This window comes from Paenibacillus crassostreae, assembly GCF_001857945.1.
Taxonomy (GTDB): Bacteria; Bacillota; Bacilli; order Paenibacillales; family Paenibacillaceae; genus Paenibacillus_AQ; species Paenibacillus_AQ crassostreae.
Map to the genome: position 1 here is coordinate 4,383,038 of NZ_CP017770.1, position 57,671 is coordinate 4,440,708.

Sequence of the window (57,671 nt, forward strand, 5' to 3'; positions counted from 1 at the left end):
ATCTGAGAGTGTTACAAGGTCATTCTCGAAGGCAGCCGTGGAGATGGCTTCCATAATCAAATCGTCACTTGCGTCCTTCAGTCCATATTGAATGTTCTGACGTACCGATTTGGAGAATAGTATCTGTTCTTGTGGTACATAACCGATCCAGCTGTGAAGCTCATCTTTGGCAATCTGTTCAATCGAAATTCCAGAGATAAGAATTTCTCCACTTCCTGCAGGATATTCGTGAAGGAGTTGTTTAAGTAAAGTGGATTTACCACTACCTGTACGTCCGACAATTCCAAGGGTTTGCCCTTTTTGCAGAGTGAGCTGGATATTCTTAAGATTATCAACAGTAGATGTTGGATAACGGAATGTAACATCCTTTATTTCAATTCGCTGAGGAACACCTACAGACGTAGGATCAGCAACATCTTCGACATCAGGCACAACGGTCAGAATCTCATCTACACGATCCAGAGAGGCACTACCGCGTTGCATAATATTAATTAATTCCCCTATGGCGAACATAGGCCAGATCATCATCCCAAGGTACATATTAAAGGACACGAGATCTCCAAGGGTGATCTGATTCTTGAACACAAGGTAAATACCATAGGCAAGACCAATCACATAACTTAATCCAACACATAAACGAATGGTAGGTTCAAAGAAAGCATCAACTTTAGCAACGCTCATATTTTTGCGGTATACATCATCGGTAATGTCTTGAAAACGTTGTTGATCTGATCTTTCTTGAACATAAGCACGTATGACACGTACACCAGCCACGGATTCAAGCACTTGGTCATTCATATCACCAAAGGCATCCTGTGCTAAGGAATAACGTTCGTGAACGATTTTCCCATAAATCTTCATCGCCAGTGCGATAAAGGGCAGGGGGATAATCGCTGCTAAGGTTAACTGCCAGCTGATGAGAAATCCCATGGCAAATAGGATAGTAAGTAAGAATATTGTTGAATCTGTCATGACTAATATTCCAAAACCAGCTGTTGCAGCAACAGAGCGAAGATCGTTTGTCGCTCTGGCCATCAAATCGCCTGTACGATTTCTTTCAAAGAACGGAGGTGTCATTCCTAATAAATGATTCATATACCGTGAACGGAGAATTCGTTCAACAAGGTTCGCACCCCCGAATAGTCTGTGCATCCATATGTAGGTGATCAAATAAATAACAATCAGAATGCCAATGATAGATACGATATAGCCAATAAGCGAAGGAGCCGTGATCGAGCCAGTAACGATATCATCAATTGCATTTCCAAGTAAACGTGGAGGTAGCAATTCGCCGATCCCACATACAATCAACATGATTAAACCAATTACATAGCGCTTTTTCTCTTGACTGAAAAACCAACCTAATTTTTTTAAAACAGAAAACAAAACAAACACATCCTCTCAAGATAAACCTACTGATGAATTCAAAACCTAAGATAAGAGCACAAAAAAAGGCAGAGCATCCGTGAACGGACGATATGCCTTTGATATCTTAACTTATCATGCGTACGGTTGATTTGAGCAACCGCCGCTAACATAGGATATTCAATTCAGAAATTCTAAGAAGTTCTTACAGCTTCGTTAGAATGAATCCATCAGTAGGGTTGCTCCAATATTCAATTGTAGTTTATTATGCACACTTTGATTCAAAGGTCTAAACATATAGTTGATCATTGTACTCACCCTTTCTTCGTAAATTTTTGTGGATCTCTTACTGCCAAAATCTTACCATCATGTCTTCAAAATTGTCAATTTTTATTTTAATAAGACTGTATGTTCGTGTTTTGAATGAAGTAAACATGGTGGTCTATGTATTTTTGATGCGGCTTCAGGTATGATATATAGACATAGATGGAGACTAATTGCTGAAGGAGTTGTGGTTCATGAATATTGTAATGAGTACCGACGCAGCTCGTTGGTATAAGAGAGAACTAAATTTAGATCAGGGCGATTGCGTACGTTTTTTTCCACGTTATAGTTCCGGAGGAGGGTTACATCCTGGATTCTCTTTAGGGATATCGGATGAGAAGCCTACCCATAGTACCTTATTTCAAGACGTAGAAGGAATTCACTTTTATTTAGAAGAACAGGACGTATGGTATCTTGAAGGGTATGATCTAGTCGTGAAATATAACGAGTCAGAAGACGATATTGATTATGTTTATGAAGAAGTCAAATAATTGGTTTTCGTAAATGGGTAATAGCGATTATGTTGTTATAAACAAAGCTCCTTTTCGATAAGGAAAGGAGTTTTTAGTTGTGCATAAATGGGACGTGTTAAGATCCGTTATCATTTTGAAGGGGGAGCTGTAAAAGTTGAAGCCATGGAAAGCTTATTTCGTATTTATTAAACCATATATGAAATTAATTATTATTACGCTGATTATTGGGATGATAAAGTTCAGTATTCCATTAACTTTACCAATGATCATGAAATATGTAGTCGACGATTTATTAGTAGGGGATTCACCTCTTTCGATTCAAGAAAAAGTATCGCAATTGATGAAAATTCTTGGTGGAGCGTTAGTACTATTCGTCATCATTAGGGGACCAATTGAGTATTATCGACAATATTTCGCTCAACTCATTACCAATAAAATTTTATTTGATATTAGGAATCGTCTGTATGCTCATTTGCAAAAGTTATCGCTGAGATATTACCAGAATACAAAGGTTGGTGAAATTATCTCTCGATTCATCAACGATGTGGAGCAGACCAAGAATATTGTAGAAGTAGGCATGATGAATATCTGGTTGGACATGTTTACACTTGTGTTCGTATTAATCGTTATCTTCTATTTGAATCCTATGTTGGCTTTGGTGGCTATTGCTATGCTCCCTCTGTATGCGATTGCAGTGAAAATATTGTATAAACGATTGAAAAAGCTTACGAAAGATCGTTCACAAGCTTTAGCGGGTATTCAATCTTATCTGCATGAACGAATTCAAGGGATCTCAGTTATACGTAGCTTCACATTAGAGAAATATGATCAGAATAAATTCGAAAATACGAATGGGAATTTCCTTAATAAGGCGTTGGCTCAGACACGCTGGAATGCAATCACATTTGCAGTCATTAATACGATTACGGATATATCACCGATCCTGGTAATCGGATATGGTGGTTATCAAGTTATTCAAGGGAATCTGACACTAGGAACCTTTGTCGCCTTCTTTGGATACCTAGATCGATTGTATGCACCACTTAGACGTTTAATTAATTCATCTACTGTATTAACGCAGGCTTCGGCTTCTTTAGAGCGAGTGATGGAGTTGATGGATGTCCCTTATGATATTGTTGATGAACCGGATGCTACAATATTGGAAGGAAGAGCCACGAAGATTTCATTTGAGCATGTATGGTTCAAATATAATAACGATCATGATTGGATCTTGCAAGATATCAATCTAGATATCAGAGCAGGAGAGACGGTAGCTTTCGTAGGTATGAGTGGTGGAGGAAAGTCATCACTTATTAGCTTGATTCCTCGATTCTATGATATTCAACAAGGTGGAATCTTGGTCAATGGCCATAATATTCGAGATCTCACTTTAGAAAGCTTACGTAGTAGAATTGGGATGGTTCTCCAAGACAATTTCTTATTCAGTGGATCTGTTAAGGACAATATATTGCTCGGAAATCCGGATGCAGCGGAGGATGAGATCATAGCAGCATCAATTGCAGCTAATGCGCATGATTTCATTATGAATCTGCCTAAAGGATACGATACAGAAGTAGGAGAACGTGGTGTTAAATTATCTGGTGGTCAGAAGCAACGTTTAGCTATCGCACGCGTCTTTCTGAAGAATCCAGATATTCTAATATTGGATGAGGCAACATCAGCACTGGATTTAGAATCTGAACACCTGATTCAACAATCCTTGCAGACACTTTCTGCGAATCGTACAACGTTAATTATCGCACATCGGTTATCCACCATTACTCACGCAGATTCCATCGTTGTGCTGGAGAATGGTAGTATTACTGAACGTGGAACACATCATGAGTTGATGGGGTTGGATGGAAGTTATGCTCGATTGTACAATGTGCAGCATTTGGATAGTTAATAGGTGATGGAAATCTTAACAAAAGGCGTTCTAGCTCGTTATGCTAGGACGCCTTTTGTTTAACCCTTACCAATCAACAAAGAAAGAATACCAGCAGCGATAAGCGGACCAACAGGAACTCCACGAAATAGTGCTACACCCAACACAGTACCCACTAGTAAACCTGCTACTACGGTAGGGTTACTTCCCATGAGCGTAGCTCCACGGCCGCCGAGATAGGCAACTAGCATACCGATTGCTACGGCTAATAACGATTGCCAATGCAGGAAGGATGAAGTAATCGCAGATAGGCTCATCGTACCGCTTGCTAGTGGCGACATCACACCAATCGTAAGGATAATGATCCCAATAGTTAAACCGTATTTCTCTAACCACGGGAATACATGGGTGAAATGAGTAACGCGCAGTAGGAGCAAGACGATCATTGCAATAGTGATCGCAGAATTGTTACTTATAATTCCTAACCCAGCCATCCCCAATAAGATTAGTGACGTAATATCCATGTAACGAAACACTCCTTTAAGTTATAGCTGGCTAGGGCGAATGTGTTCAGCAATTAAACGTCCATGAACACGACCCGTCTCGATAAATACTTCATTGGCATTACTACCAGATGCGATAACACCAGCGACATAAAGCCCTGGAACAGTGCTTTCCATCGTTTCTGGATTATAGGCAGGCTTCTCCATATCTCCATTAAGTTGCACACCAGATGAAGCAAGTAACTGACGGTCTGGATGGAATCCTGTTAGTGCAAGTACAAAATCATTGTCTATGACTGTTTTTTGACCTTCATTTGTAGTTACAACCACAGTATCTTCATTAATCTCAGTTACTTTCGAATTCAGGTGAAGGCGAATACTACCTTTATTAACGAGACCCTCAAATAGTGGGCGAACCCATGGTTTAATATTGTTCGAAATTGTCTCCCCACGATATACCACAGTGACTTCTGCATCTACACGACTAAGTTCTAGAGCTGCATCCACAGCAGAGTTACTTCCCCCAATAATAGCTACTTTGGTGCCAGTATAAGGATGGGCTTCACGGAAATAATGCGTTACTTTGGGAAGTTCTTCTCCCGGAATGCCAATAAAGTTGGGATGATCGAAATAACCAGTTGCAATCACGACATGCTTACCTTCATGCTGTAGCTCGTGACCACGTTTATCTTTTGTATGAACAGTGAAAAAGCCATTCTCATGGCGTTCGATTGAAACAGCTTCCTCATAAGAAGTAATATTCAGGTTGAAGTGAGAGGCAACTTTACGATAGTACGCGAGTGCTTCATGACGAAAAGGTTTATCATTTGGTGTAGTAAAAGGAACATCCCCAATTTCTAGCATCTCAGCAGTACTGAAAAATTGCATATATGTAGGATATAGAAAGATAGAACGAACAATATGGTGCTTCTCAATAAGTTGTGTGGTTAGTCCCCGGCGGTTACATTCAATTGCTGCGGATAGCCCGCATGGACCGGCTCCTATAATGATGACGTCTTTCATAATGAACCTCCTTCGTGATGTAGCCATTAGTGTAGTTCAAACATTATAATCCTACCCTAAAAATGAATTGAATGCCAGAATGTGATATTCTTTTTGTAGCGAAGGGAGATTATGAACTTGATGATTAAGGCGATTATTTTTGATTTTGATAATACGTTAATGGACCGAGATATGACGTTTCGTAAATACGCAGAACAATTTGTGTGTGAACATTTAGATCATTTGGATCCACAAACACAAGATGTCATCGTTTCTGATCTGATCGTCAGAGATGCGGATGGATATCGGGACAAACAGGCGTTTTTTGAAGAGATGGTAGAGGTTCTTCCTTGGAAAAAACCACTTACAGCAGCTGAGATCAAAACATTTTACAATACACATTATATGACACATGCATGTCGAATGGATTATGTGGAAGAAGTGTTGGCATATTGTTCACATCGTGGTTATCTCATGGCAGTTATGACGAATGGTCAACATCAGATTCAGTATGGCAAAATGGATAATTTACAACTAAGGGATTCATTCCATACCGTGATTGTGTCAGAGGATGCCGGCATGAAGAAACCAGATCCACGAATATACCAAATGGCATTAGATCAGCTTGAGGTAGAAGCAGAACAATGCGTCTTTGTTGGAGATCATCCTGTGAATGATATCTGGGGTGCGAACCAGTTAGGGATTCGAGGGGTCTGGTTAAGACGGAATCATAAGTGGGACGATTCGCTTGGAATGAAACCTTGGAAGAGCATTGATCAATTGAATGAGTTATTGGAGATAATATAGCTACTTGACAAATGCGAAGAATGAAGCATATTATTGCAATATAAAACAGGTAAGGGAGATGATGACAATGGCCTATATGATAACTGAACAACCCAACAAATTTAATATGGCTAGTTGGACGGTCTCTTTTACAACGGGTAATATAAGAATTTGAAGTGAACTTGGTGTATAGCTATAGTTTATTCAATCTAACCGTAGGGACCGTTCTGGTTCCTGCGGTTTTGTGTCTAAGTTCATACTTAGCGAAGAAACACATCTGCATGATGTGTGATCTTCTATTTAGATTACTGCCGGAACAATATTTCGGCGGTTTTTTTGTGTTTATATTCAAAGTTCAATGCTTCCGATGTAGTTTATTCGAAGTATAGCGAGAAGTATTGCTCATAAACTTTTAGGAGGAATTTCAGATATGGATTTGAAAATGTTAGGTTGGAATGATCATTGGGAACAGCAGTGGTCAATATGTGATCGAAAAGATACCATTCCGGCACGTATCGTCGGAGACTTTGGACAAAAATACAGAGTAATAACCGAGCAAAATGGTGATACTTGGGCGGAAATGTCAGGAAAACTGCAACATGAACTAGATAGTCGTAGTTCTTTTCCTTCTATAGGGGATTGGGTGGCCGTGCAACCATTAGCAGGTGAAGATAGAGTTATTATTCAAGGGGTATTGGATAGAAAAACATGTATCTCGCGCCAAGCTGCTGGATTCGTGACGCATGAACAAATTATAGCAGCAAATGTGGATACATTGTTTCTAGTGTGCGCTCTAAATGATGATTTCAATGTTCGTAGAATAGAAAGATATCTTATTATGGCGTGGAATAGTGGTGTGAATCCAGTGATTTTACTTAGTAAGGCAGATCTATGTTCAAACATTGATGAGAAGTTAGGTTTGCTTCAAGAATCTGCAATGGGTGTGCCTGTACATGTGGTATGTGCTATAGAGAATCAAGGGTTTGAAGATGTGGATAAATATCTTACCACGGGTTCCACGGTAGCATTGACTGGCTCATCAGGTTGTGGCAAATCTACGATCATTAATTGGCTATTCGGTGCGGTTCTACAGCGTACGCAAGAAGTGCGAGAGGGTGACAGTCGTGGACGTCATACAACCACACATCGAGAATTGTTTCTACTTCCACAAGGTGCTGTAATGATTGATACGCCAGGTATGAGAGAACTTAAGCTATGGGAGGACGAAGGTGGATTATCCCTTACATTTGCTGATATAGAAGAGCTCAGAAGGAGTTGTAAATTTACGGATTGTCGTCATGAACAGGAATTAGGCTGTGCCGTTCTGCAAGCTGTATCCAATGGAGAGATCGAGGAGAAGCGTCTCTTAAATTACCATAAAACACTTCGTGAACTGAAATTTCAGGCTAAAAAAGAGGCGAAATCTAACAGTAAACAAACCAAGCGTGGTACTAAGACACATGGTACACGCCTGAAGGGCCAAGCGTTGGTAAAACAATTAAATGATTGAAATTAAAAAAACCTCCCCTATCAGCGAGATTTCCGTGAATAGGAGAGGTTCTTTATGAAGTATTATTGGTTTTGAAGAATTTTAGAATTCTGCAGCAACCTTAGTTGCTTTGTTCAATCCTGATTCAATAATTGTTGCTGCTTGATCAGGGGCTTGAGCATGTCCTTCAATGATTACAGTAGTGATATCTTGTACACCGAATAAGTTCATGTTGGATTTCATGAAGGCAACAGCCATTTCAGCAGCAGCCATAGGGCCTTCAGAATAAACACCACCACTAGCGTTTAGAAGAGCAACCTTTTTGCCAGAAAGAAGACCTACAGCGCCTTCTGCCGTATATTTAAAGGTTTTACCTGCTTGATTTAAGTAGTCAACATACGTATGAAGTACAGCTGGAACAGTCATGTTCCATAATGGGAAACCAAATACGACTTTGTCTGCTGCAATAAATTGATCTAAGTATTTCGTTACTGTGTTTGCTGCTTGTTGTTCTTCAGAAGTAGCTTCAATTCCTTGAGAAGCTTTATACAATCCTGTAATTACAGTGTTGTCATAGTATGGTAGATTCTCTGCGAATAGATCTAGTTCAACGATTTCATCATTTGGATGAGATTGTTTGTAGCTGTCCAAGAACGCTTGGTATAGTTTTACACTTACAGCCTGTTCGATGGGGCGGTTATTAGCTTTTACAAATAAGACTTTAGACATAATAATTAATCTCCTATCACTCTATATATAGTATTTACTTTCTTTAGTATAGTACCATACTAATTTGTTGCTTGTCAAAATTCATTTTAAAAAAGGATATCTCCCATATATATAGAGGAAGATATCCTTGATCATTGCTTTTTAGTTAATTCTTATATCCCCTGAAGAGGTACGAATTTTAATAAGATCATCGGTTAATCTTGGTGATTCAGGTGAATCGATATTTCCTGAGTTGGCATCCAAATCGTATGAGCCTTTAAAGTCAGGATCTACTGTTAGGTTGACCTTTCCAGAGTTGGCGGAGATATCTAATGATGAAGCACCTTTTTGTTGCAATTTAATATTTCCAGATCGAGAACTAAAAGCACCTATACCTGTGTATTCGGTTATATTCATATTGCCTGAATGAATAGAGACATCAGCATTTGCTTCAATATTAGAAGCTGTGATATTACCAGAATTCGATTTGATGACAAGCTGATCTGCGACTAGTGATCGGACTGTTAATTTACCAGATTTCACGGTGAGTTCAATATCTTTAGCGTTCAAATTGGTAACTGTTCCATTGCCTGAGTTGAAATGAAGGTCTACTTCTTGAAGTTGGTTCAAATCAGGTAAAGCTACTGTAAGCATTACTTTATGTGATTTGAATGAAATATTAATGAAGTGAATGACATCATCCACCAGATTGATTTCGAACTTTCCATTCATGGATTGGTATTGCTCCAAGTCTGTGATTACGCTATCCTCCAAAGGACCTGATATTTCAATGGTTTGACTGCCATCTGTGCTCTGAACAAATTCAATTTCAGTATTGTATTCACTATTTACTATTAATTGGCTCAGCGTATTGTCCTCGATGTTCCACTTCTTATGATATTCTGTAAGCTCATCACCAAAATTAAATTTATTTGATGCTATACCTATGAATCCTATGATGACTAAAATCAAACCGAGAATGGCAAGTCGTAACATATTTTTATTCAATTGGTTTTGCCCCCTTTAGAGATGTTAATGTTCCATTGAATGAAAGATTTACTAATGGTTATAAGCCATTTATAAGTGACATTGACGGCAATGAATAACCAAAGGCCAATCCCTATACCAGCAATGGTTGCAAATAGTTTCGCCATCGAGAATACATGATTAATAAGATATTCAGGTATGAGCATAAGTGGACTGAGTACAGCTGCGATTGCACCAGCACTTAAACCAACCCATCCAGACCATAAACCAAGGAGTACAGGAATGACTATAATATTAATGAAGAAAAGTCCCGTATAGACAAATATATTACGTGTGATGGTAACAGGCTTCTTGGAATACATCTTAATCTGTGGATCTTGGGTTGGAGATCGATCACCAAGAATTTCTTTAACTAATTGGAAAGGGTCACCAAGGCCCTGAGCAATTTGTTCTTCAGTCTTTCCGTTCTGTAATCCGTGTATAAAATGGGATTCATAATCAGTCAATAATTCTTTGCGTTCATCTTCTGAAAGCACGGCAAGGTGATTCTGCAAAATAAATAAAAACTGTTGTTTATTCATGATTAGTTCCTTCCTCAATCAAATTGGATACATTTTGTACGAAATCCTGCCATTCACTGATCATATCCGTTAAATAAGATTTACCAAGTGTCGTAATACGGTAGTATTTGCGTGGTGGACCCTCTGATGATTCTTGCAGATATGTGGTGCAATAACTATCGTTTACGAGTCTTCGTAGTAGCGGATACAGAGCACCTTCAGCAACGTCAATGTACTTCGACACAGATTGTGCCAATTCGTATCCATATTGATCTTTACGCTGAATGAGGACGAGAACGCAGAGTTCTAATACTCCTTTTTTAAACTGAATACTAACATTCATAAGTTGTTCCCTCAATTCTTGATGCGTAGTTTGAATTGTCTAGTACTGAATATTAATCATTAGTGTTAAGTAGAGTATAATATACACTACTGAATAATGCAACATACCTAAGTGTGGATAATTCAGTTTGCTAAGACAATTGAAAAGGCACCTCTCGATCAACGAGAAGTGCCTTATCTATCTAATTCGAGGTCAAAGCAATATGTTTAATAAAGCGATAATGCTAATGTGTCATCTTCGCTCTTGCTGTGAAGAATAGCTTCTGAACCCTCGATCTCGATACTAATGAGAGATTCTAAGCATTTTTTTAGGGCTCTTTTTCCACTTTGAATCTTTAGATCAAGAGTATTGCTTAGAAGTCTCAATGTTTTTTGTACCGACTGGCTACTGTCTGAGCTGAAATAAACGGGTACTAATCTGTTTTGAAAGCTAATCAACATCGTCATTGAGAACACTCCATTCGTCTTAATACATATTTATATCTTATTGAAAGTTTCTTAAGATTACCTTAAAAGGAGATTATAAATAGCTAAATAATCCATATTTAATATGAATTAGTCCAAGTTGTGAACGGTCCTAGTGCTATGATTGATAAATTATGCAATAGGGTAATAGACCCAGGACTATACTCTTTTGTGAATAACAGTAGTCCATAGTATAGTTATTATTTACATATGGGAATCAATTTCATAATTACGCAAACCTATTTAGTTGTAACTGTATATTGACAGAATGAGTCGTTCTGATCAATCTATAGACCTTATTTAAGCTGCATAAGCGATTATGAAATTGATTCATAGTTGTAGCAATTCTCGATAGAAGTTGTACATAGATAGTTATTTTTTTCATAAATGGTTGATTAATGACGGCGGATGGCCGATAAGGAGAGGATATAACGGTGATTAAGAATCCGGAATCAATTGAGGAGTTTCGTTACATAAGTTCTCAGGCTAAAGAACAAAAATTATCTGCTTATCAAGGCATACTGACATGTAGGTATGGTTATGGTAGAGCAATGGATAAGGCTAAACTCGGTGGGATTGGACGAGACTTCCTTGGAGTATATTTAGAAGATGATAACTGTCATTTTACTTTATGTAAGGGTATTGGGCAGAACATGGAAAGTGGGTATATCTCTCGATATTTAGGTGAAATGTTGATGGATTGGTTAGATACAACAGAAGATTGGTCATCACTAGGATTTCAATCGTATCTAAACAGTATTCCTCCAATGGGGGGGGATCAAGAAATATCTAACCAAGCAATGTACATTTGTGGACGGATTGAACTACCTACATTGGAACGACCTGTGGGCAGAATATGGATGGCTTGGCAAGGGGATTCGAGATTGAAATATTGGAGGGACGAACTAGAAGTGAGCCAATACTTCAAGGATACTATGATCGCTGAGGAGTGGTGGTCCGATTCTAATAAGTACTTGAGTGGGGTACCGCATGTATATCAAAGCCGATTAGAATATGGTATGCCTATGAGATTACAACTATATACAGATGGTCTTAGTGATTTGGATCCCATTAGCGATATACTTCCTAATGAACAAATTCAAATTCTTTTTGATGCTCCACATACAGGTGGATTAACTGACGATGCGGCTTTTTTGGAATTATCTTGGTGAATGTAAGGGATTTCAGATTGAAATGAATTATGGTATGGTGGAATAAAGTGATTATAATATTGAGTCAAATGAAGGAGGCGTATGCGTGGAAGCAAGTTTACTTTCGATTTTAAGTTTAGGATTTGTACTTGGTATCAAGCATGCCATCGAGCCGGATCATGTCATTGCTGTATCAACGATTGCGAGTCAAAGCAAAAAACTGTGGAGATCTTCATTAGCAGGAGTATTTTGGGGTATTGGACATACGGCAACATTATTTATTGTGGGAATCATTCTTTTACTAATGAAAGATGAAATTCCAGAAACATGGGCCTTATCCTTGGAATTTTTAGTAGGAATTATGCTGGTATACCTTGGGATTGCAACGATCCTTTCTTTTAAAAATATTCACGTGCATCAACATGATCATGACGGTGAGGAACATAAACATATCCATTCACATAAACATTATATTAAGCATGAGCATCAACAAGTACATAAAAAAGTTTCATATGTAAAATCGATGCTGATCGGTCTAGTTCATGGTCTTGCCGGAAGTGCTGCGATGGTTCTACTAACGATGAGTACAGTGGATAGTGTAGCAGAAGGTATTATTTATATACTTATATTTGGAGCGGGGACGATTGTGGGGATGTTATTCTTCACTACGATAATTGGGATTCCATTTGTGTATAGTGCCAAAAAAGTAAGTTTAAATAAAATTTTCACCCAAATTACAGGAGTCATTAGTACAGCATTTGGTATCTATTACATGTATAATTTGGGCGTAACCGAAGGGTTATTTAAACTTTGGATACAATAGTATTCATACATAATAATGGCTGTGTTGTCCTAATGAGGGATGACGCAGCCTTTTCTGCTTGAAATGTATTTTTATAGAAGTTTATTTGCTTGTTATGATTAAACATGCCTCCAATTTGGGTAGTCTTAAATATAGCTAGACTAAAAAGGAGATGTTCATATGGGACAGGATCAGATAAACTCATCACGTTTTGCCGGTCAAACAGCGATTGTAACTGGGGCTGGCTCTGGTATTGGAAAAGCAGTAGCGATAAAGTTAGTTCAGCAAGGCGCAAATGTAGCTTTGTTCGACTTGTTAGATGATCGCGCATTAGAAACAGAAACTGAAATTAATCGGATTCGTGAGGGAGCATCCCATGCATTTGACGTGGATATTGCGAATGCGAAACGAGTAGAAAAGGCAGTTCTTGAGACGGTAGAAATGTATGGTGGCGTTGATATTGTATTTGCCAATGCAGGCATCAATGGCGTGGTTGCTCCAATCGAAGATTTGAGTCTTGAGGATTGGCAGAAGACACTGAGTGTCAATCTTAACGGAACTTTTTTAACATTAAAGCATTCGATACCTCATCTCAAAAAGAATGGTGGAAGCGTCATTATTACAAGCTCGATCAATGGGAATCATACGTTCTCAAGTTTTGGGATGTCAGCATATAGTACTTCGAAGGCAGGACAGGTTGCTTTTGCCAAAATGGCCGCACTTGAGCTTGCGAAGTTTAAAATTCGTGTAAATGTTATCTGTCCAGGATCCATTTCAACCAATATTGATCAAAGTACGAAAAAAACAGATCACCTGAAGGACATTGTAATTCCTGTTCAATATCCTGAAGGGAGTCAACCTTTGGAGGATGGCCCAGGTGCTCCTGAGCAAGTAGCCAACTTAGTTAGCTTTCTAGCTTCGCATGAGGCATCTCATATTACAGGGGCACAAATCGTTATTGATGGCGCAGAATCGTTACTGTAACTTTGAACGCTTATCACTTCACTATATTCAATACTCAAAGAAACGGCTGAGCGTCCTTAATAAGAGGAACTAGCCGTTTCTTCTTGTTTATATCCCTATGATTAGAAGTACCTTCACTATATAATAAACAAGAACATTATCATCGAATTCGTTTGGAGAAGATAAAATGCATGATTTACCTATATATGATGTCTTACCGCAACTCAAAAAACAATTAAAACAATATTCTTCAGCTGTTCTTATAGCAGAACCTGGTGCAGGGAAAACTACTCGCGTCCCCCTGGCCTTACTTGATGAACCATGGCTTCAAGGGAAAAAGATAATCATGCTTGAACCACGAAGATTGGCCGCACGTTCAGCAGCACAATTCATGGCTACGCAACTCGGAGAGCGAGTAGGGGAAACAGTGGGTTATCGGGTTAGAATGGACAGCAGAATTGGGAAGACAACAAGAATTGAGGTCGTAACTGAAGGGGTTCTAACCCGGATGTTGCAACATGACCAAGAGTTAGCTAACGTAGGAATTCTGATTTTTGACGAGTTCCATGAACGTAATATTCATGGAGATCTTGGACTAGCTTTAGCCCTAGAATCACAATCTATGCTAAGGGAAGATTTAAGGATTCTGGTCATGTCGGCAACGCTTGAAGCCGAACCCGTAGCTTCCTTGCTACAAGATGCACCGATCATTCATTGTCATGGAAGACAATTCCCCGTAGATACGATCTATGTTCCTCAGCCCGTTAATAGTTCAACGGAGAAAGCCATGGCATCAACGATTAATCTAGCTTTATTGCAACATGAAGGGAATGTACTAGCTTTTCTTCCGGGTGTAGGAGAAATACGTAAAGTTAAGCGTGAGTTAGAAATGATGCCGATATCTAAAAATACGGTTATCAGAACTTTATATGGACAATTATCACTCACCGAGCAGGATGCTGCAATTCATCCTGAACCAGATGGACGACGTAAAATTGTACTAGCCACTTCTATTGCAGAGACTAGCTTAACGATTGAAGGAATACGCATTGTGGTGGATAGCGGTCTGTCGAGAACACAAGTCTTATCCAAGCGGAGTGGAATGTCTCATTTAATGACCGTGAAAGGCTCGAAGGCATCTGCGGATCAGCGAAGAGGAAGAGCAGGGCGGACGCAGTCAGGTATTTGTTACAGGTTGTGGAGTCATCAGGAGCAGGACGCTCTAAAGGAAGCTCGAACACCCGAGATCTTGAGTAGCGATCTAACATCATTAGCATTGGAAATCGCAGCTTGGGGAATACAAGACCCGAAAGAGTTACGTTGGTTGGATAGGCCAAGTGAGGTTGCATTTACTCAAGCGGTGGAGTTACTTAAGGCACTTAAGGCTGTAGATGTGGGTGGAAGGATTACCGTGTATGGTCGTGAAATGCTAAACATGGGCATACATCCAAGGATGGCTCATATGGTACTGAAAGCAATTCCACTACATTGTGGTTATTTAGCTTGTCTGATTGCTGCTTTATTACAAGAACGGGATATATTCAAAGGGAATCGAGCTAGTGAAAATTGTGATATTCAAGCTAGAATAGATTACACATTTTGGCGGAAAGGTAAGCAATTACCTAGTCTTGATGATTCAACTATAGATGAAGCAGCGATACAACGTGTAATCCAAGAGACACGCAATATACAGAGACAGGCAAGTATTCTGGATGAGTCCGATGCTGGAGTAGAGTGGAGCGGTGTACTCCTATCTTTTGCCTATCCAGATCGAATTGGGCAGTGTAGAGGGGACGGAAGATTTCTCCTAAGTAGTGGTCGAGGTGTAGAATTGTCCAAGCTGCAGCCCCTGAGTCACTCTACATATATTGTAGCAGCTGTTGTAGATGATCGAGGAACTGAAGGTAGATTGCAACTTGCCGCTAGTATAAGCGAGTCATCGTTGTATTTATATCAAGAAGAGAGCATTCAACAGCGAGATATGATTACATGGGATCGCGATTTACAGGGTGTGAAAGCTCGACGTCGTTGGATGTTAGGAAACATATTGCTTAAGGAACGGCCATTCGCTAAGCCACCAGAAGAAGACATTGCATATGCCCTACTCGATGGAATTAGGCAAGAAGGGTTACAGCTCTTACCGTGGAATAAAGTGTCGATCCAATACCGTCAACGGTTACAATTTATGCATATGCTTGTGCCAAGTGACTGGCCTGAGGTGACAGATGAAGCTCTCCTAGCTACGCTGCAAGATTGGATGCTGTTATCCATTTATGGGATGAAGAACCGAAATGATCTTCAACGTCTGCAGTTAACGAATGTTATCGAACAGAATCTTCTATCTTGGGAACAACGACGAGAGTTAGACCAGAAGGCTCCAACACATATGAACGTCCCAAGTGGTTCGCGGATACCGATCGATTATAGTGATCCGCTTCAACCGATTGTGGCTGTAAGATTACAAGAAATGTTCGGCTTAGAGGATACGCCACGTATTGGTGGGGGGCGTGTGCCTTTAACTCTTCATTTACTGTCACCCGCGCAACGACCAGTACAGGTTACATCAGATTTAGCCAGTTTCTGGAGAGGAGCCTATTTCGAAGTGAAGAAGGATCTGAAAGGTCGCTATCCCAAGCATTACTGGCCGGATGAACCCTTGGAAGCTTCAGCAACTCGACGTGTAAGACAAAAAAATAGAGAGACGCGGATAGGAGATTTCAATGTCACGCAAAGAAAGAATTTCTGAGATTGAATTATTACGTGGTTTGGCTTTTCTGGCTGTAGCATTACAACATAGTATCGCTCATTTCGCCTATGTGGAGGGTGTGAATTTTGGAGATGGTGTCTATATGACGCTGTTATTAATGTTGGCTAAATTCGCAGTCCCTGTATTTATTTTCATCACGGGAATGGTGTTATTCTATAACTATGAAGGTCCATTCAACTATCCCCAGTTTCTATTCAAAAGATTAAAGGATATCATCATTCCTTACATCTTCTGGTCATTACTTTACTTTTCATTAAGTTATGGTTGGCAACAAGGTTGGTTGGAGCAACTGTGGAAGTGGTTTCTGATGCTTTTTACTGGTAAGAATAGCTATCATCTCTGGTACGTAGTCATGATTTTTCAGTTCTATCTACTATTTCCAGTGTTCCGAGCCGTGATCTATAAAGTAAGAATGGAGCTATCATTAAGGGCTTGTATCGCTACCATCGTAGTAGTTGGATTCCTATATGTATGGCTGACAGGTCAAGTCTCATCGATTGGACAGCTGATGTCAATGATCGATATACCGTTGATTACGGCGATGTTTACGAAGTATGCAGATCGAAACTTTTTATACTTCTTTTTCTATTTCATCCTTGGAGCTTGTGCGGGGTTAAGACCTGACCTATGGAAAGAGTGGATCCGCAAAGGGTATTGGATATATGGATCTTGCTTTCTAGTCTTATTCATTTATTATGTTAACCAGGTAACGGGAAGCTTTCGAACACCTGAAGGACTACAAATTAGATTCTATGCGGTATCATTAATCCGTCCGGTGATGGTGTTTTTTCTATTGAGTTCAATTTGCGTGGTATATAGACTAGCCATGTGGATGAAGGAAACAGGTGGAAGGAGACTTAATCAAACCTTACTTTCGATCGGAAAATATTCATATGGAGCTTATCTAGCACATGCATATATGTTGCGGGTGAGTTATCATTTTGATGTGGCATGGTTTGTACACTGGCCTGTTACCTTGCGGATGTTGATTTCCTTTGTAATTTGTATTACGTTGTCATATCTCTTGATGGTGCTTCTATCCAGATTTACGTGGGGTAAATGGTTCGGTGGATTAGATAGATTGACTAATAAATAGATAGAAAAGAGTGATAACAATGAATCAAAAAGAAAGAATGTTAGCAGGGCTTCCGTATAAAGCATGGATGGACGGTTTATCAGAAGAACGAATGGAGAATAGCAAGAAAATATATGAATACAATCTGTGTCCGCCACAGGAGACAGAATTAATAGATAAAATGATTAGAAGTATACTAGGGAAAGCAGGAATTAATGTTAACATTTTGGCCCCATTTCATTGTGATTATGGTACTAATATTGAAGTAGGCGACAATTTTATGGCAAATTATAATTGTACTATTCTGGATGTGGGGAAAGTCATTATTGGAAACAATGTTATGTTTGCTCCTAATGTCTCAATATTTACAGCCGGACATCCTGTGCATGCTGATTCAAGAAATTCAGGTTATGAATATGGTATTGAGATTACGATTGGAGATAATGTATGGATTGGTGGGAACACGGTTATAAATCCAGGTGTACATATAGGCAATAATTCAGTGATCGGTTCAGGCAGTGTCGTTACGAAAGATATTCCTGACAATGTAATTGCTGTTGGAAATCCATGTAGGGTAATCAGGGAGATTACAGAGGAAGATCGATCTTATTATTATAAAGACAAAAAATTTGATGTTGAAGACTACTAAATCGCTATGTACACTAAGAGGAACGACAAGCACGCATTTAGCGAGCATGTCGTTGTTTCTTATTCCATAGGAAGCTTAACCGTAAAGGTTGAGCCTTGGTCTAATTCACTTATAACCTCGATTGAGCCACCACATAAGTTGATAATACGATAGACCAGCGGTAGGCCGAGTCCATTACCTTCAGAATTCCTAGCATTATCGCCTTGGTAGAATTTTTCAAAAATATGCTTCCGTACACTCTTTGTCATTCCTATACCGTTATCGGAAATGATGGCCTCGATGCCATTAGGATCAGATCTAAGACTAACCGATATTTCGCCTTCCTCATCCGTAAATTTAATTGCATTCGCCAATAGATTCAACCACACTTGCATCATTAGTTCTTCGTTCCCATAATAGAGAACATTATCGAGCTCAATGTTAAGGTTCAACTGTTTAGGTGACCATAGGGACTCTAACAACAATAAGGACTGTCGGATTTGTTCATCTAATCGATACTCTTTTTTTTCAGTGATGACTTCTTGGTTCTCGAGTTTGGATATCTTAAGAATATTACCTGATAACGTAGACAATTGCCGCGCGCCATCCACAATCATCTTCGTGTACTCGTTATGTTCTTGCTCTGTGATATTCTTCTCTTGTAAAAGAGTGGCATAACCCTCAATGGCTGCAATGGGTGTCTTAAATTCATGCGATACATTAACCACAAAATCATTTCGAAGCGTCTCGATGCTGCGTAGTTCTTGAACCATAATATTAAAGTGATGGGCCACTTCATTAATTTCGCGGACGCGATGAGATTCAGGCAAATAAATGTCGAAGTTTCCTTTGGCGATTTCTTTTGCAGCATTGCTAAAACCAGTAATAGGAGACAAGATTCTCTTACCAACAAACATAGTTATGATGGTACCGGTGACTAAGCTAAACAACATGATAATGACTATAGGGAATAAATGCTTGTTCCCATGTGATGAAATATATCCTTGACGTATAAAGATAAACGCTAAGGTTGCCATAATGAAAGTGGATGAGAGCACAATAAAGAACATTAACGAGACAAAGGACCACCATAGACTTTTATGTTTTTGTTTGATCAATCTAATTTCACCGCCTTATAACCAAGACCTCTAACTGTGACAATTTCAAAATCAGAACATACTTTAAAGCGCTCACGTAAGCGATTGATATGCACTACCACCGTATGTTCATCCGAATCAGAATCCATTCCCCATATTTCATCCATCAACTGTTGCTTAGTGAAAATTTTACCGGGATAAGAAACTAGTTTATATAGTAGATAAAATTCCTTCTGTGGAAGAACAATGCTACCTTCAGGTTGAAATACGGTTAAGGTATCATAATCGAATTGGGTCTCGCCACATACAATCTTGCGTTCGCTGACAATCTTAGCACGTCGAAGCAGTGCTCCCACACGTAGGATCATTTCATTAACATCAATTGGCTTCACCATATAATCGTCAATTCCAACGAGAAATCCTCTTTGTTTATCAGTAAAGCTTTCCCTAGCCGTTACTATGAGAATAGGCAAATTGAAGTTATGATCTCTAAGTGTTTTAGTGAGCTCGTAACCATCCATAAGGGGCATCATAATATCTGAGATAATCAGATCGACAAATTCTTTATCTAAAATTCGTAGTGCATCTTCACCGTCTACGGCTGGAAGCGCATGATAACCATTTCTAGTGAGTACTGTGCAGAATAGCTGCCGTAATTTATGATCATCCTCGACGACAAGGATATTAAACATAGGGGGACCTCCGAAAGTGTTTTTTTGAAATTATAAGATGATGCTTGTACGAATATAAGTATACCTCATAAGTATAAAGTAAATATAAACCACTGAAATGTATCCATTTGGTGAAGGTTCTATTTAATCTAGCTCAAGTTGATGTTGAGTTGATATTTGATAGATATACTTAGGTATACCATTAAAAAGAGTATGGATTTTGGAAGGGGAAAAACAACCAAATGTTACAGTTGAAAGATATAACTAAAAGTTATAAAACAGGAGATTTCACCCAGGTAGCTTTAAACAAAGTAAGCCTTAATTTCAGGGAAAGTGAATTTGTAGCGATTCTAGGACAAAGTGGTTCAGGCAAGACGACGTTATTAAATGTGATCGGTGGTCTAGATCAGTATGACAGTGGAGAGCTAATTATCAACGGTCAATCCACGAAGCATTTCCAAGATGGCGAGTGGGATGCTTATCGTAATAATAGTGTTGGGTTTATATTTCAAAGCTATAATCTGATCTCACATTTAAGTATTGTGGACAACGTAGAAATGGGTATGACACTTAGCGGTGTATCTACATCTGAGAAGAACAGAAAAGCTATTGAAGTGCTTGAAAAGGTAGGATTGAAAGACCATATCCACAAGAAACCAAATCAATTGTCAGGTGGACAGATGCAGCGTGTAGCCATTGCCCGCGCGCTTGCTAATAACCCAGATATTATTCTGGCAGATGAACCGACAGGTGCGTTGGATTCAGAGACTAGTGAACAAATTATGGAATTGATCAAGACCATCGCAGAGGACAAGCTTGTCATTATGGTTACGCATAATCCAGAATTAGCGGAACAATATGCCGATCGCGTCATTAAATTCTCTGATGGATCATCCGTATCGGATACCAATCCGCTTGCAACTCAAAAGGCAACATCTAACTATACCCTTAAGAAAACAAGCATGAACTTCCTAACCGCATTAAAGTTGTCGGGTAAAAACATTGCGACGAAGAAGTGGAGAACAGGGTTAACGGCTTTTGCCTCTAGTATTGGTATCATTGGCATTGCGTTAATTTTATCTTTGTCGAATGGGTTTGATAAACAGATTAGTACTTATGAAACAGGAGCTATGTCGAATTTTCCAATTACGATTAGCCAGAGCGCTATGAGTGTTGACGTGTCAGATCATGCTGCTATGGGCGGTACAGATCTTCCCATGTATCCAACAGAGAAGACGCTGATTCCTTATGATCCAACGGAGAATTCAATCATTCATACGAATGTATTGACAACCGAATATTTAGATTATCTGGATAAGATTGATCCTGAACTCATGGATGGGATATCTTATACACGTACCGTTAACTTGAATATGTTAAAATCTGACGGAGAAATAGCGAGCACGGTGAATAAGGGGAATGTCAGCTTTTCCACTTATCCAAGTAAACAGGAGGATACCTCTGGAAGTTACTTAGAACAGTATTATGATGTTCTTGAGGGAAGTTTCCCAACGAAGGAAACGGATCTTGTATTGATTGTGGACCAGTATAACCGTATGAACAATGCAGCACTTGATGCGTTAGGCATTAACTATAATGTCGATAGTATTAATCTAGCAGACCTAGTTGGTTATGAGTTAAAACTCATAAAGAATGATGATTTCTACAAAAAAAATGGTGAGCAGTTCACCGTGAATGGAACAGCTTCGAATTTGATGGATATGTATAATAACGACGAAGCGATTACTTTAAATATCGTTGGTGTCATTCGTGAGCAGGAAGATTCTAAAATGTCTACCTTACCTGCGGGAATTGCATACTCAGATGAACTCGCAACTCATTTCATTGAAGATGCGAAAACTTCAGAAATTGTAAAGGCACAACAGGAAGCCGACTATAACGTATTAACAGGTCAAATCCTGTCTGATGATATTGCTGGTAGTGGAATGGCAGGGATGACTCAAGCTGGAATGCCTTCGATGGATCCGAGTATGGCCGCTGCTATGGCAGCCGCTATGCCAACGACTTCAACTAAGGAGGCTATCCTTGCATCGTTAGGTGCAACTGAGATTCCAACATCGGTTTCTCTGTATCCATTAGATTTTGGGACCAAGGAATCCATCACAACTTACTTGGATGAGTGGAATACAGATTTAGCGGAGGAAGACCAGGTATTGTACACAGATTTAGCAGCGATTGTTACAAGTATTTCAGGAGGAATCATGGATGGTATTACAATGGTATTGGTTGCATTTGCAGCAATATCCCTTGTGGTATCCCTTATTATGATTAGTATCATCACTTACATTTCAGTGATGGAAAGAACGAAGGAAATCGGTGTCCTTCGCGCCTTAGGTGCACGGAAGAAGGATATTACAAGAGTCTTTAATGCAGAAACCTTTATTATTGGTGTGTGCTCAGGGGTTCTTGGTATTGGTATCACCTATCTATTGACGATCCCAGTCAATGCAATACTCTTTAATCTCACTGAGCTTTCCAATGTTGCACAGCTTAACCCGATTCATGCTATAACATTAGGGATTATCAGTGTTGTGCTTACGATGCTTGGAGGATTCATTCCTGCTAAGATGGCAGCGAAGAAGGATCCGGTTACAGCTTTGCGTAGTGAGTAATTACTTGATTTTAATTTTAGGTATGTTTCACACAATCTATTTGTGTGAAGCATACCTTTTTTTAGTATAATAAAGGGATTTAATAACTTTATTGATTAAAAAAGTATAAGGAGATTAGTTCGAAATGATATATGCATTTGTTTTGTTTATACTTGCGGGTTTAGCAGAAATAGGTGGTGGTTATCTAATCTGGTTATGGTTAAGAGAAGGTAAACCATTTTATTGGGGTATTTTTGGAGGAATAGCTTTGGCTTTATACGGTATTGTTGCTACATTTCAATCATTCCCATCGTTTGGTAGAGTGTATGCTGCTTATGGAGGAGTATTTATCGTTCTTTCTGTATTGTGGGGATGGGGAGTTGATAAAAAGGCACCAGATTTATATGATTGGGTAGGTGCAGGTATATGCTTAATTGGTGTTGCTGTAATTCTGGCACCACGTCAGTAATAAGGAGTAACGATAGTCAATAAATAAATGCCACCTTTCATTCTAAGTCGAATGGAAAGTGGCATTTATCAATTTAGGAATAGTTTACAAAATCTCTTTATGGTTGAATAAATTTCTTGAGAAGTGTGCGATCCTCTTCAGTTAATAGTTCGATATATTCACCGGTCTGTTTTAAAAGTTCAGAAACTGAATCGTCTGATTGAATCATCATATGAACCCTTTTATCCCAAATATCCGCCAGTTCGTTGTCTATAGGTGAGGGGAATAAGCTCATTGGTTTATTAACATTTTGGTATATCAATGGAATAAGGTCTTGTCCACCCAAATACTGCTGATTGGATTGATTCATAGAAGGATTAAGAACATTGGTTATGGATTGAATATATTGCCAAGCTAAATCCTTGTTCTTTGAGGTATTGACGATTCCAGCTTCAGCCCCACCTAGATAGCCTGATATACCGAACGGTAATGCAGTTGCTCGCCACTGACCTTCCATTTCTGGGAACGAATGCTTCAGGTTATCAACTCCCCAGGATCCCGTGTACATCATAGCAAGTTTTCCATCCCGTAAAGCTTCTTGACCTGAAGTATCCCAAACTGAAATGTTTAATGCCAGTCCCCATTTTCTGATTTCTTTGGCGACATAGAGCGCGTTCTCAAAGTCTTGACCGGATCGGTTATAATCCATGTTCATATTAAACATGCTGTAGCCTGAAGTAACAATATCAAATGGTTCTGTATAATATTGAAAAATAAAGATATTCTGCTTCTTCAATTCTTTAGCCATATTGATCAAGTTGTTAGGGGACTCTAAGTAAGCAGCCAGCTCATCTGGATCGGATGGGAAACCGTTAGCTTCTAGCACATCTGCTCTATAAAAAGTTAGAGCAGATGTGATCTCCGCAGGTATGGCAATTAGCTTTTTTTGATCGAAACTTGAAAACATCGGAATTAGATTTGGTGGGAATTTGGCGAGATATTTCTTGCTATCATAAACTTCTGAAGAAAGGTCTTCCAGTGTATCAATCCCATTGAAATGACTGATATGGCTACTATCAAAAATAACGATGTCAGGTGTTTCGCCTGTAAGGAAAGCATTGATATAGGTATCCACGACTTCATTATATTCAAATTGAGTGGAATGTATCTTAACACCAGGATGATTACTTTCAAATAACTGATCTGAATAACTCATATCATAATAGGACCAGATGGTTAGTTCATCTTGTGCTTCTTCTTGTTCGTTAGAATCAAGAGGTTGTGATGATGGCTGTGCAGATTCGAATGAATATGGAGTTAAGCTTAGCATTGGGTTACTGCATGCAGCGAGAAGCATCGAGCTTAAGCATAGAATGATGATACAATATTTGCGCATTGTGAGTCACTTCCGTTCTGATGATAGTAGATTTGAGTAATAGACATAACTGCTACCGCCTTCGGATTTTGCTTTGTACATCGCTTTGTCAGACAGATTTAAGATTTGCTCAAAACTCAAGTTATCTAAAGGATGAATCGCAATCCCAATACTCATCTTCACTTCATAAGATTGCTGCTTTATTAAGATGGGTTGAGAGAAGGCAGATAATATACTCTCACAAGTATGGTTCACTTCTTGTAGGTTCGTCTCAGTAAGAATAATGACAAATTCATCTCCAGCAAGACGACAGACGGTACCTAGACTAACAACTTGGGTAAATGTTTTGGAGACATAGCTTAAGAGATCATCCCCTGCGGCATGTCCCATGTTATCATTAACGTTCTTGAACTTATCCAAATCTATAAACAAGAATGCGGTTAATCCGGATTGATCATCATTTATTTCATCTAGGTGTTGTAGGTATTGCATTAAGTAATTTCGGTTAGGCAGTTGTGTGAGGTTGTCAGTAAATGCCAATTGTGTGAGACGTTCTTCGGATTGAGATAGTTTTAAAGCTTTCTCTTGCAAGCTACTATTCATTTCATCCGATTCTGCAAACATAGCCGAGAGTTTGTGTGCTATATGGTCAAAGTTATCTCGTAACCAATTAAGTTCAAGAATTGGACTGTCTTGAAGACTGAGCTTATTGTTCTTCCTAACTTCTTCTGGCAACTTAACAGTCGAATGAATGAGCTTCATAAAATGAAGATTGATTAATCGACCGAGGGTCCAACATACCAAAGTAGCGATAATTATACTTCCAAGGATTAAAGCGAAATTCACAGTATAAATATGATAGATATCATCAGCAAAGTAAGAGAAAGGTATTTCGATTTGAATTTGCATCGTTTGATCGTACATGGGTGCATTATAGATAAAGTAAGAACGATCCCAGCGAACAGAATCGTAGTAATAATTTTGCTCTGGAAGCCACAAGTATAAATCCTGATCAGCCTTGTATACTTCCCCTGTTTCCTTCCAGTTCTGTGCGTCAACGTTCTTGACCTTATGGGTGTCCACCAAAATATATCCACTATGATCTGTAATCATAATACGTACAGGCTCTTCTGATTCTGCGTATTTCTCCGTAATCTCTTGAAGTCTTCCTAATTGAAGAAGCGAATGCAACTGAAGCAGCCTATCATCCTTAGAATCCCAATTCTGTAGTTGTCCTTGTATGCCTAAATTAATTGAAGAAGTTAGCTGTATAGCGCGCTTCGTAATCCCTCTCTGTTAGGATAGGTGTCGTATAGAACTCTCCTGTTATAATTTAAATAATAGATGGAGGTCGTGCGACATGAATAATGAAAATAGGAAAAGATATACGCAGGAATTTAAGGACGCTGTCCTTGTTAGAATGATGCCCCCTAATAACGAATCGATAAAGAGTATTAGTGATGAACTTGGCATCTCAGAACAATCGCTCTATAAGTGGAGGCAAAAAGCACGAACTGACGGAAATGCAACTCCGGGAAATGGACAGACTGCTGAACGCTGGAGTAGTGAAGATAAATTTCTAGTTGTCATGGAATCCTACTCGATGAATCAATCAGAGCTTGCAGAATACTGCCGAAAAAAAGGGTTGTACAAAGAGCAGATTGACGCATGGCGTTCCGTTTGTCTAAACGCAAACACGGGTGAAATCAATCAAACCAAAAGACTTTCTCAAGAACTGAAAGAAGAAAGACGACGTACATCCGAGATTGAAAAAGACCTGCGTAAAAAAGAAAAGGCATTGGCAGAAGCCGCGGCATTATTACTGCTACGAAAAAAGGCCCGAGCGATTTGGGGGGATCAAGAGGACGAATGATTAACCCACCAGATCGCGAACTTGCGGTTGAATTAATTCAGGAAGCTAATCGCAATGGTGCTCGATTAGCTCGTGCGTGTAGAGAACTGAATATCAGTGTGCGTACGTATGAACGCTGGGTTTCAGATGGTGGTATAAAGAAAGATCAACGTCCTCATGCGCTTCGTCCTGAACCTAAAAATAAGATAACTAAAGAAGAAAGACAAGAAATATTAGTTGTCGTCAAAAAAGAAGAGTTTGTAGATTTACCACCTTCACAAATCGTACCGAAGCTTGCAGACCAGTCGATTTATATCGCTTCTGAATCAACGTTTTATCGTATATTGCGTGAAGAAAAAATGCAGCAACATCGCGGACGAAGTAAAAGACCAGAAATGAAATTACCGGAAAGCTATTTAGCGACAGCTCCCAATCAAGTATGGACCTGGGATATTACTTGGTTAAAGGGTCTTATTAAAGGATTGTTTTATAAGCTCTATTTAATCATCGATTTATTTAGTAGGAAGATTGTCGGCTGGGAAGTATGGGAAACAGAAGACGCTGCGCACGCCGAAGAGTTAATAAAAAAAGCCATTCTAAATGAAAAAATTCTCGGGGCTCCTCTTGTCTTACACTCCGATAATGGCAGTCCGATGAAAGCAGGGACATTTCAAGTGTTACTTGAAAAACTAGGCATCCAAAGCTCATACTCCAGACCGCGCGTTAGTAATGATAACCCGTATTCCGAGTCCGTTTTTCGAACACTAAAATACCGACCAGAGTTCCCCTACAACGGATTCCAATCAATTGAAGATGCACGAGCATGGACCGCCAGGTTTGTTCATTGGCACACTCATGAACATCAACACAGTGGAATCAATTTTGTGACACCCGAACAGCGACATACAGGTGTCCATATTGACGTACTAAAAAAACGAAGTGAAGTATATGAACTTGCAAAACAAAAACATCCAGAACGTTGGTCAAGATCAACGAGAAACTGGGATCCAATCGAATCAGTCGCATTAAATCCGATGCACCCACGTGTAAAGTCAACGATAGTTTGTCAGCACGTTCTCAACAATATCCGGTGAGCAAGATACTGGAAGGGAAAAGTCTTAACGAATTTGAAAAAATGTTAGCTAAATATATGGCAATACAACCTACTGGTCAAAAACAAGTTGAGGAAAAACCGGTTGCTGAAAAACCAGAAGTACAAAAACCGGTAGAGCAAAAACCTGCAACTGAAAAACCAGTACAAAAGCCAGTAGAACAAAAACCTGCTACTCCAGCTCCAGCACCTGAAAAACCGGTTGAACAAAAACCAGCAACACCGTCTCAACCAGAACAAGAAAAACCAGATACTTCGATTTCTGCTATAGAGAAACAAGTTCTTACATTGACGAATCAAGAGCGTGCAAAAGGTGGATTAAAACCACTTGCTACTGATGCGCCACTAACGGAATCTGCTCGAGCAAAATCAACAGACATGAGAAGTAACAATTACTTTGATCATAATAGTCCAACTTTAGGTTCACCATTCGATCAAATGAAAGCACGTGGAATCGATTACAAATCTGCTGCAGAAAACATCGCAATGCGTCAAAGAACACCTGAAGAAGTTGTAAAAGGATGGATGAATTCACCAGGTCATCGCGCAAACATTATGAATGGTAATTATACTCATATTGGAATTGGCTATGATGCACAAGGGCATTATTGGACACAACAATTTATTCAAAAATAAAATAAAAAAAACGGTCATCTCAATTTTGAACTGAGCCCCGAATGTGTGCACTATAATACAACATGTAAACAGTGGAATTTAAAAAAGATGACTCCGGCACAGTACGAGGCCACTGAAAAAGTCCATATCTTAGAAACAGAATACCTTTCCTCAATTTTTACGAGGAAGGGTATTCTGTTTTGCTGTATAATGGCTGTAATAATTCTAGGTGGTGTCTCGGATGATTTCAAACCAACAAACTCTTAACCTCAGCCCGTATATGGGAATTTACGATATAGTCGTACCTAAAGATAATATGCTCCGTCAAATTAATGACCTCGTTGATTTTTCTTTTGTCCATGAAGAATTACAAAATAAATATTGCCTCGATAACGGTCGCAATGCAGTACCTCCTATTCGTATGTTCAAATACTTATTACTGAAAACAATTTTTGATTTATCCGATGTGGATGTAGTAGAACGTTCTAGATATGACATGTCCTTTAAATATTTCCTGGATACGGCGCCAGAAGATGGAGTTATAAATTCGAGTTCTTTAACGAAGTTTCGCAAACTTCGTTTGAAAGATGTAAACCTGCTCGACATGCTTATTCAAAAAACAGTAGAAATTGCATTGGAAAAAGAAATCATAAAAAGTAGCGCTATTATTGTGGACGCCACACATACAAAAGCGCGTTTCAATCAGAAATCACCCAAAGAGATCTTGATGGAGAAATCTAAACTGCTACGAAAAGCAGTTTATCAAATCGATGAAAAGATGAAAGATAAATTCCCATCAAAAACAACGACAAACGAATTAGAAGATGAACTGGACTATTGCCGAAGAGTCATTCATATCGTGGAAAAAGAAGAAGCGATTCGAGAATACCCAAAAGTAAAAGAAAAGCTGAACTAATTAAAAGAAATTGTAGAAGATCACGAAGAGTACCTTCAACTAACCAATGATCCAGATGCACGTGTCGGGCACAAAACAGCCGACTCCTCTTTCTTTGGCTATAAAACACATATTGCGATGAATGAAGAACGTATTATTACATCTGCGGTAATTACAACTGGCGAAAAAACGGATGGGAAGCAGCTCCAAACACTGATAGAGAAAAGCCGTTAAACAGGAATGAAAATTGAAATAGTGATTGGGGATACAGCCTATTCAGAAAAAGATAATATTCAGTATGCTAATCGAAATGAGTTACAGTTAGTGGCTAAGTTAAATCCTAATATTACACATGGGATTCGAAAAAAGGAAGAAGAATTCGAGTTCAATAAAGATGCTGGAATGTACGTATGTAGAGCAGGACATATGGCGATCCGCAAAGCACGAACAGGGAAGAAAGGCATCAATGACAACCAAAAAGATACCTATATGTTTGATATTGAAAAATGCAAAATATGCCCGATGAGGCAAGGGTGTTATAAAGAAGGAGCGAAAAGTAAAACGTATTCTGTAACCATCAAATCAACAGAACATAAAGAAAAGAAGCATTTCAAAACAGCGATGATTTCAAAGAGAAATCGAAAGAGCGGTATAAAATCGAGGCGAAAAATAGTGAGCTCAAACATAGACACGGGTATGATGTGGCATCTTCCTCGGGTCTAATTGGTATGCAATTACAAGGTGCCATGGCGATATTTTCTGTTAATCTCAAACGAATCATTACCCTCATGAAAGAATCAAAGTAAAAGAACACAGAAAAAGGCGACATTCCGTTCTAATTTGAACGAAATGTCGCCTTTTTGATTTGATACATGTCTTCAACTAATTAACAACGCTAGTTCTTCAGTGGCCTCGCACAGTACCGAAGTCATCTTATCGCAACGTAAGCTGCAAGGTTTCTTTTATTAAACTGTCCTAATATAAGGGCTCAGTTCATTTTAGAGATGACCGTTTTTTTATGCGATTATCCTTTTAGATGCTAAAACACTCATTCTTCTTCAAAATTATGGGTACGTAAGGGAGTGAATCCTGCTTGAGATAGTGAGCAAATTTAAATTTTGTCCTTCCATTTGTTTTATGGATCGCCTTTGATTTCTTGGGTGGTTAAGGGTGTGCCTCTGCATCTTATTAATTTAGTTTCGTATATTTTAAACTTAAAAAGCTAACAATGGAATGAATATGGAATTTTACCGTTCTTCCAAAAATGCTTTTTTACATATAGAGGTGAGGGATGTTCATGTTTTGGAAAAAACAATCAAATGAAATTAAGCCTGTTTCTCAATCAAACACAGAATCAGAATTATCAATAGAAGCTCTAAAAAAAGCCCTCGTTCAAATGGATGATGCGGAATTTGTGGAAATCAACATTTCTGAAAATCAAAATGTTGATCTTATCTACGTAAGAACCCTGATTGACCAAGAAAGATTAAATGAAAGCATTGTAAAACCTTTATCTAACTGTTCCAAACAATCCATTCAGGAATGCAATGTTCACTCAACAATAAACTCCATTTCCACTTTTAAAGAGGCAAAAAAGCAGCTGTTTAAAGGATCAGTCTTGTTATTTGACTCTTCGTCAAACCTTTGGTTCGCTATCCCTTTAAAAAATCCACTTGGACGTGCAATTGAACCATCCGATACTGAAACCATCCTTTTAGGAGCAAAAGACAGCTTCAGTGAACAGCTAGAACAAAATATTACGCTCATTCGTAGACGTCTTCCAACACATGATCTGAAAACAGAGAAGTTCACCGTTGGTTCTTTAAGTGAGACAAATGTGGTCTTATTGTACATAGAAGGGCTGACCAATCCAGAATTTGTTTCAACCGCCAAAAAGAAGATTTCGGAAATTAATTATGATCTCTTCTTTGATTCTTCTCAAGTAGCGGCATTCATGGAGGAACATCAAGACAGTATTTTTCCTCAGTTTCAGCAAACTGACCGACCTGATGTTGTTGCTTATTCTCTGGGATTAGGAAAAATTACGATTCTGGTAGACAATACACCTTTTGCTCTCGTTGCCCCAATTACTATTTTTCATTTGTTCCAATCACCAGAGGATTATATTAATCGATGGGTAGTTGCCAGTTTTTTGCGCATCATCCGATATGTAAGTTTTATTCTGTCTATCACATTGATCCCATTCTACGTGGCATTAACAACTCATCACTATCAAATGATTCCTTTACAAACACTTTTCGTCTTGGTGGAGTCAAGGAGCAAGCTTCCGTTCACTCCTTTTTGGGAAGCATTTATCATGTTGATGTTTATTGAAATTATAAAAGAAGCAAGTTTAAGGATGCCAACAAAGACTGGTCAAACGCTTGGAGTTATTGGGGGCATTGTAATTGGTCAAGCAGCAGTTGAGGCTGGTTTGGCAAGTAAGGTGTTAATTGTCATGGTAGGGATTTCAACTATCGGATCCTTTCTTGTTCCTAATTACCTTGTGACAAAGGCGAATTCATTGCTTCAATTCATTCTTCTTGTATTTTCTTCGTTTCTTGGGATAGTAGGGATTGTTCTGGCAATGATTATCATTTTAGCCCACCTTAATGGCTTGTCTTCACTCAAGCAGCCATATTTATCCCCTGTTGCCCCTTTCTACGGAAAAGATTGGCTTGACCTATTCATTCGAGGGCCTTTAGTCAAAATGAAGGAGCGTCCAGAACATCTTAAACCGCTGAAGATGAAGAGATATCAAACTAGGAGATGAACTGATGGAAGCCCTTCAATTATTTAATAAGAATGAAACCTATAATGGGTTCTATGTCATGTTGATGGTAAATCGCCTCCAAATGCTTTACTTTTTTTTGATTATGCCAAGGTTTTTGATCCATTCATATATGATTTGGGTGATTATAGCGGTCGGCATATTGTCTCAACTAAACATTCTTCTTTTATCCAAATGGTTTTTAACCCGGTTTTCTAGCGAAGGATACAACGGATTTGTCCAATTATTCGGAAAAAAACTTGTACGTCTCCTCTCATTCATCGGGTTGTTCTTTATCCTGCTTAAACTTTTCGTGATTATGTTAGGATTCTCGGAAATGGTTCAAATATTTATGTTTCCAGCTACAGATTCAAATTGGCTTATCTTTTTTATTCTGTTGTCTTGTTTGTATGTAGCATGGAAGGGCGTTGAAAAAACTATACGTTTTGTCGTGATTTCATTTTTGTGTACATTTTGGATGTTCTTATTCTTTGCTTTTTTCTTCTTTCCTCCAATAGCTCAACTCAGTGATTTATATCCGATTATTCCAATGGAATTAAGTGGTAATTTCTGGAAAGGAATATTTTTAATTTTATCTTCATTTTCAGGGCCTGAATTTCTGGTATTTTTGGGACCGTGGTTTAAAACAAATAATAAGACATTTCGCTATTTGTCTTATGGCAATGCTCTAACCGTTATAGAGTATGTATCCTTATATATGGCGTCCTTATTCTATTTCGGTTCCAATTATTTAAGCAAAAGTCAATTTCCAATTGTCACTATGGCCCGTTATTTTCAAAATCCAGTAATTGAACGTATTGATATGGTCATGCTTTCTTTGGAATTATTTAACATCGTCTTTGCGGTTTCAATTTTTCTACTGTTGTTTTATGGAGCATCTAAAATAGCTAATGGGAAAATGGAGAGACCACCCAGTCGAGTAGGCTTTTTATTCAGTGTATTCATTATTTTAATTGGAATGATTCTTGTGAATGAATGGATTTGGAAGTCAGATGAAAAGCAGGTTATTTTACTTAATCTTCAAATTTTAGCAGGAAGCTTAAGTTACTTAGTGGTTCCAATTATTATTATCGTAGTGATGAAGATAAAGGGGGTTAATAAACATGAGACTACGAAAGAAGATGGCTAAAAAATTGTCAATCATATTTATGGCATTATGGTTAACTGGATGTGCCCCTTTTACTGAAAATAACATTATTGAAGAGCTTGCTCCAGTCACATTTTTATCACTTAGTAAAGGGAATGAAGGTAAAATAAAAATCAGTACGATTTTGCCTCCTCTAAGCAAAGAAAAAAAGAGTGTAATGACGCAAGAAGTAAGCTTCATAAAGGAGGGATTAAGGAATTTTAATTTAAACTTCTACCACGAAATGAAATCTGGGCAAATGCGAATGCTGATAATTAATGAAGACCTCGGAAAAGAGGGGATTATGTCCATTATTAATGTGTTATTGACTGATCCGGATATTTCTTTGAGAATCTATTTAGTTATCGTAAAAGGAAATTTTGAAGAATACTTGGAAAATCAATTGGACAAACAAGAAAATCTTGATTACTCTTTTTACCGAATGCTGAAGCACTATGAGGAAAAAAATCAGGGAGAATTAAGTGTCGTTAATCTACATGAATTTAAAAATTTGTTATATACTCCTTATTCAGATCCTTTCTTACCTGTATTCAAAATAGAAAATGACGCTATCAGCTATGAAGGTACAGCCCTGTTTCAAAATGATAAACTAGTTGAAATAATAACAACTTTTGATGATCGTATCTTCCAGCTGTTAAACAACGATCACTACTTAGCAGTTTTACCGATCCCAGAATTAGAAGTTGTTCTAGGTCATGTTAGGTCTAAAACGAAAGTGGATATCAATAAAAGCTTGTCTACAATGACCTATACAGTGAATATAGACTCAAGAATTGAAGAATACCGGGGAGAAAAGCAATTATTTGACCCAAAGGATTTAGAAGATTTGAAAAAAGATATCCAATCCAATCTTGAAAAACAAACACAAGAACTAGTAAAAAAGATGCAAGAATTGAATGTGGATCCATTACAGCTAGGCATTCATACATTAAAACCATTCTCAAAACCAATGGATGAAAAAAAATGGATTGAACTTTTCGAGAAGATGGACATTAAGATTGATTATCAGTTTAATATTGAGCCTTTGACGGATTCAAACGCAAAAAGTTAATTACAATAAAAGAAAAAAACGCACTCACGTGTATGGTAAAGTCTTTTTAAAAAACTACAGATTGCTTATTAGAGAATAAAAAAAGCGATTTAAATCCCACCGTAAAACCCAATAGAAAATACTATAAATGAAAAATCATTTTCGGTAAAGATTTGAGAAGGACCTTCAACTATAAGATTCTCTTTTACTGCACGTATTTTAAATTCGGCAGAGTTGAAAGAAATGACGATCAAATAAGTCACGTCAAATACCTATGTATACATCATAACTGCTAGTTGTCCTCTACAGGAGAGCAAGCGAAGCGCGGTAGGAAAGATGAACAATATCTAATCTAGGAAAAGAGCTATATGCGACAACTATCTTGACAAACACCGTAATCAAATCACTTTGATACCATCCAATAATGATCGCGAAGAAAACAAATGGGATAATGACAGCAGTAATTCCTAAGTGAAAAAGAATTTGCCGAAAAGTGATGGCTTTCTTCTTCTGTCCATTGATAAGGTTTCTAATAGATGTATAGGCGAGAATAAGTTCAGCAATAAGCGCATTGCTCAGACCATTGAGAAAAAGGACTAAGATCAACAAAATCGAGTTTGTATCCAAATGGCTTGTTTGTAAATAAATCAATAGTAAGATTGCAGGGGAGCCAAAGAATAACCAGAAGGCAGCGTCAATCGCGATATATTTAACGCGGTTCGTTTTAAAAAGTGTAAGAAATATAATCTCGCCAAAGGTAAGCCATACGATTAATGACTGACCAAATACTTGCCATTGAATTAGGCAGACTAGTAAGGCTATTATAATTGAAGTCTTTCGACCTAGTAGTGAAATGGCTAGAATGAGGAATAAACTGGATAATTGAATGTTATAACCGTATATTAATGGAATAGGGTATAGATATGTCAACATTACTATGCCAAAAACAAGCAAAGTAAGTCCGATATGCAGATAAAGGTTTTTAGGTTTTGCCATGTTGTGATCTACTCTCCCTACTTTACTGACATAATATCTAATAGGATAACATAAATAGAACGAACTAGAATCAATTTCATAATCGCCTACGCAATTTAAATAAAGATTATATATTTCGGAGTGATTCATTCCGTTAATATAGTTACATCAAAACAGGAAATCCACTCAAACTTATAGTATAAAGGGTATACTCGTTTCCATATGTATAAAATCCTACATGAATATATCATATTATAACAGATTTAGGGACGGAAGTAGGTATATTTTCATTTATTATTACAATTCTATATACCTACTAATATAGTTCTTAAGTCTCGTTTTTACATGTCGATCAAAAAAATATTTGTTGTATAGGGTGGAATTCTTGAGGAAGTGGGATATGTGAGACTAGATACTCGTTAAATGTTAATATGAATTAAGGCAATCAAGAATAATCATTTGGGGGTTATCATATTGAAGCAATGGTCAAAAGAAATTGAGATAAACACTGGAATTGAGCATGTATGGTCATATTTGAACGGCTCGTTAGAAGATATGCAGAAGATTATGCCACAAGTGGTGAAGAATGATCCAATCAAGATTACTGAAGAAGGCATCGGCAGTGTCTACCGTCAACATTACAAAGAAGGCAAACGTATTGAGGAATACGATGTCCATACGTTAGAGTATTCAAATACTCCGGATGATAAGAGACTAAAGATCGGATTTACATTGGCGAACTTATTTGAGATCACTGGGTTGTATGAATTGCATCGCGTGAATGATAAGAAAACCCAGTTAAGATATACCGTAACCAATAATCCATTGAAATGGTATATGAAGATGTTCCTAATATTTGCTAGCGATAAGGTTGTTGTTCAGTTTTTGGAGAAGGTAAAAGCGGTCGCTGAGTCAGAGGGGAATATTAACATTTAGTTTCAAGCGGTTCCGCATCAGATCATATTTCAGTACAATTGGTGAGGTTGTGGAATATGCCTTTGGTGTAATAGAAAATAATAGAATCTGGATGACAATTACACCAAATGAAATCGAAACAAGAAGAATGCCCTGGATGATCATCATCCAGGGCATTCTCTTTTTACATGACTTTTGTTTTTAACTTTTCTAAAAGAACTTCCCACCAGTGAATAGATTGCTCTAATTGAGATACGTAGTAGCTTTCCATGAAATCTACGACTTCACGAGTGGAACCATTTACATCTATTCGATGATAAATTTGATTTAAATGGTCTTTTTTTATCAGTGACTGTTCAATTTTCCTCTCGATAATCGGAATCACTTTGTCAGTCTCTACAAAACGAAGATTCACAAGACCGACAATCATTTCTGAAATGGATTCTGCATTTTCTATTAACTGATAAATTTTGAGTGGGAGCTGCTTACGTCCTTTATCAGTAATGGAAAATACCTGCTTGTCTGGGCGATGTTCTTCTTTGATAATCTCTATTTGTTCAATTAAGCCTTGTTTCGAGAGAGAATCAAAGTGATAATAAAGTTTGCTTTCAGATAGGTTAATCATTTGATCAAAGGGAATAGGGTAGGATAGTTCTTTTTTTAATTTATACGGATAATTATTTTCATCCATTAACTTACTTAAAATATAAATTTGAATTGACATCTTTGAACCCACTCCTAATCGTTGGCTAAACTACATCTTACCAAACCTAGGCAGTTATTTCAGCTATGTTTTTAACCTCAACGGTCTGAACAGTTTCTTCAGTCATAGGTATTGGTTTATGAACAAACCGGACGATTACAATGTTAATCAACATAGCACCGATAAATACGACTATTAATCCCCATAAGTATGGAGCTGGGCTAATAGAACCAAACATTTGTGCGAAATAAGCTTGTACTGAATAATACATTGGTGTGATACGGCCGAACCAATCGTATGGTGTATACATCATATCACGAGGCATGGTAGCACCATTGGCGATCGTCTGCATTAAAAGGATTGGTAGATTTAAAATCATACCGCCTTCACCAAATAAGAAGATCATAATTGCACACACGTTAAATGCTGCCATATACATTAGAATTTGCTGAGCAGCGACTGGTAAAAGTAATGATAGCTCTACATCTGCAATAGAGAATGAAATGGCTAAAGCAGCGACAGTTGATATTACTGCGATTACAAGAGCTGTTAATTGTACGAAAATAAATAATTTCGTCTTACTTGCTTTCCCACGGTTTGCTTTAAATGAACTAACTAATTGCATTGCAGCAATCATTGCACCAGTATAACTAGCCATGCTTAAGAACATGGGTAACATGTTGTTGTGCATGCCATCTGGAACATCATTGATGACCACATAATTCCCAACATAACTGTTTTCAATTTGTGCAGCAATTGCTGTTGCTTGTTCTTCTGGTACGTTAAAGTTCATTAACACACCTTGTGCGGTTTGTTGAGAGAAGCTTGCGCTTAATTGTTTATTAATTTCCCCTACAACGGAAGACATCGCTGAAGATACCATGGTGGCAGAAGCTTCATTGACTGTGAAATCAATACTCGCGGATACATCGCCACTTTGAACATTGGCGGAGAATTCTTCTGGAATATGAACAACTAAAGCTAACTCATTATGCTCTAATTCATCCATCGCTTCTTTATTCGAAACATCGGTTTTTATCGTTTTGAATGGTAAGCTCTCTGTAAATTGACTCGAAATTTGAGCTCCATATTCACCTGCATCATCATTAACGATAGCGACTTTTAAATCATCCATGTTCCCTGGAAGTGCTGTATATCCTGGTAAGAAAATACCAAGCATCGCAACGGCATAGAACACCCCCATAAAGATAGAAGCAATCGCCCCTTTGGATTTCAAAAATTGTGTAAATTTCACTGTAAAATTCCTTTCTGTAAGACGCTTTTTTTATAGTACTTTAATCAAAGTACTTTGAGTGACTGGGATTTATTCTACGACAATTAAATTCGAATGTCAATTTGAATGAAAATAAGACGCCAGGAAAACTCCTGTACGTCTTATTTATGTGGTATAGAATGAATATAGTTAAAGTCGGAATATCTATTCAATCTTGATACTTATATAATAAAATCAAAACGGTATATGATAGAGAGGAAGATGAATATGGATGATGTGAATAGACAAAAAATCATAAATAAAAACGAAAACCTTATTCGTATGGTTATTGAACGTGCTAAGAGGGATTTTCCTGATGATATTGCAATCATTGGGCTTACAGGTTCTTTTAGTACGGGAGATTTCCATGAAAAAAGCGACCTTGATCTAATTATCATTAATAATACTGACCGTGGTTGGGGCATATCTTCGTGTTTTATCCTAGAGGATGTCGGATACGATATATATTGTACTCCTTGGAGTACAAGAATAGAGGATCAAGCGAAGCTTGAGAGTGAAATGGTTTCGTGTCTAATAGATTTACAGATATTATATTGTGCAAGCCCTGAAGATTTGGAAAGGTTTAATGAATATAAACAGAGAGCACTCGATGCATTGGCAAAACCTATAGGGAGCGAATGCATAAGTAGAGCGAACAAGTGTATAGCTACAGCAAAACAGGAATATACAAATACATTACTTTCTGATGATCTAGGAACAATAAGGTATGCCTCATCTGAAGTTGTATACAATCTATTAAACGCGCTGACGCATTTGAATAATACCTATTTTAAACGGGGTGTTAAGAGATATTTTGAGGAAATATGTACATATACGTATAAACCTGATTGTTTTGAAAGTATATATATGGCTGTGATCGAAGCTAAGACAATCGAAGAAATTAGAAATACATCATATGCTCTCCTAAAAAGCATGGTTGACCTTTATGATAAAATGGATAAGCAATTTGCAGAACAACCTGTGCCGACCTATGATAATCTCCGTGGCACTTATGAGGAATTATGGTGTAACGTACGCAATAAGGTTATCATCAGTGTGGAATTAAATGATAAATCTTATGTATATCATGTAGCCATGAGCGCACAAAATTATTTTGACGAAATGACACGAATGATAGGGACAAAAAAGGTTGATTTAATGCAGTATTTTGACGCAGATCATCTTCATTTATTTAAAGAAAAGTTTCTGCTGGCTATGGATGAATATTTGGAAGAATACAATAGGGTAGGAAGGGAAGTCGAACGATACGGTACTTTCGAGCAATTATATGAGCAATACATGATGCTGAGCTCTTAGGTTTCCAGCAGTATTAGAGAACAAAATAATCTGGATGGAGATTACCCCAAATGAAATCGAGACAATGATAGAACAGTTGATCAAGCATATGTATTTAACAATGAAAACCGGACTGCATACGGACTGGTTTTTTTGATGCGTTCGAGAAAGGCTTAGACTGCGGTCGCTAATTCGAATGATTGATATATATAGACGAATAATAACAATCATAAATAATATAATCGTTCGGAAAAAACGTCAAAATTAACGATAATTGATTGACATGTGTTCTTAAATCTATTAATCTATGGAAGCAACCAACTCGTATATCCTCAATAATATGGTTTGAGGGTCTCTACTAGGAACCAAAAATCCTAACTACGAGTATAGGATACGTGCGTTTTAACGTATCCTATACTATAGTTAGGATTTTTTATTTTACTTTTTTGGAGGAATCGGTAGACATGGAGAAATGGTTCGAATTAAAAGAGCGAGGAACCTCGATCACTACGGAGGTTCTAGCAGGTATTACAACATTTTTTACGATGGTGTATATTGTTATCGTAAACCCAGGTATTCTTAGCGAAGCGGGTATGGATTTTCACGGCGTGTTCGTAGCTACTGTATTAGCTAGTATAATTGGCACATTGATTATTGGGCTTGGTGCCAATTATCCAATCGTAATAGCTCCTGGAATGGGGCTCAATGCTTATTTTGCTTTTAGTGTTGTGGGAGGTGGCGTGTCTTGGCAGACGGCGCTTGGGGCTGTCTTTATCGCAGGAGTCATCTTCGTATTGTTATCGCTGACTTCGTTCCGCTATATGCTATTGGATGCGATCCCCGCCAGTCTGAAACATGCTATTACTGTAGGTATTGGATTGTTCATTGCCTTTATCGGATTACAAAAAGCAGGAATCGTCGTGGATTCTCCATCAACTTTGCTAACGCTAGGTGATTTAACGAGTCCTATGACACTGCTGACGATTATCGGGTTCATTATTACGATCGTACTTATGTCCTATCAAGTAAAGGGCTTTTTATTCATTGGGATGCTGATCACGGGGGTCATTGCGTGGTTCATGGGCTTGCTTGAAATACCACAACAACTTATAGCGCTACCTAATGGGCTTTCTTCGACCGCATTTCATATGGATATAAAGGGTGTATTTTCGAACGGGCTTTATTCAGTTATTTATACCTTTTTATTAATTACATTATTTGATACAACGGGAACGATGCTTGGTGTTGCGGAACAAGCAGGACTCATGAAAGACGGAAAGTTCCCTCGTTCGCGTGGCGCACTTCTTGCAGATGCGGTTGGTACGACAGCAGGTGCGATGCTGGGTACAAGCCCAACATCGGCTTATGCCGAATCAAGCGCAGGTGTTGCAGCAGGTGGTAGAACAGGATTAACAGCTGTAACGGTTAGTTTGCTGCTTGGGCTTACCTTGTTCTTCTCACCAATCATCTCGGTACTGTCGGCTATACCAGCTATTACAGCCCCATCGTTAATCATTGTCGGATTCCTCATGATCGGTTCGGTGCAGAAAATCGAATGGCATGACTTTGAAGTTGCTTTTCCCGCATTTCTGATTATTCTGCTCATGCCTTTGAGCTATAGCATTGCTACAGGGATTGGCGTCGGTTTCATTGTCTATCCGATCTTAAAAGCTCTTCGCGGTAAATGGCGGGATGTTCATCCAATCTTTTATTTGTTTGCCGTGTTGTTTTTCATTCAACTTGCATTCTTCAGTCATTGATCAAGTCTCAACAACAATAAACCACAACCTTCGTATATTTATGACGAGGTTGTGGTTTTGTTTGTGGACTTAGGATCTGTCTTTGTGCAGAAGGGTTCTCCAGTAGTTGCATAAAGTACATTTATTAGTGAATGAGAAACATTGGAGGGAATATAATTGCATATAGCAATTAAAAGTGTCCAAAGCGGAAAATGGCCGGATTTAGATGTTCTTTTTGCAATTATTGCTATTGGAGGCATTGATTTACTGAGAATATGTAACTATGATTAATATTAGATTATGTTAATGAAAGGAGAATCTATGGCGACCAATAGATTGAATAAGTTAGATAAGATTTTTAATCAAGCCACTAACTCTAAGCAAATCCATCAGGCTGTTCTATTAGTCGAGAACACCAGTGGTGACTTCTCATTTAACAAAGGTTACGGTGGTATGGAAGTAGACTCACCAATGATCTTAGCAAGTATCACTAAGCTATTTACTACAACCTGTATATTCGCCTTACAAGAGCAGGGGAAGTTGTCACTTGATGATCAGGTCACAAAGTATTTCGACCGTACTATGTTAAGTGGACTTCATGTCTATCGTGGTCAGGAAAATTCTTATGATCTAACTCTATCTGAGTTGCTATTCCAGACCAGTGGATTACCAGATGTATTTGAAGAAGGAAAAGCTAGTGCGAAGAACCGTGTCGTTGATGAGGATTTCTACATTAACTTTGATGAGTCGGTGGCATGGGTAAAGAAGTTAAAACCTCATTTCCTACCTCGCACCACGAAAAAAGCTTACTATTCAGATATAAATTTTGACATGCTTGGTGAAATCATAACAAAAGTAAACAGTTCAACATTAGCAGAAGCCTATAAGCAATTTATATTTGAACCACTATCGCTGTCGAACACATATCTCCCTGAAAACGAAGAAGATTTCGTGCCGAATGTCTATCACCGAAATAAAATAATCCATCGCCCCAAATTTATTATGAGTAGTGGTGCTAGTGGAGGATGTATCACTACCGCTCGTGAATTAATGATATTCATTAAAGCTTTCTTCGGCGGGAAACTGTTTAGTAAAGATATATTAGATAAGCTACCATTACATAATAAGCTTCAAGCATCGATGGGACCCATTTACTATGGTAGTGGCTATATGAGAATACCTTTAAGTCAGTTGATCACGATGTATACGGGGAAAGGTGAGCTAATGGGCCATTCTGGATCATCAGGTTCGTTTGCGTTTTACTATCCTTTTAAAGATTTATATTTTGTAGGAGATGTAAACCAGCTGGCAAATGCGTCGCTCCCAATTAGGCTAACGATGAAACTTGCTATGATGACGAAATAACGAAATAACCATACGAACTGAGGGCATAAAGCCTTCAGTTTTTTTCTTTTCCTTAAAAGTATCGAGCACTAATTGCCCTTTATAATGATAATTTCAACATATGAAAAATTCACAATAGTAAGGTCAAAAAATACACCTAGTTCATTCATGCATAATCAAACTATGCAATTTTTAATTACATCACAAAAATGTATCAAAGGACTCCTTAAGTAATATATGAAAAATACATGCTGTGCAATATTGGAAATAGTTAGTTATAATGAAGTTGTAAGGACAATCCGTAAACGTATCGGTTTACCATACGAAGATATTTTACATTGAAGGAGGTTACACCCATGGGGTTCATGATTGCTCAACGTGCATTTATCAAAGTTTACTTAATTACGATGGTGGAACAACAAAGAGGGTATGGTTATCAGATGTTGGAAGAACTTCGGAAAGATTTCAGCAGTTTCGGTTATTCGCCTCCACAGAGTGAAATTTATCGTGCGCTTCATGAATTGGTGCAAGAAGGGGTATTATACCGGACGAAGCATCTGAAGGGGAATGATCCTAAAGTAGATTTCCAGGAGATTGTCTTATATCACTTTACGGATGAAGGGTCTGAGAAGGCTGAATTATATAAGAAGCAAATTAAGGGAGATCTTGATCGTTGTCTTGGTATTTTAAACAAAGCAGTGAACGATAATTATTAAATCGTGAAATTTCAGTGATAAGAACAATGGAAATTGGACATTCTCACAAAAAAGAAACAGGTGTTTCTACTTTTGAAGTAAAATGAGATATAATTTAATGACATAAGAATATAATGAAATAGTCTTTCACAACATAGACAGTAAATCATAGGGGGAATAGGAATGGAATTGGAACTAGATGTACATATGCAACGACGTTTAGATAAACAAAAAAAATTATTCGCTCAATTGGGGATTCATTTAGATGCTTTAACGATCCACGAGAAAGCATTTAGTAATAAGCTCAGAGGATATGACCCAGATGAGGTAGATTCTTTTCTGGATGAGGTTATTAAAGATTATGAACGTTTCTATGCGACAATAGCTGATCTAATGGATAAATGGCAGGAGCAGCAGATCGTTCTTCGTGATATCAAGGCAGGAGTGAAGCATGATGTCTCTATGAAGCCAACCATTGATCCAGCACAAATTGAGGATATCGTATTGCAAATGGAACTGAATTTGAAGCAAATCAGAGCCACATTACGACCGGAACAAGATTTTTTTATTGAATAAACAATATACATAGTAATGGAGAAAAGCCTTTTTCTGTAACACTAATGTTCGTACATACGGAAAGGGAAAGGGCTTTTTAGTATTTCTTTAATGGGGGAAAATATGATGGGGAAGAAATATTATTCTTATTTTTTGTTATTAATAGTAGGAATGCTTCTGGTTACTTCTTGCTCGAAAGTTCAAAATGCCAATAGCAGTGATCTTAATCAAACGATAGATGGAGATGAAGTTGAGACATTAGATGAGCCAGGTCTAATTATTAGTATAAAAGATACCATACATCCGACATTGACGGAGATGTTATTTAAGATATATGGAAATGAAAACGAATACACATCATCTGCTAACAAAATCGTAATCTATCAATCTGAAGCGGAGCAAGAGCTTCACTTCGAAGACACGGATACATCAGATCAAGAAAATTTAGGTTTTATTGTAGAAGATATGGATTTCGACGGATACAAGGATATTCGAATTCAGCGATCGCAGCCAGCCGGGCCTAATATACCATATTATTATTGGTTGTGGGATGAGGTGTCATCTAAATATGTAGCGAATGGGAATCTAGAAATGATTACTTCACCGGTGTTCGATGCTAAGAATGAATGGATACAATCCACGGTTAGAGAGAATGCCACAACGAATTACGAGGATATTTATAAATATATTGATGAAGTGCCTGTTCTCGTAAAAGAGACAGAAGAAATCATAGATGAAGTTAATAATGTAGTACACATTACCGAGATGGAATTCTCTTATAACGAGATGAAGATTACGAAACAATATGATATGGCACTGAGTCAATACAATAAGTAAAAATTAGCGTCAATAAGATCAAAATACCGTCATTACGTTGACGGTATTTTTTTTATAATAAATATATAATGAATCAATTTCATAATTACGCAAAGCTGTATAGGTGATTATGAAATTGAATATTATACGTTACTAATTCGAGAAAAATGAGGTGATTGACATGGCACGCAAACGACATTCTCTCCAACGGGGCGAGACATTGGCAGGATTTCTTTTCGTGAGTCCGATGTTAATTGGAGTATCTGTACTTGTTCTGTTGCCGATCATAGCTACGATAATTCTGGGATTCGCCGATTGGAACTTTGTTCAGGGATGGGATGGGATGAAGTGGGTTGGTATAGAGAACTTCAAGAAGCTGTTAAATGATCCTCTATTTATTAAATCTGTTCGTAATACGCTTCTATTTCTACTAACCGTACCGATATATATGATCATTTCAATGCTACTTGCTATCTTAATTGATAAACATGTGTATTTTAAGTCGTATTTCAAAGTGGCTTACTTTATGCCTTATATATCCATGGTTGTGGCGGTTGGTGTCGTATGGCAGGTATTGTTCCAGCCTTCATATGGTCCTATTAACGAGATACTTAAATCCATAGGGATTGCTAATCCACCGAAATGGATCGCAGATCCTAACTTTGCCCTGATCTCCATCATGATGATCTCGATCTGGATATCGATCGGCTTCAATCTAATCATATACATTGCGGGTCTGCAGTCTATACCAAAAGATCTCTATGAAGCAGCTGAAATTGATGGCGCGAGCGGATGGACGAAGTTTACACGAATTACATTCCCCTTGTTATCACCGACGTCTTTCTTCCTGATGGTGACAGGAATTATATCAACGTTTAAAGTATTTGATCTCATTGCCGTAATGACGCAGGGTGGACCGATCGGCTCGACGACAATGATGGTGTGGTATTTATATGATACTGCTTTTGTAAACCTAAAGATTGGTTATGCATCGTCTATTGCTTCTGTCCTATTCGGATTCGTTATGCTCATTACATTATTCCAATGGTTAGCTCAGAAGAAATGGGTCAACTATTAACAGATCATGAGGAAGGAGAGAAGAGTATGGATACAATTTCAGGAATAAGCTGGCGTAAAGCGGTGATTACAGGGTTCATGTTTGTGATTAGTATCTTATTTCTATTACCTTTCATATGGATGCTTATGACGTCTTTCAAAATGGAAACTGATGTATTCACCTATCCCATCCAATGGATTCCACAGACATGGAATACTGTTGCTAACTACAAAGAGGTATGGTTTGGTGATTATCCATTTTATCTATATTATTGGAATTCAATTAAGGTAAGTATCATTACGACAATGACCTCATGCCTTGTATCAAGTTTGGCGGCTTATGGGTTCTCAAAAGTTAAATTCGCTGCGAGTCAATGGTTGTTTATGATCGTACTGATAACATATATGATCCCAAGTCAGGCTATTCTGGTCCCACAGTTTATTCTATATCGCAATATTGGATTGTTCGATAGTCATTTCGGTCTGATCGTGATAGGTAGCTTTAGTGTGCTAGGGACATTCATGTTAAGACAGTTCTTCATGGGTATACATCAAGAATTTATTGAATCTGCCAAAATAGATGGCGCTGGGCATTTTCGTATCTTTTACTCTATCGGATTACCACTAGTTAAGCCTGCGGTAGCTACCTATGCTATCCTCAGATTTATCTGGACTTGGAATGACTATCAGAATCCATTGATATTCCTCAGAAGTGATCATCTATACACCTTACCGTTAGCACTACAGAAATTCACATCGATGAGTGGGGAGTTCTATTCTCTTATAATGGCGGGGGCTGTCTCCGCAATACTTCCACTTGTTATCGTGTTTGTTATTGGACAGAAAAGTGTTATTGAAGGTATTGCACTAGGTGGAGTAAAAGGGTAATTATTATAATGAGAATCAATTTCATAATCGCTTATGCAATTGATCAGGATAACTAATCCTGTCTATATATAGTAATATCTATATCAGTTTGCGTGATTATGAAATTGATTCAAATAGTAAAAATAATTCAAGATAAGTAAATATTGTTTCATCAGTATTGTGAAAGCGCTCTATATAATGGAGGAGTATACATTCAACATACCAGGGAGGGTTATTGTATGAAGAAGAGAAGATTGTTGACTGGCGCAATCACCAGTGTTCTGATGATAAGTTTGTTGTCGGCCTGTGGTGGGTCAAATAATGGTAATAAGGAAGCTGTAGCGCCTGAAACTAACACCCCAACTACATCAAATGAAACGGCAGAAAACGTAAATCTTCGATTGTATACTTATGGAACTGAGGAGGCTTATAACTGGAGTAATACGTTGAAAGCATACGAAGATGCCACTCCTGGAGTAACGATTGAACTCATTCAGCTTAGTGACAAAGGGGACACTCAAGAAGCATTTAAGAAGTTAGATCTTGAGGCTGCATCAGGTGCAGAAATAGATGTACTCATGTTCAGTGATCCAGCTGGGTATGCTCAACGTGTCGCACTCGGGATGGCAGAACCATTGGACGATTATATTACTAAAGATGGTTATAAGGTGGAAGAAGATTATAAAGTAGATACACGTCTAGATGGTAAGGTGTATGCTCTACCAGGTAAGTTCAATCCATGGTATGTCCTATTGAACAAGAATCATCTAGATGAAGCAGGACTAGCTGTTCCTACTGATTGGACTTGGGATGAATATGCGGATTACGCGAAGAAGTTGACGAAGGGGGAAGGTGCTACGAAACGTTATGGTACCTATTTCCATGGTCCACAGGCAGGGGGTTGGATGGAGTTCTTGAAGTTAAAGATGGAGAATCAGCCACAAGATGCAGATTTTCTTAAAGCAGATGGTTCCTCTAATCTAGATAATCCAACATTTAAAGAAACACTTGAACTGAGAGTAAGAATGGAGATGGAAGACCAGTCTTCTGTTCCATATTCGGATATGATCTCACAGAAATTAGCTTACCGGACACAGTTCTTCAATGAATCTGCTAGTATGTTAACCATTGGAAGTTGGATGAACACAGAAATTGGTGGAACAGAAAAGGTACCACTTAACTTCAATATAGCAGTTGCTCCATTCCCTAAGAATAATTCAGAAGATCCGACAGGACTTACACCAGTTACAACGGATTATGTTGCCGTGGGGGCAAATTCTAAACATAAAGAAGAATCCTATAAATTCATTCGTTGGTATACAACAGAAGGGCAGCTTGTTCAAGGTAAGAATATACCAGCATGGAGCCAAGTGAAGAGTGAACAGGTTGAAGAAATTATCGACACGATTCTATCAGGTACGAAGAACCCAGAGAAAGTGGATAAGAAATCTTTAGTGGATACATTAATTGTTTCAAAAGCATCCGCAATCGTTCCACCATCTTCATATCAGAATGAAGTATACAAAGCTGTGAATGATGAATATGAAAAACTTATACTTGGCACCCAAGATATTGATACCACTGTAAAGAACTCGCAAGAACGTGTAAACCAAATTATTGAATCAAATAAAAAATAATTTGTTATAATGTACACATACCGTCCTTGAAAAAGGACGGCATAGCCATTTCTGCTTGCTTGTGTTAGGAGAGGATGCATTATGTTACACTGGTTGAAAATATGGATTCCTAGATCTATTCGTCACAAGCTAATTATTGCTTCTATTACCTGTATTGTCGTTCCCGCAGTACTCACATTATTCATCTATAATTCCTTAACGCAGGAAGCTGTGAAGCAGCAAGCTCTATCTAATGCGGAAGATTCGTTAGAATTAGTGAACAATTCTGTAAGTAATCTGTTCAATAATATGTTGAGTACGATGAACTATATTCAAGTGAATTCCGGTATGACTACATATTTCAAGCAAGTCTCTTCAGGTCATGTAGTTGGAAGTCCATATATGAAATTTATGGATTCGAATCGAATCTTGGAGCAATTGGATAGCTTGACTGTAGTTGGTGTTAAAAGTTATGTGACGGTATTATTGACGAACGGGATGTACTATATGAATTATTCTGTAAGCGATTACAACCCACGGGATTTACTAAAAGAACCATGGTTCAAGAATCTACAGGAGTTGGAAGGTCTACAATCATATTGGGTTGGTGTTGAACCGACTGCATTTCAGTATGATGCGTTCGATCATCCCTATCAGATATCCGTAGCACGTACGTTAAGATTGGCTAATTCTGAAATCTATGGGTATGTGGTAGTGACGGTTATGGAAGATCAGATCAGTTCGATTCTGGGTAATTTATCTGCAGGAAGTGAAATTCAACTCATAGATCATACCGGTCATATTATTTCGAAACAGGATCATAAGGATATTGGTACAAAGTTTAATTATCTAGATCCATCTATTGAGCAAAAGTCATCATCCATCCTCAATCTAAAAGAAGGTCATTTTCTGTTATCACAGCAACAGATCCCATACGCTGGTTGGTTTCTTGTATTGATGCAACCTTATAATGAAGCTATCGTCAATATTAGTTCTATTTTTAATCGCGTATTTATTTTTCAGATTTCCTCATTTGTTATTTTCTTAATATTGTTGATTTACTTAGTAAGAACATTCACGCAACCGTTAGTTACTTTAGGTAAAGTAACTTCAGCGGTACAGCGAGGGAATTTGCAATTAAGATCAGGTGTACGTGGCAATGATGAGATCGGTCACCTAGGAATCATGTTCGATCAGATGCTAGATCGTGTGAAAGAAATGATTGCTGAGGTATCAGTTACCCAAAGAAGGAAAAGAAAAGCTGAACTGAGAATGCTTCAGGCTCAGATTAACCCTCATTTTCTATTTAATGTTCTCAATTCGATTCGTATGAAGGTGTTGAAACGTGGTGATCCCGAAAGTGCATTAATGATTACTTCATTATCAACGCTTCTCCGCATGACGATTAGCCGCGAAGAGGATGAGATTCATCTGCATGAAGAGATCGAGTTGGTCACTCATTATTTAAGATTAATGAATATGAGGCAGAAGGAAGAGGTTACACTTGTATTGGATATAGCACCTGAAGCATTCATGATTAAAGTTCCTAGACTCTTCCTCCAGCCGATTGTGGAGAATGCTATGATTCATGGACTCAGTCAGCGAGCAGGAACGATCAGTATTACAGCGGAGATATATCAATGTAACCTAATTCTAAGTGTTCAGGATAATGGAATGGGAATGGATTCCTTAACTATTCAACGAATTATTTCTAAGTGGGTATCCAGCGGAATTGATATACAAACCAAAAGAGAGGATCAAGGTTCCTTCTCAGGTATGGGTCTTCAGAATGTTGTTGAGCGTATGAGAATACTATTCGGAGATGGATTCGATATAACAGTGAACAGTAAACAAGGTGTAGGGACGGATATAATCTTGATCATTCCGTATTTAGGAGGGGAACAAGATGTACAAAGTCATGTTGGTAGATGATGACTATCCTGTCATCGAGTTACTGTCTGAAACGATTACATGGGGAAAGTTAGGGCTTCATCTAATAGGAATTCATGAGAATGGACTAAGTGCATGGGAACAGGCACAGCAGGAGATGCCTGATATTATTATCACGGACATCGGGATGCCGAAGATGAATGGATTAGAGTTGACTACTCGCATACGAGAAATCAAGCCGAACGTAAGGATTGCCATCCTCTCATGTCATAGTGATTTTCAATATGCTCAGCAGGCGTTGCGATTGAATGTGCAGGATTACTTTCTTAAAGATAACTTGAATCCAGAGGATATGATCCAATTGCTCTGTCGATTTACCGCAAGCATAGACGAGGAGACACAGGCGGGTTGGGAACAATCCCGAATGAAACATTTGTACAGTGAGACAAGAGAACTGCGTAAAGAACAAAACATTAAAAACTTCATTCATCAACCGCTTCTTTCGCCAGTTGAATGGAAGCGAGATTTTTCAGAATTCGGTTTGTTCGCTGAAGGAGATCATTGTTTACCTGTGATTACTTATATTGAAGATTATAGACAGGTCAATTATCGTTATAAATCAGTACAAACATTGAATTTTGCGATCATTAACGTTATTAATGAATTACTAGGAGATTTAAGGACAAAAGTACTTCATGTAAAATATAGTGGTAAACATTCGTTTCTATTATTCTCGTATAAACCTAGCTTGAAAACGAATATTTATGATGAAGTTCTTATAAGTTTGAAAGCGGTTCAATCTATGATTTTAAAGGTGCTTCGTATCCAATTATCATTCATCATTGGTAATGGTTGTGCCACACCCGAAATTTTGAAATTGAATATGAATGAAATGCTAGGAAGTGATGAACAAAGATTCTATTTGAAACCTGGAGACATGACCAAGATTCAAGTTAAAGTTCAAGATAGTATAAGAGAGAAGCTTCATCTATTTGCCTATTATGACAAAGCCAGTTCAGAATTACGTGAAGTATTTATCAGTAAGAACCAAGATCGAGCCCGTGAAGTCATAGATCAATGGATTAGTCTCATTCATAATGAAAGATATTCACCTGAGAATGTTAAGGATTGGATGTTGAAGTTATTACTAGATCTGAAATTAAAGCTTCACTCGTTACAGTCGATACGACCTTCTTATTCTGCAGATTCACTTTATAAAGAAATTGTGGATATGGACACATTATCGGAGTTACGCCAATGGCTGATTGGTCATTTAGAGACGATTGCTACGAAGCAGGAGATCGGGGTTGGTACTAGTAAACGAGCCGAAGTGATGGAAGCTTGTAGGTATGTATCCCTGCGGTTGAATGCAAGAATCACATTGGATGAAGTAGCAGAGCATCTTCATATGAATTCTAGCTATTTCAGTAGACTGTTTAAGAAAGAATCCGGGTTCACTTTTATCGAATACGTAACGAGATTAAAGATGGAACGTGCGAAAGAGCTATTGGATCAGACGAATAATACAGTTGGTGGTATCTGTGAGTTGTTGGGATACGATAATCAAAGCTATTTCATTAAGACATTTAAAACTCATGCCGGTGTAACACCTGTTGAATATCGAGGATAATGATAAATAATATGACAGAATGGTTGGTGAACCCTTGTGAATATAGAAATGAAGCAAGATTGGATCGAGGAAGCTTTGGAAAAAGCGTTGAAGAAAACGCAACATAATAGCGTAAGAATTGGTTCTGGATTCCCCCACGCGAGTCAAGGCGGTGCTTATGATTCGGCTGAGCCTTACTGGTGGACAGCAGGATTCTGGCCAGGAATGTTATGGTTACTATATAACGAAAGTGGCGACGAATCGTTACGATTGATCGCTGAACAATGTGAGGATCGTCTAGATTCGGTATTAAATGATTACGTTCGATTGGATCATGATCTGGGATTCATGTGGACTTTGACCAGTGTAGCGTCTTATAAATTATCAGGTAATGAAGGCTCAAAAGTTAGAGCACTCAAAGCGGCTAATTATCTTGCTGCACGATTTAATATAAAAGGTAATTATATTCGTGCATGGAATCCGTGGTATGAAGGTGAAGACAACGCCGGATATGCCATTATCGATTGTGCGATGAATATGCCTTTGTTATTCTGGGCTTCAGAGATAAGTGGAGATCCTCGTTACGGTCATATTGCAGAAGCACATATGGATACAGTCATGAAACAATTCATCCGACCTGATGGCTCAGTCTATCATATTGTTCGATTCAATCCACATACAGGCGAATTCATTGAGGGTATTGGAGGTCAGGGATACGCTGCTGAATCGGCTTGGTCACGGGGTTCTGCTTGGGCGATCTACGGATTAACTTTAGCCTATCATCATACAGGGAAAATAGAATATTTACATGCGGCTAAGCGTGTGGCTCATTTCTTCCTTACTCGTCTGCCTGAGGATCATGTACCTCATTGGGATTTCCGCGCACCGCTAGATGAACGCCAATATCGGGATTCATCTGCTGGTGCTTGTGCTGCTAGTGGCTTACTATTACTTTCTGAAAAAGTAGATGAGATCGAAGCTGCAGTCTATCGTGAACCAGCGATTCGGATTCTAAAATCGCTATACGAGAATTACGGAACATGGGATGATATGAATGAGGAAGGATTGATTCTTCATTCAACGAGTAATTATCCTCAGGGAACCAATATCGATGTGCCACTCATTTACGGTGATTTCTTCTATGTGGAAGGATTGGCACGATTGAAAGGTAAAGGCCCCTTTTATTGGCAATGAATTTAGAGAGTACATAAATTTAATGTGATAATGGAGGATGAGGGCAACATGATGGGGACGAAATCGAATAGTATAAGTGACAATCCACTACGAACGCAAGCGGACTTGCAAGATGCATTAAGACAAATCGTGGATCCACTTCAGCCATATTATAGTGAGGGAAGAGCACGCTTGAGCTTAGGCGTGACGGGTGCTGGTTATGATCCGAAAATTGCGGAGTTTGAAGGTTTCTCACGAGTACTATGGGGAATGGTTCCTTTGCTAGCAGGTGGAGGGGATAACGAACTCTGGAAGATTTGTCTACTAGGAATTCGGAACGGTACCGACCCTGAACATGCTGAGTATTGGGGAAATGTGAATGATTATGATCAGCGATTAGTAGAGATGGCAGTGTTCGGATTTGCACTCGCTCTGATCCCAGATCGAATATGGGAGCCATTAAGTGAACGTGAAAGATCTAACCTATATAACTGGTTGAATCAGATCAATAGTCATCCTTGCCATGATTGCAATTGGTTATTCTTCCATGTCTTAGTGAATATGGGATTTAGAACAATGGGGCTTCCTTACGATGATGAACAGCTTAACCGAAACCTGACTCGAATCGATGAGTTTTATCTTGCCGAAGGATGGTATAGCGATGGTATTGGAGCACATAGCGACTATTATGTTCCTTTCGGATTTCATTATTATGGGTTGTTATATTCACAACTGATGAAGGATGAAGATCCTGAGCGGGCGGTTCGATTTAAGCAAAGAGCTACAGAATTTGCTGAAAGTTTCATCCAGTGGTTCGCAGCGGATGGCTCAACCATTCCTTATGGAAGAAGCTTGACATATCGATTCTCGCATTCAGCATTCTGGAGTGCTATGGTATTCGCAGAAGTCGACACTATACCACTGGGTGTAATGAAGGGACTTATTCTAAGAAATTTACGTTGGTGGTTTCAGAAGCCTATATTCAATGAAGCTGGAGTTCTTACGGTCGGGTATACATATCCTAATCTAGTCATGGCTGAAAATTATAATTCACCTGGATCACCTTATTGGGCATTGAAGTCATTTCTTCCTTTGGCACTAGCGGATGATCATCCGTTCTGGCACACGGAAGAGCTCCCTTTACCGAAGTTGAACTCCTTATCCGTGCAGTTACCACCTCACCTAGTCATTTGCCGGAATGAGGTGAGTGATCATATCACAGCTTTTAACAGTGGCCATCTAAGTTCGAATGAACACATACATACTTCGGCTAAATATGAAAAGTTTGCCTATTCTAATGCTTTTGGATTCAGTGTACCTCGCGCAGAATGGGGACTTGGACAAGGAGCATTTGATTCGATGCTTGCGCTAAGTGAAGGGGATAATTTGTTCAGAGTCAGACGAAAGAACGAAGAGTCTAGAATCGAGGATAATGTACTATATTCGAAATGGAAACCATGGCATGATGTGGAGATCCAGACATGGATTGTGGCAGGGCTCCCTTGGCATATTCGAATCCATCAGGTTAACACGCAGAGAACATTAGACGCTGCCGAAGGCGGATTCGCTTTAGGAAGTGACTTGGACCTTCAAGTGGTAAACGATGAGAACACTGGGATTACTGCATCTTGCTCTCAAGGAAGTAGTAGGATTGTTAGTATACTTGGTTACGATACCACAGATCTTATATATGCGAATGCGAATACGAATGTTCTACACACTCTAACCGTTATTCCTTCATTAAAAGTGAGCTTGGAACCAGGTACACATTGGATAATCTCAGCTATATATGGTGAACCAGGTGAGCGTGTTGGGGAGAGTAGCTTGTTGGAGGATCCATGTGAGATATTGAATGTACAATTCGAAGGTGATGAGATTCATCTCACGACGGCACGAGGGAAGGTTATCGTAATCGTTAAATAGGTTTGCGTAATTATGAAATTGATTCATAAGTGAAAATTCTTTGATTGATGAGAGTCTCGTATGAGGCTCTTTTTTTATTAGAAATTTTACCCAATTATACATTTCATTTGACATTAAGATAATAATTAACTATTAAGATTGCAATAGTGATGGAAGATCAAGCCGAGTTCAACTGGGGTTGGAAATCTAGCATATACATATTTTTGAGGGGAGATTAATTAATGAATAAGATATTCAAACGTATAGCTGTAGGGGGATTGGCGCTATCCATCGTTGCAACGGGTACTTTTATATTAGAGAATCACAACTCAACCGTTAGTGCAGCTACCAAGGAGTCATCGAAGAATCTGATCGTACTCATTGGTGATGGAATGGGACCAGCACAGGTGGCTGCAACACGTTATTATCAAGAACATGAAACTGGTAAAATGGCTTTGAATCTAGATCCATATTATGTGGGTCAAGCAACTACATATGCGGACCGTGGTGATGATGGCGGAGTTATCGTCTCTGGGATCGTAACAGACTCAGCATCTGCGGGAACAGCTTTCGCGACAGGGAATAAAACCTATAATGCCGCAATTAGCGTGTCGAACGAAGAGGTATCGAAACCTTTCGCTTCCGTTATTGAAGCTGCAGAATTAAGTGGTAAGGCAACGGGTCTAGTGACAACAGCACGGATTACGCATGCAACACCTGCTGTATACGCTACACATGTTCGTAGTCGGGATAATGAATCCGCAATTGCCTCTCAGTATTTGGCTAGTGGAGTAGACGTACTCTTAGGAGGAGGTCAATCTTTCTTCGTCACTAAGGATGAGAATGGTAAACGGACAGATAAGAATATCATCCCAGACTTCCAGGCAAAGGGCTATAAATTAGTACAAAAAGCAGCAGATCTTAAGGCTTTATCTTCGGAAAACTCGAAAGTACTCGGATTATTCGGAGGTTCTCATGTATCTTATGTCCCTGATCGTACAGAAGATACGCCATCTCTAGAAGCTATGACCACGAAAGCACTTGAAATATTATCAACTAATAAGAATGGGTTTGCTGTCATGATTGAAGGTGGACGAATTGATCATGCAGGTCATGCGAATGATTTACCAACAATGATTCAAGAAACGCTAGACTTCGATGCGGCTTTCAAAGTTGCGATTGATTTTGCTAAAAAAGATGGAAACACTTCCGTTGTTGTAACAGCTGATCATGAAACAGGCGGGTTGTCATTGTCCCGAGATAATATTTATGAAGTGAACATTGATCTTTGGGATCAACAAAAGAATTCCTCAGAAAGTTTAGTCAAAGCATTAGAAGCTGCTCAATCGATTGCAGAGATCAAAAAGATAGTACAGGGTAACACTTGGATCACTGATCTTACGGATGAAGAAGCACAAATCATTATGGACGGTGATGGTTCTTCCTACAAACGTGAAGGTGGTTATAATGCTGTTGTATCCAAACGTTTATTAGTTGGTTGGTCTGGACATGGACATTCTGCAGTTGATGTAGGTGTATGGGCTTATGGTCCAATTGCTAGCCAAGTGAAAGGCCAAATTGATAATACTCAGGTTGCTTTAGCAAGTGCTTCCGTTATTGGGGTTGATTTGAAAAAGGCGACTGCTGAACTACAATCGAAATATTTATATCCTAAATTTAAAATAAGTCGTGAGAATGAAGTGCTCTATCCTGCTGAGGCATTAGTTAAAGCACTAGGAGGAACATACAGTTCCACTAACGGTATCGCTAAGATGGGTTTCAATAAGAATAATATCGATATAAATACAAAGACAAATTCGATTGAAATGAACGGTAAAAAGTTATCGCTTACGCTGGATCTTGACAATGGTACAATTTATCTTCCACTTACGGCCTTCAATCAACTCACTGGAAAAAGCATGAAGTGGGATTCATTATCTGAACGACTTGTTTTGAAATAAGACTGGAGTACAGATAGAAAGAAGAGAAGGAGCAGGGGAAGTTATTCTCCTGTTTCTCTTTATTTTGTAATAGGAGTGATGAGAATTTGCTACAAATCAATGACGTTAAGAAACAATTCAAAGTGTCAGGTAAGAACATACCCATTCTAAATATTCCTCAATGGCATGTTGCTAAGGGAGAAAAAGTAGCCATCATCGGCCCTAGTGGTTCAGGAAAAAGCACATTGTTACATATCATTAGTGGTATTTTGAGTACGGATCATGGTGAACTGTATGTTGATCAGCAACCGTTGCATTTGTTAAAAGAGGCTGCAAGGGATGAATTCAGAGGAGCTAGAATCGGTTATATTCTGCAGGATTTCCACCTCATTCCATCCTTAACTGCGAGGCAAAATGTGGAGATCGTAATAACTCTTAAGAAATCGAAGACAGAATTGCGGCTAATGGTTGATGAATGGTTTGAGAAAGTAGGGTTACAAGATCGAATGAATCATCTTCCCTCACAACTATCTAGGGGACAACAGCAGCGGGTTGCAATGGTTAGAGCTCTGATTAATCAGCCATTGCTTGTGTTAGCTGATGAGCCTACAGGTAGTCTTGATTGGGAGACTGCTGATGAAATTACGGGATTATTAATGGATCTATGTGCTAGTGATAAGCATACACTCATTGTTGTAACACATGATTTAAATTTGGCGAAGCGTTTCCCACGCTGTCAGCATATTCATGAATTGAATCTTGTTCATCCTTTAAAAGAGAAGGTTATGTTATGAGTATATATCGTCTATTGATTCGAAATATATGGCATCGTAAGTTTCTGTCTTTACTCACAATATGTTCTATCGCTGTGACCGTTGCGTTTATTGTACTTCTCAGTCTATCACAAGAAAGTGTGGAACAAGGCGCAAAGAAGGGATATGGGCCATTTGATGTAGTGATTGGAGCAGACGGTAGCGAAACGCAATTGGTGTTAAATACGTTCTATCATGTTGGTGCACCAACGGGTAATATCCCTGAATCTATCCTTGCAACTGTCAAGAAAGACCCTCAAATAGAGCAAGCATATCCAATGACGACAGGTGATCACTATAATGGATATCCTATCGTTGGAATCGATGCGGAATATTTCCTCACACGATATGGTGATCAGAATCTCGATAGTGGAGGTTTATATAAGCAGACAGGTGAAGTGGTTGTCGGAGCCTACGTGGCTAGAACTTTAGGAATACACTTAGGAGATACATTTGCTGGTTCACATGGTCTTATTGATCAGGGCGTGGTTCATGAGGATGAAGAACATGGAACAGAGGAACATGGTGAGGAACACCATGAAGAGGATAGTCATGCTAGCTTCGGTTACACGGTAG

At 38.4% G+C, this 57,671-nt stretch carries 50 protein-coding genes, 1 pseudogene and 1 riboswitch (2 of these 52 running past the window's edge); of the genes and pseudogenes, 36 read left to right on the top strand and 15 right to left on the bottom strand.

All coding sequences use genetic code 11. The annotated features are described in order from the left end of the window. Positions 1-1,386 carry the 5' portion of an ABC transporter ATP-binding protein gene (locus tag LPB68_RS20320; RefSeq protein WP_068655560.1) on the bottom strand. The gene continues 372 nt to the left of window position 1, outside the view, so 1,386 of the gene's 1,758 nt are visible here — the first part of the coding sequence; the start codon lies at positions 1,384-1,386; its stop codon lies off the left edge, out of view. A 497-nt stretch (positions 1,387-1,883) separates the two neighbouring features. Between LPB68_RS20320 and LPB68_RS20325 the strand changes: the two genes are divergently transcribed. Beyond that, entirely contained in the window at positions 1,884-2,180 is a 297-nt protein-coding gene (locus LPB68_RS20325) for a HesB/YadR/YfhF family protein (protein ID WP_068655558.1), read from the top strand. Positions 2,181-2,316: 136 nt separating this feature from the next. Continuing rightward, complete coding sequence (locus LPB68_RS20330) at positions 2,317-4,068, top strand: ABC transporter ATP-binding protein (RefSeq protein ID WP_068655556.1); 1,752 nt, start codon at positions 2,317-2,319, stop codon at positions 4,066-4,068. 59 nt (positions 4,069-4,127) lie between these two features. On the opposite strand, the gene LPB68_RS20335 is transcribed toward LPB68_RS20330, so the two are convergent. Continuing rightward, positions 4,128-4,571 carry a DUF441 domain-containing protein gene (locus tag LPB68_RS20335; protein WP_068655555.1) on the bottom strand — a complete coding sequence of 148 codons (444 nt, stop codon included), beginning with the start codon at positions 4,569-4,571 and terminating at the stop codon, positions 4,128-4,130. Positions 4,572-4,592: 21 nt separating this feature from the next. Then, a complete protein-coding gene (locus LPB68_RS20340; RefSeq protein ID WP_068655553.1) occupies positions 4,593-5,573 on the bottom strand; it encodes a YpdA family putative bacillithiol disulfide reductase in 981 nt (326 codons plus the stop codon). 120 nt (positions 5,574-5,693) lie between these two features. Here LPB68_RS20340 and LPB68_RS20345 point away from each other — a divergent pair, with 120 nt between their 5' ends. Both LPB68_RS20345 and rsgA read left to right on the top strand, forming a co-directional pair. After that, positions 5,694-6,359, top strand: a complete 666-nt coding sequence (locus LPB68_RS20345; protein WP_232510184.1) for an HAD family hydrolase — start codon at positions 5,694-5,696, stop codon at positions 6,357-6,359. 409 nt (positions 6,360-6,768) lie between these two features. Beyond that, positions 6,769-7,848 (top strand): ribosome small subunit-dependent GTPase A, encoded by a 1,080-nt coding sequence (rsgA, locus tag LPB68_RS20350; protein WP_068655548.1) that lies wholly within the window; start codon positions 6,769-6,771, stop codon positions 7,846-7,848. Between the two features lie 81 nt (positions 7,849-7,929). On the opposite strand, the gene LPB68_RS20355 is transcribed toward rsgA, so the two are convergent. The 5 genes from LPB68_RS20355 to LPB68_RS20375 all read right to left on the bottom strand — a co-directional run bounded on the left by LPB68_RS20355 (position 7,930) and on the right by LPB68_RS20375 (position 10,871). Continuing rightward, positions 7,930-8,556: an FMN-dependent NADH-azoreductase gene (locus LPB68_RS20355; protein ID WP_068655546.1), complete on the bottom strand. Its 627-nt coding sequence runs from the start codon at positions 8,554-8,556 to the stop codon at positions 7,930-7,932. 141 nt (positions 8,557-8,697) lie between these two features. Next, entirely contained in the window at positions 8,698-9,543 is an 846-nt protein-coding gene (locus LPB68_RS20360; protein ID WP_068655544.1) for a DUF4097 family beta strand repeat-containing protein, read from the bottom strand. Further along, a complete protein-coding gene (locus tag LPB68_RS20365) occupies positions 9,540-10,103 on the bottom strand; it encodes an HAAS signaling domain-containing protein (protein ID WP_068655542.1) in 564 nt (187 codons plus the stop codon). Before LPB68_RS20365 ends, LPB68_RS20360 begins: the two co-directional genes overlap by 4 nt. After that, positions 10,096-10,425 carry a PadR family transcriptional regulator gene (locus LPB68_RS20370; protein ID WP_068655540.1) on the bottom strand — a complete coding sequence of 110 codons (330 nt, stop codon included), beginning with the start codon at positions 10,423-10,425 and terminating at the stop codon, positions 10,096-10,098. The genes LPB68_RS20365 and LPB68_RS20370 overlap by 8 nt, the downstream gene beginning before the upstream one ends. 206 nt (positions 10,426-10,631) lie before the next feature. Further along, positions 10,632-10,871 (bottom strand): hypothetical protein, encoded by a 240-nt coding sequence (locus LPB68_RS20375; protein ID WP_068655538.1) that lies wholly within the window; start codon positions 10,869-10,871, stop codon positions 10,632-10,634. 452 nt (positions 10,872-11,323) lie between these two features. Between LPB68_RS20375 and LPB68_RS20380 the strand changes: the two genes are divergently transcribed. The 6 genes from LPB68_RS20380 (at position 11,324) to LPB68_RS20405 (ending at position 18,296) form a co-directional block, all read left to right on the top strand. Then, complete coding sequence (locus tag LPB68_RS20380) at positions 11,324-12,061, top strand: hypothetical protein (protein WP_082865598.1); 738 nt, start codon at positions 11,324-11,326, stop codon at positions 12,059-12,061. 85 nt (positions 12,062-12,146) lie between these two features. Beyond that, the gene (locus LPB68_RS20385) at positions 12,147-12,863 is read left to right on the top strand and encodes a HoxN/HupN/NixA family nickel/cobalt transporter (protein WP_068655534.1); all 717 of its coding nucleotides are present in this window, start codon (positions 12,147-12,149) and stop codon (positions 12,861-12,863) included. A 159-nt stretch (positions 12,864-13,022) separates the two neighbouring features. Continuing rightward, positions 13,023-13,826 carry an SDR family oxidoreductase gene (locus LPB68_RS20390; RefSeq protein ID WP_068655532.1) on the top strand — a complete coding sequence of 268 codons (804 nt, stop codon included), beginning with the start codon at positions 13,023-13,025 and terminating at the stop codon, positions 13,824-13,826. A 166-nt stretch (positions 13,827-13,992) separates the two neighbouring features. Then, entirely contained in the window at positions 13,993-16,551 is a 2,559-nt protein-coding gene (hrpB, locus tag LPB68_RS20395) for an ATP-dependent helicase HrpB (RefSeq protein ID WP_068655530.1), read from the top strand. Continuing rightward, positions 16,526-17,668 carry an acyltransferase gene (locus tag LPB68_RS20400; protein WP_068655528.1) on the top strand — a complete coding sequence of 381 codons (1,143 nt, stop codon included), beginning with the start codon at positions 16,526-16,528 and terminating at the stop codon, positions 17,666-17,668. The genes hrpB and LPB68_RS20400 overlap by 26 nt, the downstream gene beginning before the upstream one ends. A 19-nt stretch (positions 17,669-17,687) precedes the next feature. Then, entirely contained in the window at positions 17,688-18,296 is a 609-nt protein-coding gene (locus LPB68_RS20405) for a sugar O-acetyltransferase (protein ID WP_068655526.1), read from the top strand. 59 nt (positions 18,297-18,355) lie between these two features. On the opposite strand, the gene LPB68_RS20410 is transcribed toward LPB68_RS20405, so the two are convergent. Both LPB68_RS20410 and LPB68_RS20415 read right to left on the bottom strand, forming a co-directional pair. Next, a complete protein-coding gene (locus LPB68_RS20410; RefSeq protein ID WP_204249600.1) occupies positions 18,356-19,393 on the bottom strand; it encodes a HAMP domain-containing sensor histidine kinase in 1,038 nt (345 codons plus the stop codon). After that, the gene (locus tag LPB68_RS20415) at positions 19,390-20,064 is read right to left on the bottom strand and encodes a response regulator transcription factor (RefSeq protein WP_068655524.1); all 675 of its coding nucleotides are present in this window, start codon (positions 20,062-20,064) and stop codon (positions 19,390-19,392) included. Before LPB68_RS20415 ends, LPB68_RS20410 begins: the two co-directional genes overlap by 4 nt. A 221-nt stretch (positions 20,065-20,285) precedes the next feature. Here LPB68_RS20415 and LPB68_RS20420 point away from each other — a divergent pair, with 221 nt between their 5' ends. Both LPB68_RS20420 and LPB68_RS20425 read left to right on the top strand, forming a co-directional pair. Then, entirely contained in the window at positions 20,286-22,676 is a 2,391-nt protein-coding gene (locus tag LPB68_RS20420) for an ABC transporter ATP-binding protein/permease (RefSeq protein ID WP_068655522.1), read from the top strand. A gap of 124 nt (positions 22,677-22,800) precedes the next feature. Beyond that, positions 22,801-23,124, top strand: a complete 324-nt coding sequence (locus LPB68_RS20425; RefSeq protein ID WP_068655520.1) for a YnfA family protein — start codon at positions 22,801-22,803, stop codon at positions 23,122-23,124. Between the two features lie 97 nt (positions 23,125-23,221). On the opposite strand, the gene LPB68_RS20430 is transcribed toward LPB68_RS20425, so the two are convergent. Next, on the bottom strand, positions 23,222-24,499 hold the full coding sequence (locus LPB68_RS20430) for an ABC transporter substrate-binding protein (protein ID WP_068655517.1): 1,278 nt from the start codon (positions 24,497-24,499) through the stop codon (positions 23,222-23,224). Positions 24,500-24,505: 6 nt separating this feature from the next. Next, positions 24,506-25,669 carry a GGDEF domain-containing protein gene (locus tag LPB68_RS20435; RefSeq protein WP_068655515.1) on the bottom strand — a complete coding sequence of 388 codons (1,164 nt, stop codon included), beginning with the start codon at positions 25,667-25,669 and terminating at the stop codon, positions 24,506-24,508. A 169-nt stretch (positions 25,670-25,838) separates the two neighbouring features. Between LPB68_RS20435 and LPB68_RS20440 the strand changes: the two genes are divergently transcribed. The 7 genes and pseudogenes from LPB68_RS20440 (at position 25,839) to LPB68_RS20475 (ending at position 33,940) form a co-directional block, all read left to right on the top strand. Continuing rightward, entirely contained in the window at positions 25,839-26,351 is a 513-nt protein-coding gene (locus tag LPB68_RS20440; RefSeq protein WP_068655513.1) for a transposase, read from the top strand. Beyond that, the gene (locus tag LPB68_RS20445; protein ID WP_068655511.1) at positions 26,348-27,424 is read left to right on the top strand and encodes an IS3 family transposase; all 1,077 of its coding nucleotides are present in this window, start codon (positions 26,348-26,350) and stop codon (positions 27,422-27,424) included. Before LPB68_RS20440 ends, LPB68_RS20445 begins: the two co-directional genes overlap by 4 nt. Beyond that, a complete protein-coding gene (locus LPB68_RS20450; protein WP_418303847.1) occupies positions 27,346-28,077 on the top strand; it encodes a CAP domain-containing protein in 732 nt (243 codons plus the stop codon). The genes LPB68_RS20445 and LPB68_RS20450 overlap by 79 nt, the downstream gene beginning before the upstream one ends. A 220-nt stretch (positions 28,078-28,297) precedes the next feature. Then, a pseudogene (locus LPB68_RS22445) lies at positions 28,298-29,757 on the top strand (IS1182 family transposase). A gap of 491 nt (positions 29,758-30,248) precedes the next feature. After that, positions 30,249-31,724, top strand: coding sequence for a spore germination protein (locus LPB68_RS20465; protein ID WP_068656647.1), 1,476 nt, complete (start codon positions 30,249-30,251; stop codon positions 31,722-31,724). 103 nt (positions 31,725-31,827) lie between these two features. After that, the gene (locus LPB68_RS20470; RefSeq protein WP_257786638.1) at positions 31,828-32,871 is read left to right on the top strand and encodes a spore germination protein; all 1,044 of its coding nucleotides are present in this window, start codon (positions 31,828-31,830) and stop codon (positions 32,869-32,871) included. Beyond that, on the top strand, positions 32,846-33,940 hold the full coding sequence (locus LPB68_RS20475) for a Ger(x)C family spore germination protein (protein WP_068655503.1): 1,095 nt from the start codon (positions 32,846-32,848) through the stop codon (positions 33,938-33,940). The genes LPB68_RS20470 and LPB68_RS20475 overlap by 26 nt, the downstream gene beginning before the upstream one ends. A gap of 282 nt (positions 33,941-34,222) precedes the next feature. On the opposite strand, the gene LPB68_RS20480 is transcribed toward LPB68_RS20475, so the two are convergent. Then, entirely contained in the window at positions 34,223-34,915 is a 693-nt protein-coding gene (locus LPB68_RS20480; protein ID WP_068655501.1) for a hypothetical protein, read from the bottom strand. 453 nt (positions 34,916-35,368) lie between these two features. Between LPB68_RS20480 and LPB68_RS20485 the strand changes: the two genes are divergently transcribed. After that, on the top strand, positions 35,369-35,830 hold the full coding sequence (locus tag LPB68_RS20485; RefSeq protein ID WP_068655499.1) for an SRPBCC family protein: 462 nt from the start codon (positions 35,369-35,371) through the stop codon (positions 35,828-35,830). Between the two features lie 163 nt (positions 35,831-35,993). Here the strand turns inward: LPB68_RS20485 and LPB68_RS20490 are convergent, their stop codons facing one another. Both LPB68_RS20490 and LPB68_RS20495 read right to left on the bottom strand, forming a co-directional pair. Further along, positions 35,994-36,533 (bottom strand): PadR family transcriptional regulator, encoded by a 540-nt coding sequence (locus LPB68_RS20490; RefSeq protein ID WP_068655497.1) that lies wholly within the window; start codon positions 36,531-36,533, stop codon positions 35,994-35,996. A gap of 46 nt (positions 36,534-36,579) precedes the next feature. Then, complete coding sequence (locus LPB68_RS20495) at positions 36,580-37,767, bottom strand: YhgE/Pip domain-containing protein (RefSeq protein WP_068655495.1); 1,188 nt, start codon at positions 37,765-37,767, stop codon at positions 36,580-36,582. 246 nt (positions 37,768-38,013) lie between these two features. Between LPB68_RS20495 and LPB68_RS20500 the strand changes: the two genes are divergently transcribed. The 16 genes from LPB68_RS20500 to LPB68_RS20575 all read left to right on the top strand — a co-directional run. Continuing rightward, complete coding sequence (locus tag LPB68_RS20500; RefSeq protein WP_068655493.1) at positions 38,014-39,102, top strand: nucleotidyltransferase domain-containing protein; 1,089 nt, start codon at positions 38,014-38,016, stop codon at positions 39,100-39,102. Positions 39,103-39,383: 281 nt separating this feature from the next. Next, a riboswitch (purine riboswitch) is annotated at positions 39,384-39,482 on the top strand. 63 nt (positions 39,483-39,545) lie between these two features. After that, complete coding sequence (locus tag LPB68_RS20505; RefSeq protein WP_068655491.1) at positions 39,546-40,841, top strand: NCS2 family permease; 1,296 nt, start codon at positions 39,546-39,548, stop codon at positions 40,839-40,841. A 300-nt stretch (positions 40,842-41,141) separates the two neighbouring features. After that, complete coding sequence (locus LPB68_RS20510; protein WP_068655489.1) at positions 41,142-42,185, top strand: serine hydrolase domain-containing protein; 1,044 nt, start codon at positions 41,142-41,144, stop codon at positions 42,183-42,185. 335 nt (positions 42,186-42,520) lie between these two features. Then, entirely contained in the window at positions 42,521-42,880 is a 360-nt protein-coding gene (locus tag LPB68_RS20515) for a replication termination protein (protein ID WP_068655487.1), read from the top strand. A gap of 162 nt (positions 42,881-43,042) precedes the next feature. Then, the gene (locus LPB68_RS20520; protein ID WP_068655485.1) at positions 43,043-43,435 is read left to right on the top strand and encodes a DivIVA domain-containing protein; all 393 of its coding nucleotides are present in this window, start codon (positions 43,043-43,045) and stop codon (positions 43,433-43,435) included. 102 nt (positions 43,436-43,537) lie between these two features. Continuing rightward, positions 43,538-44,251: an XAC2610-related protein gene (locus LPB68_RS20525; RefSeq protein WP_157756156.1), complete on the top strand. Its 714-nt coding sequence runs from the start codon at positions 43,538-43,540 to the stop codon at positions 44,249-44,251. 160 nt (positions 44,252-44,411) lie between these two features. Continuing rightward, on the top strand, positions 44,412-45,308 hold the full coding sequence (locus LPB68_RS20530; RefSeq protein ID WP_068655481.1) for a carbohydrate ABC transporter permease: 897 nt from the start codon (positions 44,412-44,414) through the stop codon (positions 45,306-45,308). A gap of 26 nt (positions 45,309-45,334) precedes the next feature. Next, the gene (locus LPB68_RS20535; RefSeq protein ID WP_068656645.1) at positions 45,335-46,174 is read left to right on the top strand and encodes a carbohydrate ABC transporter permease; all 840 of its coding nucleotides are present in this window, start codon (positions 45,335-45,337) and stop codon (positions 46,172-46,174) included. A 218-nt stretch (positions 46,175-46,392) separates the two neighbouring features. Next, on the top strand, positions 46,393-47,790 hold the full coding sequence (locus tag LPB68_RS20540) for an ABC transporter substrate-binding protein (RefSeq protein WP_068655479.1): 1,398 nt from the start codon (positions 46,393-46,395) through the stop codon (positions 47,788-47,790). A gap of 81 nt (positions 47,791-47,871) precedes the next feature. After that, positions 47,872-49,701 (top strand): cache domain-containing sensor histidine kinase, encoded by a 1,830-nt coding sequence (locus LPB68_RS20545; protein ID WP_068655477.1) that lies wholly within the window; start codon positions 47,872-47,874, stop codon positions 49,699-49,701. Next, a complete protein-coding gene (locus LPB68_RS20550) occupies positions 49,676-51,289 on the top strand; it encodes a response regulator transcription factor (RefSeq protein WP_068655475.1) in 1,614 nt (537 codons plus the stop codon). Before LPB68_RS20545 ends, LPB68_RS20550 begins: the two co-directional genes overlap by 26 nt. 48 nt (positions 51,290-51,337) lie before the next feature. After that, a complete protein-coding gene (locus LPB68_RS20555; RefSeq protein WP_068656642.1) occupies positions 51,338-52,462 on the top strand; it encodes a glycoside hydrolase family 88 protein in 1,125 nt (374 codons plus the stop codon). A gap of 51 nt (positions 52,463-52,513) precedes the next feature. After that, on the top strand, positions 52,514-54,364 hold the full coding sequence (locus LPB68_RS20560) for a DUF2264 domain-containing protein (RefSeq protein ID WP_083386544.1): 1,851 nt from the start codon (positions 52,514-52,516) through the stop codon (positions 54,362-54,364). Positions 54,365-54,585: 221 nt separating this feature from the next. After that, on the top strand, positions 54,586-56,304 hold the full coding sequence (locus LPB68_RS20565; protein ID WP_068655471.1) for an alkaline phosphatase: 1,719 nt from the start codon (positions 54,586-54,588) through the stop codon (positions 56,302-56,304). 86 nt (positions 56,305-56,390) lie between these two features. Further along, entirely contained in the window at positions 56,391-57,077 is a 687-nt protein-coding gene (locus LPB68_RS20570; protein WP_068655469.1) for an ABC transporter ATP-binding protein, read from the top strand. Then, positions 57,074-57,671, top strand: the 5' end (the start) of a protein-coding gene (locus LPB68_RS20575) for an ABC transporter permease (RefSeq protein ID WP_068655467.1). It continues 635 nt past the right edge of the window; the window shows 598 of its 1,233 coding nt (coding positions 1-598); the start codon lies at positions 57,074-57,076; its stop codon lies beyond the right edge, outside the window. The genes LPB68_RS20570 and LPB68_RS20575 overlap by 4 nt, the downstream gene beginning before the upstream one ends.

Bases quoted from the DNA above. Each gene is read 5' to 3' on its own strand.
- LPB68_RS20325 (WP_068655558.1), top strand. From the start codon at position 1,884: ATGAATATTGTAATGAGTACCGACGCAGCTCGTTGGTATAAGAGAGAA.
- LPB68_RS20335 (WP_068655555.1), bottom strand. From the start codon at position 4,571: ATGGATATTACGTCACTAATCTTATTGGGGATGGCTGGGTTAGGAATT.
- LPB68_RS20340 (WP_068655553.1), bottom strand. From the start codon at position 5,573: ATGAAAGACGTCATCATTATAGGAGCCGGTCCATGCGGGCTATCCGCA.
- LPB68_RS20345 (WP_232510184.1), top strand. From the start codon at position 5,694: ATGATTAAGGCGATTATTTTTGATTTTGATAATACGTTAATGGACCGA.
- rsgA (WP_068655548.1), top strand. From the start codon at position 6,769: ATGGATTTGAAAATGTTAGGTTGGAATGATCATTGGGAACAGCAGTGG.
- LPB68_RS20355 (WP_068655546.1), bottom strand. From the start codon at position 8,556: ATGTCTAAAGTCTTATTTGTAAAAGCTAATAACCGCCCCATCGAACAG.
- LPB68_RS20365 (WP_068655542.1), bottom strand. From the start codon at position 10,103: ATGAATAAACAACAGTTTTTATTTATTTTGCAGAATCACCTTGCCGTG.
- LPB68_RS20370 (WP_068655540.1), bottom strand. From the start codon at position 10,425: ATGAATGTTAGTATTCAGTTTAAAAAAGGAGTATTAGAACTCTGCGTT.
- LPB68_RS20375 (WP_068655538.1), bottom strand. From the start codon at position 10,871: ATGACGATGTTGATTAGCTTTCAAAACAGATTAGTACCCGTTTATTTC.
- LPB68_RS20390 (WP_068655532.1), top strand. From the start codon at position 13,023: ATGGGACAGGATCAGATAAACTCATCACGTTTTGCCGGTCAAACAGCG.
- hrpB (WP_068655530.1), top strand. From the start codon at position 13,993: ATGCATGATTTACCTATATATGATGTCTTACCGCAACTCAAAAAACAA.
- LPB68_RS20400 (WP_068655528.1), top strand. From the start codon at position 16,526: ATGTCACGCAAAGAAAGAATTTCTGAGATTGAATTATTACGTGGTTTG.
- LPB68_RS20405 (WP_068655526.1), top strand. From the start codon at position 17,688: ATGAATCAAAAAGAAAGAATGTTAGCAGGGCTTCCGTATAAAGCATGG.
- LPB68_RS20415 (WP_068655524.1), bottom strand. From the start codon at position 20,064: ATGTTTAATATCCTTGTCGTCGAGGATGATCATAAATTACGGCAGCTA.
- LPB68_RS20420 (WP_068655522.1), top strand. From the start codon at position 20,286: ATGTTACAGTTGAAAGATATAACTAAAAGTTATAAAACAGGAGATTTC.
- LPB68_RS20425 (WP_068655520.1), top strand. From the start codon at position 22,801: ATGATATATGCATTTGTTTTGTTTATACTTGCGGGTTTAGCAGAAATA.
- LPB68_RS20430 (WP_068655517.1), bottom strand. From the start codon at position 24,499: ATGCGCAAATATTGTATCATCATTCTATGCTTAAGCTCGATGCTTCTC.
- LPB68_RS20440 (WP_068655513.1), top strand. From the start codon at position 25,839: ATGAATAATGAAAATAGGAAAAGATATACGCAGGAATTTAAGGACGCT.
- LPB68_RS20445 (WP_068655511.1), top strand. From the start codon at position 26,348: ATGATTAACCCACCAGATCGCGAACTTGCGGTTGAATTAATTCAGGAA.
- LPB68_RS20465 (WP_068656647.1), top strand. From the start codon at position 30,249: ATGTTTTGGAAAAAACAATCAAATGAAATTAAGCCTGTTTCTCAATCA.
- LPB68_RS20470 (WP_257786638.1), top strand. From the start codon at position 31,828: ATGCCAAGGTTTTTGATCCATTCATATATGATTTGGGTGATTATAGCG.
- LPB68_RS20475 (WP_068655503.1), top strand. From the start codon at position 32,846: ATGAGACTACGAAAGAAGATGGCTAAAAAATTGTCAATCATATTTATG.
- LPB68_RS20480 (WP_068655501.1), bottom strand. From the start codon at position 34,915: ATGGCAAAACCTAAAAACCTTTATCTGCATATCGGACTTACTTTGCTT.
- LPB68_RS20490 (WP_068655497.1), bottom strand. From the start codon at position 36,533: ATGTCAATTCAAATTTATATTTTAAGTAAGTTAATGGATGAAAATAAT.
- LPB68_RS20500 (WP_068655493.1), top strand. From the start codon at position 38,014: ATGGATGATGTGAATAGACAAAAAATCATAAATAAAAACGAAAACCTT.
- LPB68_RS20505 (WP_068655491.1), top strand. From the start codon at position 39,546: ATGGAGAAATGGTTCGAATTAAAAGAGCGAGGAACCTCGATCACTACG.
- LPB68_RS20510 (WP_068655489.1), top strand. From the start codon at position 41,142: ATGGCGACCAATAGATTGAATAAGTTAGATAAGATTTTTAATCAAGCC.
- LPB68_RS20515 (WP_068655487.1), top strand. From the start codon at position 42,521: ATGGGGTTCATGATTGCTCAACGTGCATTTATCAAAGTTTACTTAATT.
- LPB68_RS20520 (WP_068655485.1), top strand. From the start codon at position 43,043: ATGGAATTGGAACTAGATGTACATATGCAACGACGTTTAGATAAACAA.
- LPB68_RS20525 (WP_157756156.1), top strand. From the start codon at position 43,538: ATGATGGGGAAGAAATATTATTCTTATTTTTTGTTATTAATAGTAGGA.
- LPB68_RS20530 (WP_068655481.1), top strand. From the start codon at position 44,412: ATGGCACGCAAACGACATTCTCTCCAACGGGGCGAGACATTGGCAGGA.
- LPB68_RS20535 (WP_068656645.1), top strand. From the start codon at position 45,335: ATGGATACAATTTCAGGAATAAGCTGGCGTAAAGCGGTGATTACAGGG.
- LPB68_RS20540 (WP_068655479.1), top strand. From the start codon at position 46,393: ATGAAGAAGAGAAGATTGTTGACTGGCGCAATCACCAGTGTTCTGATG.
- LPB68_RS20545 (WP_068655477.1), top strand. From the start codon at position 47,872: ATGTTACACTGGTTGAAAATATGGATTCCTAGATCTATTCGTCACAAG.
- LPB68_RS20550 (WP_068655475.1), top strand. From the start codon at position 49,676: ATGTACAAAGTCATGTTGGTAGATGATGACTATCCTGTCATCGAGTTA.
- LPB68_RS20555 (WP_068656642.1), top strand. From the start codon at position 51,338: ATGAAGCAAGATTGGATCGAGGAAGCTTTGGAAAAAGCGTTGAAGAAA.
- LPB68_RS20560 (WP_083386544.1), top strand. From the start codon at position 52,514: ATGGGGACGAAATCGAATAGTATAAGTGACAATCCACTACGAACGCAA.
- LPB68_RS20565 (WP_068655471.1), top strand. From the start codon at position 54,586: ATGAATAAGATATTCAAACGTATAGCTGTAGGGGGATTGGCGCTATCC.